The sequence below is a fragment of the Nitratireductor sp. B36 genome (assembly GCF_020833685.1).
In the GTDB taxonomy this organism is placed as follows: domain Bacteria; phylum Pseudomonadota; class Alphaproteobacteria; order Rhizobiales; family Rhizobiaceae; genus Nitratireductor.
Genome location: NZ_JACKZY010000001.1, coordinates 1192218 through 1247655 on the forward strand (window position 1 = coordinate 1192218; position 55438 = coordinate 1247655).

General features: G+C 58.9%; 55 protein-coding genes, 2 tRNA genes and 3 pseudogenes (2 of these 60 only partly in view). 32 read left to right on the top strand and 28 right to left on the bottom strand.

From position 1 onward, the window contains the following. The 8 genes from yidC to H7H48_RS05865 all read right to left on the bottom strand — a co-directional run. A protein-coding gene (gene yidC / locus H7H48_RS05830; RefSeq protein ID WP_229447836.1) for a membrane protein insertase YidC crosses the window boundary here: on the bottom strand, positions 1 to 288 show its start. The gene continues 1530 nt to the left of window position 1, outside the view; 288 of the gene's 1818 nt are visible here — the first part of the coding sequence; the start codon lies at positions 286 to 288; its stop codon lies beyond the left edge, outside the window. Continuing rightward, the gene (gene rnpA / locus H7H48_RS05835; RefSeq protein ID WP_229447837.1) at positions 281 to 661 is read right to left on the bottom strand and encodes a ribonuclease P protein component; all 381 of its coding nucleotides are present in this window, start codon (positions 659 to 661) and stop codon (positions 281 to 283) included. The genes yidC and rnpA overlap by 8 nt, the downstream gene beginning before the upstream one ends. A gap of 23 nt (positions 662 to 684) precedes the next feature. Beyond that, entirely contained in the window at positions 685 to 819 is a 135-nt protein-coding gene (gene rpmH / locus H7H48_RS05840; protein WP_007009688.1) for a 50S ribosomal protein L34, read from the bottom strand. A 216-nt stretch (positions 820 to 1035) separates the two neighbouring features. Beyond that, positions 1036 to 1662: an FMN-binding negative transcriptional regulator gene (locus H7H48_RS05845; protein WP_229447838.1), complete on the bottom strand. Its 627-nt coding sequence runs from the start codon at positions 1660 to 1662 to the stop codon at positions 1036 to 1038. 105 nt (positions 1663 to 1767) lie between these two features. Beyond that, complete coding sequence (locus tag H7H48_RS05850; RefSeq protein WP_229447839.1) at positions 1768 to 2667, bottom strand: DUF937 domain-containing protein; 900 nt, start codon at positions 2665 to 2667, stop codon at positions 1768 to 1770. A gap of 103 nt (positions 2668 to 2770) precedes the next feature. Next, on the bottom strand, positions 2771 to 4144 hold the full coding sequence (locus H7H48_RS05855) for a glutamate--cysteine ligase (protein ID WP_229447840.1): 1374 nt from the start codon (positions 4142 to 4144) through the stop codon (positions 2771 to 2773). A gap of 201 nt (positions 4145 to 4345) precedes the next feature. Beyond that, entirely contained in the window at positions 4346 to 5083 is a 738-nt protein-coding gene (locus H7H48_RS05860; protein WP_229447841.1) for a 16S rRNA (uracil(1498)-N(3))-methyltransferase, read from the bottom strand. Between the two features lie 31 nt (positions 5084 to 5114). After that, entirely contained in the window at positions 5115 to 5759 is a 645-nt protein-coding gene (locus H7H48_RS05865; protein ID WP_229447842.1) for a hypothetical protein, read from the bottom strand. Positions 5760 to 5904: 145 nt separating this feature from the next. Between H7H48_RS05865 and H7H48_RS05870 the strand changes: the two genes are divergently transcribed. Further along, a complete protein-coding gene (locus H7H48_RS05870) occupies positions 5905 to 6045 on the top strand; it encodes a hypothetical protein (protein ID WP_229447843.1) in 141 nt (46 codons plus the stop codon). Positions 6046 to 6075: 30 nt separating this feature from the next. Here H7H48_RS05870 and H7H48_RS05875 read toward each other — a convergent pair whose 3' ends face one another. Genes H7H48_RS05875 through H7H48_RS05895 form a run of 5 tightly spaced genes read right to left on the bottom strand, consistent with a single transcriptional unit; the run spans position 6076 to position 10542 of the window. Continuing rightward, positions 6076 to 6819, bottom strand: a complete 744-nt coding sequence (locus H7H48_RS05875) for a metallophosphoesterase family protein (RefSeq protein WP_229447844.1) — start codon at positions 6817 to 6819, stop codon at positions 6076 to 6078. Between the two features lie 3 nt (positions 6820 to 6822). Further along, entirely contained in the window at positions 6823 to 7497 is a 675-nt protein-coding gene (locus H7H48_RS05880; protein WP_229447845.1) for a lactate utilization protein, read from the bottom strand. Then, positions 7494 to 8933 carry a LutB/LldF family L-lactate oxidation iron-sulfur protein gene (locus H7H48_RS05885; protein ID WP_229447846.1) on the bottom strand — a complete coding sequence of 480 codons (1440 nt, stop codon included), beginning with the start codon at positions 8931 to 8933 and terminating at the stop codon, positions 7494 to 7496. Before H7H48_RS05885 ends, H7H48_RS05880 begins: the two co-directional genes overlap by 4 nt. After that, on the bottom strand, positions 8933 to 9760 hold the full coding sequence (locus tag H7H48_RS05890) for a (Fe-S)-binding protein (protein WP_370633312.1): 828 nt from the start codon (positions 9758 to 9760) through the stop codon (positions 8933 to 8935). Before H7H48_RS05890 ends, H7H48_RS05885 begins: the two co-directional genes overlap by 1 nt. After that, positions 9757 to 10542, bottom strand: a complete 786-nt coding sequence (locus H7H48_RS05895; protein ID WP_229447847.1) for an FCD domain-containing protein — start codon at positions 10540 to 10542, stop codon at positions 9757 to 9759. The genes H7H48_RS05890 and H7H48_RS05895 overlap by 4 nt, the downstream gene beginning before the upstream one ends. Positions 10543 to 10724: 182 nt before the next feature. On the opposite strand from H7H48_RS05895, the gene H7H48_RS05900 reads away from it, so the two are divergent. The 5 genes from H7H48_RS05900 (at position 10725) to glcF (ending at position 16710) form a co-directional block, all read left to right on the top strand. Then, positions 10725 to 12095 (top strand): DUF3422 family protein, encoded by a 1371-nt coding sequence (locus H7H48_RS05900; RefSeq protein WP_229447848.1) that lies wholly within the window; start codon positions 10725 to 10727, stop codon positions 12093 to 12095. Between the two features lie 78 nt (positions 12096 to 12173). Further along, complete coding sequence (locus H7H48_RS05905; RefSeq protein ID WP_229447849.1) at positions 12174 to 13670, top strand: FAD-linked oxidase C-terminal domain-containing protein; 1497 nt, start codon at positions 12174 to 12176, stop codon at positions 13668 to 13670. 52 nt (positions 13671 to 13722) lie between these two features. Then, positions 13723 to 14931, top strand: coding sequence for an FAD-binding protein (locus H7H48_RS05910; protein WP_229447850.1), 1209 nt, complete (start codon positions 13723 to 13725; stop codon positions 14929 to 14931). A 41-nt stretch (positions 14932 to 14972) separates the two neighbouring features. Further along, the gene (locus tag H7H48_RS05915; RefSeq protein ID WP_229447851.1) at positions 14973 to 15353 is read left to right on the top strand and encodes a hypothetical protein; all 381 of its coding nucleotides are present in this window, start codon (positions 14973 to 14975) and stop codon (positions 15351 to 15353) included. A 13-nt stretch (positions 15354 to 15366) separates the two neighbouring features. Further along, positions 15367 to 16710 carry a glycolate oxidase subunit GlcF gene (gene glcF / locus H7H48_RS05920; RefSeq protein ID WP_229447852.1) on the top strand — a complete coding sequence of 448 codons (1344 nt, stop codon included), beginning with the start codon at positions 15367 to 15369 and terminating at the stop codon, positions 16708 to 16710. An 81-nt stretch (positions 16711 to 16791) separates the two neighbouring features. Here the strand turns inward: glcF and H7H48_RS05925 are convergent, their stop codons facing one another. Further along, a complete protein-coding gene (locus H7H48_RS05925; RefSeq protein ID WP_229447853.1) occupies positions 16792 to 17613 on the bottom strand; it encodes a L,D-transpeptidase in 822 nt (273 codons plus the stop codon). A gap of 272 nt (positions 17614 to 17885) precedes the next feature. On the opposite strand from H7H48_RS05925, the gene H7H48_RS05930 reads away from it, so the two are divergent. The 3 genes from H7H48_RS05930 to groL all read left to right on the top strand — a co-directional run bounded on the left by H7H48_RS05930 (position 17886) and on the right by groL (position 20743). Next, a complete protein-coding gene (locus H7H48_RS05930) occupies positions 17886 to 18524 on the top strand; it encodes a DNA-3-methyladenine glycosylase I (protein WP_229447854.1) in 639 nt (212 codons plus the stop codon). A gap of 216 nt (positions 18525 to 18740) precedes the next feature. Next, on the top strand, positions 18741 to 19037 hold the full coding sequence (groES, locus tag H7H48_RS05935) for a co-chaperone GroES (protein ID WP_007009707.1): 297 nt from the start codon (positions 18741 to 18743) through the stop codon (positions 19035 to 19037). Between the two features lie 62 nt (positions 19038 to 19099). Next, positions 19100 to 20743 (top strand): chaperonin GroEL, encoded by a 1644-nt coding sequence (gene groL, locus H7H48_RS05940; protein WP_229447855.1) that lies wholly within the window; start codon positions 19100 to 19102, stop codon positions 20741 to 20743. 77 nt (positions 20744 to 20820) lie between these two features. On the opposite strand, the gene H7H48_RS05945 is transcribed toward groL, so the two are convergent. Continuing rightward, the gene (locus tag H7H48_RS05945; protein WP_370633327.1) at positions 20821 to 21885 is read right to left on the bottom strand and encodes a calcium:proton antiporter; all 1065 of its coding nucleotides are present in this window, start codon (positions 21883 to 21885) and stop codon (positions 20821 to 20823) included. A gap of 297 nt (positions 21886 to 22182) precedes the next feature. Between H7H48_RS05945 and fumC the strand changes: the two genes are divergently transcribed. From fumC to H7H48_RS05980, 7 genes are all read left to right on the top strand, one after another. Then, a complete protein-coding gene (fumC, locus tag H7H48_RS05950) occupies positions 22183 to 23574 on the top strand; it encodes a class II fumarate hydratase (protein ID WP_229447857.1) in 1392 nt (463 codons plus the stop codon). Between the two features lie 176 nt (positions 23575 to 23750). Further along, positions 23751 to 24134 (top strand): DoxX family protein, encoded by a 384-nt coding sequence (locus H7H48_RS05955; RefSeq protein WP_229447858.1) that lies wholly within the window; start codon positions 23751 to 23753, stop codon positions 24132 to 24134. A 211-nt stretch (positions 24135 to 24345) separates the two neighbouring features. Beyond that, positions 24346 to 25107, top strand: a complete 762-nt coding sequence (locus tag H7H48_RS05960) for a TVP38/TMEM64 family protein (protein WP_229447859.1) — start codon at positions 24346 to 24348, stop codon at positions 25105 to 25107. A gap of 27 nt (positions 25108 to 25134) precedes the next feature. Further along, positions 25135 to 26559 (top strand): NAD(P)/FAD-dependent oxidoreductase, encoded by a 1425-nt coding sequence (locus H7H48_RS05965; RefSeq protein ID WP_229447860.1) that lies wholly within the window; start codon positions 25135 to 25137, stop codon positions 26557 to 26559. 59 nt (positions 26560 to 26618) lie between these two features. Continuing rightward, complete coding sequence (locus H7H48_RS05970) at positions 26619 to 28073, top strand: HAMP domain-containing sensor histidine kinase (protein WP_229447861.1); 1455 nt, start codon at positions 26619 to 26621, stop codon at positions 28071 to 28073. Between the two features lie 140 nt (positions 28074 to 28213). Beyond that, positions 28214 to 28290, top strand: a tRNA-Arg gene (locus tag H7H48_RS05975). Positions 28291 to 28813: 523 nt separating this feature from the next. After that, positions 28814 to 29833: a hypothetical protein gene (locus H7H48_RS05980; RefSeq protein WP_229447862.1), complete on the top strand. Its 1020-nt coding sequence runs from the start codon at positions 28814 to 28816 to the stop codon at positions 29831 to 29833. Between the two features lie 182 nt (positions 29834 to 30015). On the opposite strand, the gene H7H48_RS05985 is transcribed toward H7H48_RS05980, so the two are convergent. Continuing rightward, positions 30016 to 30225, bottom strand: a complete 210-nt coding sequence (locus H7H48_RS05985; protein WP_229447863.1) for a hypothetical protein — start codon at positions 30223 to 30225, stop codon at positions 30016 to 30018. 471 nt (positions 30226 to 30696) lie between these two features. Here H7H48_RS05985 and H7H48_RS05990 point away from each other — a divergent pair, with 471 nt between their 5' ends. The 3 genes from H7H48_RS05990 to H7H48_RS06000 are packed head-to-tail and all read left to right on the top strand — an operon-like array spanning position 30697 to position 32889. Continuing rightward, positions 30697 to 32106: a PTS galactitol transporter subunit IIC gene (locus H7H48_RS05990; RefSeq protein WP_229447864.1), complete on the top strand. Its 1410-nt coding sequence runs from the start codon at positions 30697 to 30699 to the stop codon at positions 32104 to 32106. 12 nt (positions 32107 to 32118) lie between these two features. After that, positions 32119 to 32580, top strand: a complete 462-nt coding sequence (locus tag H7H48_RS05995; RefSeq protein ID WP_229447865.1) for a PTS sugar transporter subunit IIA — start codon at positions 32119 to 32121, stop codon at positions 32578 to 32580. Positions 32581 to 32604: 24 nt separating this feature from the next. Beyond that, a complete protein-coding gene (locus tag H7H48_RS06000) occupies positions 32605 to 32889 on the top strand; it encodes a PTS sugar transporter subunit IIB (protein ID WP_007008973.1) in 285 nt (94 codons plus the stop codon). A gap of 58 nt (positions 32890 to 32947) precedes the next feature. On the opposite strand, the gene H7H48_RS06005 is transcribed toward H7H48_RS06000, so the two are convergent. Further along, positions 32948 to 33919 (bottom strand): alpha/beta fold hydrolase, encoded by a 972-nt coding sequence (locus tag H7H48_RS06005; RefSeq protein WP_229447866.1) that lies wholly within the window; start codon positions 33917 to 33919, stop codon positions 32948 to 32950. Positions 33920 to 34187: 268 nt separating this feature from the next. Further along, the gene (locus tag H7H48_RS06010; RefSeq protein WP_229447867.1) at positions 34188 to 38273 is read right to left on the bottom strand and encodes a DUF11 domain-containing protein; all 4086 of its coding nucleotides are present in this window, start codon (positions 38271 to 38273) and stop codon (positions 34188 to 34190) included. A 288-nt stretch (positions 38274 to 38561) separates the two neighbouring features. Between H7H48_RS06010 and H7H48_RS06015 the strand changes: the two are divergent. Then, positions 38562 to 38878, top strand: a pseudogene (locus tag H7H48_RS06015) (transposase family protein); the annotation flags it as partial. Between the two features lie 271 nt (positions 38879 to 39149). Then, entirely contained in the window at positions 39150 to 40163 is a 1014-nt protein-coding gene (locus H7H48_RS06020) for a PAS domain S-box protein (protein WP_229447868.1), read from the top strand. Positions 40164 to 40279: 116 nt separating this feature from the next. On the opposite strand, the gene H7H48_RS06025 is transcribed toward H7H48_RS06020, so the two are convergent. Then, positions 40280 to 40753: a ferritin-like domain-containing protein gene (locus H7H48_RS06025; RefSeq protein WP_229447869.1), complete on the bottom strand. Its 474-nt coding sequence runs from the start codon at positions 40751 to 40753 to the stop codon at positions 40280 to 40282. 214 nt (positions 40754 to 40967) lie between these two features. Here H7H48_RS06025 and H7H48_RS06030 point away from each other — a divergent pair, with 214 nt between their 5' ends. Further along, positions 40968 to 41252 (top strand): hypothetical protein, encoded by a 285-nt coding sequence (locus H7H48_RS06030; protein WP_229447870.1) that lies wholly within the window; start codon positions 40968 to 40970, stop codon positions 41250 to 41252. A gap of 185 nt (positions 41253 to 41437) precedes the next feature. Next, a pseudogene (locus H7H48_RS06035) lies at positions 41438 to 41611 on the top strand (integrase); the annotation flags it as partial. Positions 41612 to 41677: 66 nt separating this feature from the next. On the opposite strand, the gene H7H48_RS06040 reads toward H7H48_RS06035, so the two are convergent. The 5 genes from H7H48_RS06040 to H7H48_RS06060 all read right to left on the bottom strand — a co-directional run bounded on the left by H7H48_RS06040 (position 41678) and on the right by H7H48_RS06060 (position 46270). Beyond that, the gene (locus tag H7H48_RS06040) at positions 41678 to 42565 is read right to left on the bottom strand and encodes an HNH endonuclease (protein ID WP_229447871.1); all 888 of its coding nucleotides are present in this window, start codon (positions 42563 to 42565) and stop codon (positions 41678 to 41680) included. A gap of 501 nt (positions 42566 to 43066) precedes the next feature. Then, positions 43067 to 43783 carry a hypothetical protein gene (locus H7H48_RS06045; RefSeq protein ID WP_229447872.1) on the bottom strand — a complete coding sequence of 239 codons (717 nt, stop codon included), beginning with the start codon at positions 43781 to 43783 and terminating at the stop codon, positions 43067 to 43069. A gap of 566 nt (positions 43784 to 44349) precedes the next feature. Beyond that, positions 44350 to 44865: a ribonuclease H gene (locus H7H48_RS06050; RefSeq protein ID WP_229447873.1), complete on the bottom strand. Its 516-nt coding sequence runs from the start codon at positions 44863 to 44865 to the stop codon at positions 44350 to 44352. Then, the gene (locus H7H48_RS06055; RefSeq protein ID WP_229447874.1) at positions 44862 to 45266 is read right to left on the bottom strand and encodes a hypothetical protein; all 405 of its coding nucleotides are present in this window, start codon (positions 45264 to 45266) and stop codon (positions 44862 to 44864) included. Before H7H48_RS06055 ends, H7H48_RS06050 begins: the two co-directional genes overlap by 4 nt. Positions 45267 to 45973: 707 nt before the next feature. After that, entirely contained in the window at positions 45974 to 46270 is a 297-nt protein-coding gene (locus tag H7H48_RS06060) for a hypothetical protein (protein ID WP_229447875.1), read from the bottom strand. Positions 46271 to 46578: 308 nt separating this feature from the next. Here H7H48_RS06060 and H7H48_RS20140 point away from each other — a divergent pair. Continuing rightward, positions 46579 to 46737: pseudogene (locus H7H48_RS20140) on the top strand (Bro-N domain-containing protein); the annotation flags it as partial. Here H7H48_RS20140 and H7H48_RS06070 read toward each other — a convergent pair. Beyond that, the gene (locus H7H48_RS06070) at positions 46736 to 47185 is read right to left on the bottom strand and encodes a hypothetical protein (protein WP_229448160.1); all 450 of its coding nucleotides are present in this window, start codon (positions 47183 to 47185) and stop codon (positions 46736 to 46738) included. The pseudogene H7H48_RS20140 and the gene H7H48_RS06070 sit on opposite strands and share 2 nt — an antisense overlap. A gap of 13 nt (positions 47186 to 47198) precedes the next feature. Beyond that, a complete protein-coding gene (locus H7H48_RS06075; protein WP_229447876.1) occupies positions 47199 to 47816 on the bottom strand; it encodes a recombinase family protein in 618 nt (205 codons plus the stop codon). Between the two features lie 440 nt (positions 47817 to 48256). On the opposite strand from H7H48_RS06075, the gene H7H48_RS20145 reads away from it, so the two are divergent. Then, positions 48257 to 49048, top strand: a complete 792-nt coding sequence (locus tag H7H48_RS20145; protein ID WP_370633314.1) for a toll/interleukin-1 receptor domain-containing protein — start codon at positions 48257 to 48259, stop codon at positions 49046 to 49048. Positions 49049 to 49240: 192 nt separating this feature from the next. Here the strand turns inward: H7H48_RS20145 and H7H48_RS06080 are convergent, their stop codons facing one another. Together H7H48_RS06080 and H7H48_RS06085 are read right to left on the bottom strand one after the other, a co-directional pair. Further along, the gene (locus H7H48_RS06080; RefSeq protein WP_229447877.1) at positions 49241 to 50776 is read right to left on the bottom strand and encodes a DUF6538 domain-containing protein; all 1536 of its coding nucleotides are present in this window, start codon (positions 50774 to 50776) and stop codon (positions 49241 to 49243) included. A 92-nt stretch (positions 50777 to 50868) separates the two neighbouring features. Further along, a tRNA-Thr gene (locus tag H7H48_RS06085) sits at positions 50869 to 50943 on the bottom strand. A gap of 684 nt (positions 50944 to 51627) precedes the next feature. On the opposite strand from H7H48_RS06085, the gene murA reads away from it, so the two are divergent. The 7 genes from murA to yacG all read left to right on the top strand — a co-directional run. Beyond that, a complete protein-coding gene (murA, locus tag H7H48_RS06095; protein WP_229447879.1) occupies positions 51628 to 52917 on the top strand; it encodes a UDP-N-acetylglucosamine 1-carboxyvinyltransferase in 1290 nt (429 codons plus the stop codon). 19 nt (positions 52918 to 52936) lie between these two features. Next, the gene (locus H7H48_RS06100) at positions 52937 to 53383 is read left to right on the top strand and encodes a DUF2948 family protein (protein WP_229447880.1); all 447 of its coding nucleotides are present in this window, start codon (positions 52937 to 52939) and stop codon (positions 53381 to 53383) included. Position 53384: 1 nt separating this feature from the next. Beyond that, complete coding sequence (locus H7H48_RS06105) at positions 53385 to 53870, top strand: UPF0262 family protein (protein ID WP_229447881.1); 486 nt, start codon at positions 53385 to 53387, stop codon at positions 53868 to 53870. A 37-nt stretch (positions 53871 to 53907) separates the two neighbouring features. Further along, positions 53908 to 54354, top strand: coding sequence for a low molecular weight phosphatase family protein (locus tag H7H48_RS06110; RefSeq protein ID WP_370633315.1), 447 nt, complete (start codon positions 53908 to 53910; stop codon positions 54352 to 54354). A gap of 126 nt (positions 54355 to 54480) precedes the next feature. Beyond that, complete coding sequence (infA, locus tag H7H48_RS06115) at positions 54481 to 54699, top strand: translation initiation factor IF-1 (RefSeq protein ID WP_006200926.1); 219 nt, start codon at positions 54481 to 54483, stop codon at positions 54697 to 54699. A 26-nt stretch (positions 54700 to 54725) separates the two neighbouring features. Further along, positions 54726 to 55358, top strand: a complete 633-nt coding sequence (locus H7H48_RS06120; RefSeq protein ID WP_229447882.1) for a Maf-like protein — start codon at positions 54726 to 54728, stop codon at positions 55356 to 55358. 1 nt (position 55359) lies between these two features. Then, positions 55360 to 55438: the 5' end (the start) of a DNA gyrase inhibitor YacG gene (yacG, locus tag H7H48_RS06125; protein ID WP_229447883.1), read on the top strand. 119 nt of this gene lie beyond the right edge of the window; the window shows 79 of its 198 coding nt (coding positions 1–79); it begins with the start codon at positions 55360 to 55362; the stop codon falls past the right edge of the window.

Genomic DNA, 55438 nt, shown 5'->3' on the forward strand with positions numbered 1-55438 from the left:
GATCTTCACACGTGCGCTGCCGGCAACGGCTGCGGCGCGGTCAAGCGGTGCAGCCGATGGGTTGGTCGAGCCGGGCACGGCACCCTCGCCACCAGAAGGCGCTGGTATATCGCTGATCTCACCGCTCGAAGACGCAGCAGCCGGGGCCGTTTCTGCCGCCTGCCGTTCTTCAATCTGGGCTGCCTGGCGCTGCTCTTCGATCCGGGGGTTCATGTAGAACACCTGCCAGAGCGTCAGGATCAACACGGACAGCGCGATCGTGATGAGAAAATTGCGATTGTTATCCATCGATGTCCTTGCCCTTTCCACGCCCGGCATCGGCTTGTCCGATGCGACGGGAAAGCTCGTCTTTCAGGGAGGCGAACGGCGCGTCAAGCACAGAACGCCGCGCCACGATCACATAATCCTTGCCGGCGACCATGTCGTGAACCGTATGGAGGCGGCAGGCTTCCTTGAGCCGCCGGCGTACGCGGTTTCGAACCACCGCGTTGCCGACTTTCTTCGTGACTGTAATGCCCAGCCGTGGCGGGTCCTGGTCGCCGCGATCTAGCACTTCCAGCAGAAAAAGCCGCCCGCGTCGCTTTTCACCGCGACGGACGGCCAGAAACTCGGCGCGCTTTTTAAGGCGCGCCGGGGGTGGGACGGCTGGCCGGTCCGTCATCTTTCCGGCCTCGCCTCCAAACCTTATGCGGACAGCCGCTTGCGACCGCGGTTGCGGCGGGCTGCGATCACGCGACGGCCGCCCTTGGTGGCCATGCGCGCACGGAAACCGTGCCGACGTTTACGGACGATCTTGGAAGGCTGATATGTACGCTTCATTTGTTTTAATACCGCGGAGTGCGGCCCTTCTTAGTTCTGTTTCAATGAACAGGAGCTTTGCTTTCAGGGCTGGACCGAAGGCACGAATACGCGCCGCCGGACGCAAGGCCCAAGCGTGGCCGGGCTTATAGGAGCATGGATGCGCAGAGTCAATCAAAACGGCGCGAATGCGCGGCCATCGCGGCAAGGGGTCTCACCCTGTCCGGAAAACAGGCATCAGTCCTGTGGTATCTGCGCTGCCGCAAGCCGTTCGTCCGGATGCGCGCTCGCGGAAAGCCCGGCAGCAACACCTGCCCTGTCGGCGGCACTGCGATTCTGGCTCATCTTGCGCTTGCCCTCAAGGCTCGTGATGGCAAGACGCAGCCCGACGATCCCGCGCAATTGACCTTTGATGAACTTTTCAGGTGCATCCGAGACGGACCAGACTTCCGGGCGACCCGCCTCGTGCAGGGCCGTCAGGCGCTCAACCACGCTGCGCAGCCTCCCCTCATCCTCGAAAAACTCGATCGGCCCGCGTGCCTGAACCACGGTGTAGTTCCAGGTGGGCACGACCTTCCCATGCTCCTTCTTGGAGGCATACCAGGATGGGGTGACATAGGCGTCGGGGCCCATGAAAATCGCCAGCGCATCGCCCGCCGGCGTATCCTTCCACTGCTCGTTGGCGCGCGCCAGATGGCCATAGAGCGTGCCATAGGGGCCTTCGGTCTCATCAAGAAACAGGGGCAGAGGGCTTGCATGAAGTCCGTTCGCACCGGATGTCACCACATTGGCCAGCCGCGCTGCCCGCATCAGCTCATGAAGCGCGGGCAGTTCTTCCTCGCGAAAGGCGGGTGGACAATACATTCGGGTTCGTCTCCCTGAAAAACACCTGATCCTAGCGCGCACGAAGGAGTGGAAAAAGGCAGAGAACCGCCTTGCCCAACAAGAAAACCTCTGTGGCGCAAAGGCCTAGCGGTGCCGTTCCATGCCCTGCCGGAACTGCTCGAAGATGTTTTCCACGCCGCGCTCATAGTCATCACGTGTCTTGCGGCCGGTCTCGAACATCTGGCCGAAGAGATCGTCATAAGGATTGCGGGAGCGGCCACTCGGGTTGGTTTCCGGCTCAGGTTGCGGCGCGGACCGCCTTTGCGGTTCCGGTTGTCCGGCGCCCTGGCCGCCACGCAGGAACTGGTCGAAAATCTCGCCCAGCGGATTGTTGCCCTGGCCACCAGAAGGGGTAGAACGCCCGGTGGAACCACCACCACCGAACATGCCTTCCAGTATCTGGCCAAGCGGGTTGTCCGACGGGCTCATACCCGATGGCGCGCGCCCACGCGGTTGAGCACCTGACTGCTGCTGGCCCATCTGGCGCATCATCTGCTCCATGAGGTCGCCAAGCATGCCACCACCGCCGGCCTGCGCCTGACGCGGCTGCGCGCCCTGCATCTGGCCCGTGGACTGTTTGAACAGGCCACCCATGAGCATGGACGCAAGCACGGGAAGCATCTGCTTGAGCATATCCTGGCCGAGCCCGGTGGCCTGGGCGGCGTGGCTGGCCACGGCGCGGCTCACATCCTTGGAACCGAACAGATGGCCCAGAATGCCGTTTCCTTCGGCAACGCCCTGCGGCGAAAAGGCGTTGGCGGCATCCTCGAAATATTTTGCGTGCTGACCCGAGGCAAGCGCACCGAGAAAATTGCCGGCACCGTAAGGATCAGCGGCATTGCGCTTCAGCCCCTGGCTGAAGGCTGGCAAAAGCGCCTCCATGGCTTCCTGTGCCTGTTGATTTGAAATGCCGAACTGCCTGGCGATCTGATCGACGCCGTTCCCCTGACCGGCATTGTTGAGCATCTCGAACAGCGGAAGCATGGGCGTTCTCCTTCATTCAATCGTCGCCGAGCAAGTATCGGACCAATGTTTCAGAAAGATAACCCGACAAATCCGCTTTGTCTTCGCCGCCTTGAGAGGATGCCTAATAGGCCTGTTCGAGGAATACGGGCTCGATCGACCTGTCCCAGCGCGTGTTGAAGGCATTGGCCAGTTCTTCCGCGCTGGTGGTTCCGCGCGCGACGATCTCGTCGAGCGGACTCAGGAAGCTTGCCTCGTCATAGCCTTCAGGATTGAGACGCTTGCGGGCGGAAAGCCCCTTGCGCGAAATGGCCAGAACCTCGCGGGCGATCTCCCGCAAATCGTGATTGCGGAAGCGCGTGGCCAGCCCCTCTTTCGGCACCGCATTGCGCATGGCATTCACCTCCTCGAACGACCAGTCGGCCGTGAGGTCGTGGGCGGCGTCGAGTGCTGCCTGATCATAGAGCAGCCCCACCCAGAAGGCGGGCAGCGCGCAGATGCGCCGCCATGGACCACCATCAGCGCCGCGCATTTCAAGAAAACGCTTGAGGCGCACATCGGGAAAGAGCGTGGAAAGATGGTTCGACCAGTCGCCAATGGTCGGCAGGCCATCGGTCACCTCATCCTTCAGCCCGCCTTCCATGAACTGGCGGAAGGTGATGTGGGTGCAGTCATGATAGCGCCCGTCGCGGATGATGAAATACATCGGCACATCGAGCGCCCATTCCACGTAATCGGCAAAGCCGAAGCGCTCGGAAAAGGCAAAGGGGAGCAGGCCAGAGCGTTGATTGTCCGTGTCGCGCCAGATTTCGCCGCGCCAGGACTGGTAACCGTTCAATCGTCCGCCTGTGAAAGGGGAATTGGCAAAGAGTGCTGTGGAAAGCGGCTGCAGGCGCTGCGCCACCTGCATCTTGCGGCGCATGTCCGCTTCGCTTTCGAAGTCAAGATTCACCTGGATCGTGCAGGTGCGGTACATCATGTCGAGCCCTTGCGTGCCGACCTTCGGCATGTAGGCGGTCATGATCTTGTAGCGCGATTTCGGCATTTGCGGCGTTTCGGCAAGCGTCCATTTCGGGCTGCCGCCAAGGCCCAGAAAGCGGATGCCGAGCGGCTCGGCAATCTCGCGCAGTTGTGCCAGATGGGCGTTGCCCTCACGGCAGGTCTGATGGAGCGTTTCCAGCGGTGCACCCGAGAGCTCAAACTGGCCACCCGGTTCCAGCGAGATGGCCCCCTGCCCGGTTGGTTCCACCAGGCCGATGATGTTGCCATCATCATTGATTGCATCCCAACCGAGGACGCGCTGCATGCCTTGAAGGACTGCCTTGATGCCGCGCTCGCCCTCATAGGGAACGGGCCGGTTGCCATCGACATAAAAGGGGAATTTTTCGTGCTCGGTGCCGATGCGCCATTTATCCTTCGGCTTGCAGCCTTTGGCGAGGTCGGCGACAAGCTCATCGACCCGTTCGATCGGACGATTGTCAGTTGTGTCACGGGCCATATGTGTCCTCCTAGAGCGCCATGCGTGCGCCTGTACGCAAGAACGCCCTACATTCTTATATTCGCATTTATGCGAACGTCACCTGATGCCACGTGACTGCCAAATGCCAGAGCAAACCATCTAGAACTGATGGACATGCAAACAATTCGCTTCAAGTAAGAATTGCTGATTGGAGCGTCAACCAAACTTGATGTGAAAACATCAATGCCAGTCCCCTACGCTCGCCTGAATGATGGCGAGAGCAGCCACGGCTGCCGTATCAGCCCGCAGGATGCGGGGCCCGAGCGGAATGGGAGTTACGAATGGTAAGGCACGCAGCTGCGCGCGTTCGGCCTCGGAAAACCCGCCTTCGGGACCGACCAGAAGCGCCAGTTTCTTTTCGCGCACAGCCGAAAGCGCCTGCATGGGATTGTTGGTCGCGGCATCCTCATCACAGAAGATCAGGCGACGATCCGGATCCCATTCCGCCAGAAGCCGGTCAAGCTTTACCGGCTCAAGCACCTCCGGCACGGCCAGAATGCCGCACTGTTCGGCTGCCTCCATCACATTGGCTTCGAGGCGCTGGGTTCCTGGTTTCGCGACCTGAGTGTGCTGGGTGATGACCGGTTGCAAGCGCCCAGCGCCCATTTCGACAGCCTTCTGCACAAGATAGTCGAGCCGCCCCTTCTTCAATGGGGCAAAGCAATAGAGAAGATCGGGATGGGGCGTCTGGGGACGCGTCTGACTGGTCATACGCAGACGCACCGCCTTGCGGTTGGCCGCGATCACTTCGGCATGCCATTCGCCGTCGCGCCCGTTGAAAACGAGCACTTCGCCGCCGTCGCGCATACGCAGGACATTGGTCAGGTAGTGAGCCTGTTCCCGGCTGGTCTCTACCTCGGCACCGGCAGCGAGGGCGGCATCGATGAACAGCCGCTGCAGTTTGTAGTTCGCACGCATGGCGGTCTGATGGTGGATCAAGGTCGACGCGTCAAGAGCCGATGCTTGCGTGCCAGACCGGAGCGTAGCCCCCGATCAACGCCGAAACGGTCAAGGCTGGTGTCAGCAGCTGAACAACCGGCGGGATCTTTTCCGGTGAAAGGGCGCCGCCGTAGCCCTCAAAGTGCCACTCATAAAACGCTCCGCCGCGCAGTGCATAAGCCCTCTCTCCACATGCGATCATTGAGCCGTCGGGCAGTTCCGGCAGTGCCTCTGCAGCGATGGGTTGTGCTTTGCCGGTGACTGCAAACCTTTGTCCGTGGAGAGCTGAGTCAATGTCGGGGGCCTTCATTCCCTGGTCCCTCGTGGCCTGACGCACGCAGGTCAGGAAATCACTGGCCGCCTCCCGTCGGCAGAAGAAGCAGGGGCGGTGCCCCGCAGCAAGGGCTGTCACCTCATCGAGAAAGAAGAGTTCCGTCCAACCGGCCCGGCCCTTGGGGCTGTTTCGCCCCATGACCTCACGCCGGCGCCCCCGGAATTCACAAACGCAGATAATCCAGGACCTGGTCGTCCAGCGGCGGCGCAGGAGCGTTTTTGTATCGGGATCATGGATCACGCCGCGATTGCCGGTAAAAACACCGCGCGCCTGGGTTGCAAACAACTGACCGAATGGGGAGACGCGGTTTTGAAGCGCCATGGCCGTTCCCACCTTTTCCGGTGTTAATCATAAACAATGTGAGTATTGGCATATAAATTGTTTCAATCTTAAGCTGTTTGTGTTTATTGCAGCCTGCGCGGCACGGGGAGCCGCGCTTATTGACCTTCAAGGGACTTTTGGTCGAATGACAATCGGGCGTGCAACTGTCGTGTTTCTCATCACTGTCTCAGCCTTCACGCTGATCGGTGCAAGGCTTCTTTCGGCCGGCGCTTCCGGTGATCACCACCCCGTGGACGGCTACGGCATTTCAGCCGCCGTCGAGTAGGTTCAGGCATTCATGCCATCAAGTCACCTGCTATCCACAGGCGACTTCGATCAATCTCTTTTCCCGCCCTTCCATCCTGAGCGCCGTCAACCGGCCGCTGTGCCATGCGCCGGTATCAAGGTTGATGCGGTTCTTGCAGAGTTCCGGCGTACGTACTGGCGTGTGACCATGCACGATCAATTTGGGATGCAGCTCATCGAATGCGTGGAACTCCCTCCTGATCCAGACGAGATCGTCCGCCGATTGAGCCTCCAGGGCGATGCCCGGGCGAATGCCCGCGTGGCAGAAGAAGAAATCACCGAAAGAAACTGAATAAGGCAGCGTGGCCAGAAACGCCCGGTGGCGCTGCGGCACGGCACGGACCAAAGCGGCGTGGCCCGGCATCATTCTCTCGCGCGATGTCAGGTCAATCTCAACACCATAGGACAGCGCCGTCTCGAAACCACCATTGCAGGCGAACAGGCCGAAAGGGTCGGGACTCGCCAGAAAATCGAGAAAGCCCAGATCGTGATTGCCAGCAAGAGCGATGACGCGCGGGTCGCGTTCGTGCAGCCCGGCGAGATATTCGATCACTCCGCGTGAATTCGCACCGCGATCAACATAGTCGCCCAGATAGATGATGCGCCAGTCAGCGGGGCGGTCATGAAGGATTTCCTCCATGAGCCGCGCATGCATTGCCGCCAGCAAGTCATGCCTGCCGTGAATGTCTCCGACCGCGTAGAGGCGCAGGCCATGGGGCGTCGAAGCCTCATCATATGAGACTCCGGCGGCCATTCTTCACCCGTCGACGACGATGAGGTGCAGAGCGCGCGGCCCATGTGCACCGAGCAGCATGGTCTGCTCGATGTCGCCGGAGCGCGATGGTCCGGTGATGAGGTTCAGCAGTCTTGGCATGTCACCTCTGCCATATTTGCGCCTGAGGCGGGAAATCACCGTTTCAAGATCACCGGCAATGTCCTTTGCGTCAATGACGATGATGTGGTGATCGGGCACGAAGTTGACGGTGGTCGGATTGTCCTTGCCCGAAGGCAGGGCGACCGTGCCCGTTTCCGCGACGGCGGCAAATGCATGGCTCACACCGACTTCGTCCGCGGGGTCAGCTCGTCCAAGCTTCACCTCAAGCGATTTCTGGCTGGCCCAGTCCATGCGCTTGAGACGCCTGTCATCGCCCATGCGGACGGAAGGCGCCAGGTTCTTGGAGCGCAGATAGTGGGTCACGGCCTTCGGCACATCGTCTGACTTCTTCACGCGCTCCACCGTGGCCGTGACGGCCTCGGCCATGCGGCAGAAAAGAGCAACGCGCTCTTCGCCATCCACCTGCCCGCGGGCCGGAATGAGCCCGCGCGGCGTCTTTGCAAGGCGCTTTTCGACGGCTTCGCGCCGTGCAGCGTCATCGGTGGAAACGGACGCCGCCGCCCGTAGCTTGCCAAGAATGGCCTCGCGCCCGCTCATGATGCACCCCCTTCCTGTTTCGCGGTTTCGCGGTCGCGCCATTGCTGCATGAAAGTGCGGCTCTCGGGCGCGGGAAGATCGCGGTGTCGTGTCCAGCCCCCGGCAAAGGGAAGCGAGCGGAACCAGCGGCGACGCCCTGCAAGGCCGGAAAGCGCCGGGATCGCCATGGAAGTGGCAAGACGATAAAGCCCTGGTCGGCGGGCGAAGAAGGCCCAGAAACCGAGGCCGAAACGCTGGGTCGCCGGATTGAGCCCGCGCTCGAATTCGCGTTCGCGCCAATGCCGCATCATGCGCGGCAGCGGGATCTGCATGGGACAAACGGATTCGCAGCGCCCGCAGAAGGTGGAGGCGTTGGGCAGGTGCCCGGCCTTGTCGACGCCAACCAGCGAAGGCGTGAGCACCGAGCCCATCGGCCCCGGATAGACCCAGCCATAGGCATGACCGCCGACAGCGTGATAGACGGGACAATGGTTCATGCACGCGCCGCAGCGAATGCAGCGCAGCATCTCGTGGAACTCCGTGCCGAGCATGGATGAGCGACCATTGTCGAGCAGGATGACGTGATATTCGTCCGGCCCGTCGGGATCGTCCGGGCGGCGCGGTCCGGTGGAGAGCGTGGTGTAGACGCTCATGTCCTGACCGGTTGCTGAACGGGCGAGAACGCGCAGGATCTGGCTCGCGTCCTCCAGCGTCGGCACGACCTTTTCGATGGAGGCAACGACGATGTGGACGCGCGGCAGCGTCTGCGTGAGATCGCCATTGCCCTCATTGGTGACAATGATGGATGTGCCGGTTTCGGCGACAAGGAAATTCGCGCCTGTAATGCCCACATCGGCCTGAAAATATTGCGGGCGCAGGATATGCCTCGCTTCACCGAGAAGGGACTCGGGCTGCGAGAGATCGCGCCCAGCCGGAAGCTCGGTGTGAACGCGGCGGAAATCCTCTTCCACCTGTTCCTTGTTGAGATGAAGTGCGGGACCGATGATGTGGCTTGGATGCTCGCCACGCAGCTGGATGATGTATTCGCCGAGATCGGTCTCGACCGGTCGGACACCTTCCTTCTCAAGGAAATCGTTGAGTGCGATCTCCTCGGTGATCATCGACTTGCCCTTGGTGACGGTTCGTGCGCCCGCCGCGCGACAGATGCTGAGAACCGCCTGTCGGGCATCCTCGGCCGTTTCGGCCCAATGCACCTGGCCGCCCGAGGCAATCACCTTGCGCTCATAGGCTTCCAGATAGAGATCGAGATGTTCGAGCGTGTGATCCTTGATCGCGCGGGCGGAAGAGCGAAGATCCTCGAATTCCGGCAGTGCATCGACCGCTTTCTTTCGCTTGCCGACGAAACCGATCTTCGCCTTGCCCATGGCGCGCTGCAATTGCTCATCGGCAATCGCCTTGCGCGCCTTCTGCTTGAACTGTGGAGACTGGATTTCCATCAGCGCCCTCCCCCGCCGATTGCCGGCTTGTCTGTCATGCCGGCCAGAACCTCGGCCACATGGCGAACCTCAACCCTGCTGCCCTGCCGATGAAGCTTGCCGGCCATGTTCATGAGGCAGCCGAGATCACCGGCAAGCAGCGTATCGGCGCCGGCACCCTCGATACTCGCCGTCTTTTCCTCGACAATCTTGTTGGAGATGTCGGGATATTTGACGCAGAACGTGCCGCCGAAGCCGCAGCAGACATCGGAATTCTGCATTTCCTTGAGCTCCAGCCCCTCAACCGAAGACAGAAGCTTTCGCGGCTGTTGCTGGATACCGAGCTCGCGCAGACCGGAACAGGAATCGTGATAGGTGACACTGCCCTCGTGGCGGGCCGGCACTTCTGTGATGCCGAGCACATCGACCAGAAAGCTCACCAGCTCGTGCACGCGGCCGGAAAAGGCCTCCGCCCTCGCCTCATAGGACGTGCCCTTGAGAAGCGACGGGTAATGCTTTTTGAGCATGCCCGCGCAGGAGCCCGATGGCGCGACGACATAATCAAACTCCTCGAAGGCCTCGATGGTCTGGCGCGCGATGGCCGCGGCGTCTTCCCGATCGCCGGAATTATAAGCCGGCTGGCCGCAGCAGGTCTGTGCCATGGGCACCTCGACGGTGCAGCCTGCCTCTTCCAGGAGCTTGACGGCAGCAAACCCGACAGTGGGCCGGAACAGGTCCACCAGGCAGGTGACGAAAAGGCCGACGCGCTTGGGTGAGATGCTTTCTTCTTTCAACGGTTCTTCTTTCGCTGGCTTGAATTTCTCGGCAGAGCCGGTTCGCTCGCTCATTGCTGCAAGGTTTCCCCGCCACGCTGATGAAGCCGCAGGCGCGAAATGCGCTGCCAGTCATCCGTGCGTTCGGCGTGAAAGGTGGCCTTTTCGACGAAATCGATATGCGCGATCGCAGCCGCTCTTGCCGCTTCTGGATCGCCGGCGGCAATTGCCGCATGGATCGCGCGATGCTGGGCAAGGAGCGTGTCGCGGGCATCGGGCAATTCATAGATGCGGGCGCGGTTCAGGAAGACCCCATCGGCGAGCAACCGGTAGCAGGCGCGCAGCGTGTGCAGGAGCACAATGTTGTGCGCGCATTCGCCCACTGCATTGTGAAATTCCACGTCACAGGCCGCTTCCGCCTCAAAGTCCTCGGCTGCATGGGCGTCGTCCATGCGCGTCATGATACCATTGAGAAGAACTATGTCTTCCGGCGTTGCACGCCTGGCCGCGAATTCGGCGGCCACAGCCTCGACCTCCCGGCGATATTCCAGATAATCAGCGGTGGCCTTGCGGTGCGTGGCGATAAGCTCGCGCACAGGCTTGGTGAACACCTGGCCGATAATGTCGGCCACATAGGTGCCGCCGCCGTGGCGGGTGGTGATCAGGCCGCGCTCCTCCAGCGTTTTCAGAGCTTCGCGCAGAATGGGGCGGGAGATGTCGAGCTGGCGAGCAAGCTCGCGTTCCCCGGGCAAACGGTCACCATCGCGCAGGACACCTTCGAGGATCAGCGTCTCGATTTGCCGGACAACGCCATCCGCCGTGCGGGCATGCTCAATTCTGGAGAAGACTGCTTCCACCGGCCCTTGCCGTTCCCGTTGCTCATAGGTTTGTGGCCACAGACTAGCCTGAGTTAATCGAACTGGTCAATTTATTTGTCCAATACCAACCCCTGCAGGCAATTGGCTTCACGCATTGCACCCTGCGCAAAGCCGATAGCATACTTGGGAAAGGTCCATCCTGATGCAGACGGCAAGGCGCAATGAGCCAAGAAAACGGGGAACTGCTTGTCGCTACTGATGCAGACAAGACAAAAGAAAAGCCTTTCGCGACATTGGTGACCGGCAGCGTTCTGGGGTTTCCGGCCCATGATGGCCGCGCGGGCGCGTTGGGAGAAGTGCATGCTCGACCCCATGCCCTCCTGGAAGCGCCGCGCCTCATCATCCAGCTCTCTTTCATGACCGAGGGCGGCTCTGCAGTGGATCAGGCGGTGCTGGCCGATCTGTCGCGCAGGCTCGGTGTCGCTCCGCCGCAGAAAAATGCGCGCCACCACACGATGAAGTGGGGCAAAGGCACGCTGCGCTGGGAGCGGCATACGGAATTTTCGAGCTATCAGTGGGATTGCCCCATATCCTCCCGGACTGGAAAACCGCTCGAAGAATCGCCCTTCGGCAACGGTTTCAGCCCGCCGGGTACTGCCATTTCCGGCACGCGTGTGGAGATCCGCAAATGGACGAGCACCACGGAGAAGCTGGTCGGCGCGTTCGATCCGGCAAGCCTTGGCTATTCGGTGGTGGAGGGCGGGCGCGCCGCGGTTGCCAGCGATTTCCGGCAGGATGGCGATGGGCTGACCCGCATTCTCATCCTTGAAAAGGATCTGGCGCCAGCCCGTATCGGCGCCCTTTCGCAACGCCTGATCGACATTGAGACCTACCGCACGCTTGCCATGCTGGGCCTGCCGCTGGCGCAATCGCTCTCGCCACGCTTGCGCCGCATGGAGGATCAGCTCGCAACCCTGACGGCGCGCATGCGTCAACGCGAGAAGCACGACAGTCACGCGCTTCTGAGCGAGCTGACGGAGCTTGCCGCCGATCTGGAGGCCGACGCCGCCGCCAGCCTCTATCGTTTTGGCGCAAGCCGCGCCTATCACGGCATTGTCGAAGAGCGGCTGGAAATGCTGAACGAGGCCCCCATGGCCGGTTATGAAACATGGGCTGCCTTCCTGCAGCGCCGCGTGGCACCTGCGATGCGCACCTGCCGCTCGGTGGAAGAGCGCCAGGCCAACCTATCGCGCAAGCTGACGCGCGCGGCAAACCTGCTGAGAAGCTGGGTGGATGTGGAAGTGGAGCGCCAGAACCGCGATCTGCTCGCCTCCATGAACCGTCGCGCACAACTGCAGCTTCGCCTGCAACAGACGGTCGAAGGCCTCTCGGTGGCCGCCATTTCCTATTATGTGGTGGGGCTTGTGGGCTATGTGGCGAAGGGTGCAAAACCCGCCCTTCCCGGCCTTTCGAGCGAGGTGATTACCGCGGCCGCCGTCCCCGTGGCCGTCTTGTGCATCTGGCTTCTGGTACGCCGCATCCGCCGGCACCATGCCCGCGAGGATGCGAATATCGGCGCCGAGGCGGATTGACGCAGGCACGGTTTCCAAGCAGCATTTACAGAACTGCGAATAAACTGGTAAATAGATTGAACCAGTAAGGAAGTTCTGATGTCCGGCCTGAAAATGCCGCAGGCCAATGCGGCAACCCTGAAGAAACGTGCGGAAATCGTCGCCGACATGCGCATCATCGTTCCCGGTGAAGGCGTGGTGGACACGGAAAACGAAATGCGCGCCTTTGAAAGCGACGGGCTCACCGCCTATCGCCAGATGCCGCTCGTGGTTGTGCTGCCGGAAACCACCGCGCAAGTGTCGCGCATTCTCAAATATTGTCATGAGCGCGACATTCGCGTCGTGCCGCGCGGCTCGGGCACATCACTTTCCGGCGGGGCACTGCCGCTTGAGGATGCGGTGCTTCTGGTGATGAGCCGTTTCAACCGCATTCTCGATATCGACTATCCAAACCGTGCTGTGGTTGCGCAGCCAGGCGTCACCAATCTGGGCATCACGCATGCAGTCGAGCAGGAGGGCTTTTATTATGCGCCCGATCCTTCCTCGCAGATCGCCTGTTCCATCGGCGGCAATGTGGCGGAAAATTCGGGCGGCGTGCACTGCCTGAAATACGGGCTGACGGCCAACAATGTCCTTGGCATCGAGATGGTGCTGATGAATGGCGACGTGATCCGGCTCGGCGGCAGGCATCTTGATGCAGAGGGTTATGATCTTCTGGGCCTGATGACCGGCTCGGAGGGCCTGCTTGGCGTCGTGACCGAGGTGACGGTGCGCATTCTGCAGAAGCCGGAGACGGCGCGCGCGCTTCTGATCGGCTTTCCATCAAGTGAACAGGCGGGCCAGTGCGTGGCCGAGATCATCGGCGCCGGGATCATTCCTGGCGGGATGGAGATGATGGACGGGCCGGCAATCCGGGCCGCGGAAGATTTTGTTCACGCCGGTTATCCGCTCGATGTGGAGGCTCTGCTGATCGTCGAGCTGGACGGACCGCAGGCCGAGGTCGACCATCTGATCGACCGGGTGGAAGCGATCGCGCGTCAGAACGGCGCCACCACCAGCCGCGCCTCGACATCGGATGAGGAACGCGCCGTGTTCTGGGCAGGACGCAAGGCCGCGTTCCCGGCGGTCGGACGCATCTCTCCCGATTATTACTGCATGGATGGCACGATTCCGCGCAAGCAATTGCCACGGGTTCTGGCAGGCATGCGCGCCCTGTCTGAAAAATACGGGCTGCGGGTTGCAAATGTGTTTCATGCCGGCGACGGCAATCTCCATCCGCTCATTCTTTACGATGCGAACAAGCCGGGCGAGCTGGAGAAGGCCGAGGATTTCGGCGCCGACATTCTGCGTCTGTGCGTGGAGGTGGGCGGCGTTCTGACCGGGGAGCATGGTGTGGGCGTGGAAAAGCGCGATCTGATGCCGGAAATGTTCACTGAAGACGATCTCAACCAACAGATCCGCGTGAAATGCGCTTTCGATCCGAACCATCTGCTCAATCCCGGCAAAGTGTTCCCGCAACTACACCGCTGCGCCGAACTTGGCCGGATGCACATTCATCGCGGACAGGTGCCCTTTCCTGAACTGGAGCGGTTTTGAGTGTGCTGTTCTCCCCTCTTTCCTGCCTGAGCTTTTGCATGAGTGATCCATCGTGACCGAATTCCTGCCGAAAAGCGCCGAAGAGGTTCTGGAGATCATCCAGTGGGCCGTTTCGGAGGAAGCGCCGCTCGAAATTATCGGCCACGGCTCCAAGCGCGGGATCGGTCAGCCTTTGCAGACCGAGCACACGCTCGATCTCTCGCAGCTTTCCGGCATCACGCTTTATGAGCCCGAAGAGCTGGTGCTTTCAGCGAAAGCCGGCACGCCCGTTGCCGAGATTGAGGCTGCACTGCGCGCGCACAATCAGGAGCTGGCCTTCGAGCCAATGGATTACGGCCCGTTGCTTGGCGTGGAACCAGGACGCGGCACGATGGGTGGGCTCCTTGCAGCCAATCTTGCCGGCCCGCGCCGGCTGAAAGCAGGCGCCGCGCGCGACCACGTGCTTGGGGTTCACGCGGTTTCTGGCCGGGGTGAAGGTTTCAAGTCGGGCGGGCGCGTGGTGAAGAACGTCACCGGCTATGACCTTTCCAAGGGGCTCGCCGGTTCATGGGGCACGCTCGCCGTGGCCACCGACATCACAATGAAAGTGCTGCCGGCAGCAGAAACCGAAACCACACTCTGCATTGCAGGGCTGGACGATGCCGCTGCAACGCTGGCCATGGCCATCGCCATGGGGTCGAGCGCCGAGGTCTCCGGTGCCGCTCACCTGCCCGAAGGCGTCGTGGGACGCTTCATCGAGGGCGGGTTTTCCGGTGGCGGGCAGACCGTTTTGCGTGTCGAGGGCTTTGGGCCTTCCGTCGCCTATCGGGTTGACCTGCTCTCGCGACTTCTGGGGCATCTCGGGAGTGTCGAAACCCTCGATGAAGCGCTTTCGCGCAGGCTGTGGCGTGAAATCCGCGACGGTCATCCCTTTGCCGACGGCTCACCAGCGCCGGTATGGCGCGTTTCAGTCGCGCCGTCGCGTGGGCACGAACTGGTGGATGCGTTTCGCCGCGCCGCCGGCGTCAATGTGTTCTACGACTGGCAGGGAGGGCTGATCTGGATGCGGATGGAAGCCGATCCCGAAGCGGAGATTCTGCGAAAATTGATCGCCCATCTTGGAGGCGGGCACGCGACACTGGTACGCGCGCCCCTTCCGGTGCGAGCGGCGACGCCCGTTTTCCAGCCGCTGCCCCCCGCTCTTGCAGCTCTTTCCGCCCGCCTGAAAGCGCAATTTGACCCCAAAGGGCTATTGAACCCTGCACGCATGGCATTCGCTTGAAGCCGTGATAGATTGCCGCCGGAACAACAGAGGGCAAATACATGACTGATATGCAGAACCAACCCGAAGAAGCACAAAAGACCGACGGCTGGCTCGAGCCTGGGCCGACCAACATTCAGGTTATCTACATCCTTTATCTGGTGAGTTTCGTTATCGGCATATCCGCTCTGGTGGGCATCGTTCTTGCCTATATGAACCGTGGCAAAGCGAGTGGTTGGCTCGAAACGCACTACACCTGGGCAATTCGCACGTTCTGGATCGGCCTGCTGCTCGGTTTCGTCTCTGCCCTGTTGATGATTGTCGGCATCGGCTTCCTGCTGATGATCGCCCTTGCGATCTGGGTCGTTGTGCGCTGCGTAATCGGCCTGCAGGCCGTTGGACGCAGAGAACCGATCAAGAATCCCCAAAGCTGGCTGATCTAGTAGCAGAGGCGCCGTGCAGACCAATTTCACTCCAGAGCAGCTTTCCGACCCGCAGATAGCGGAGGCGGAATCGATCTTGCGCAAATGCGTGCATTGCGGCTTCTGCACGGCCACCTGCCCGACCTATGTCACGCTCGGCAACGAGCTCGACAGCCCGCGCGGGCGCATTTACCTCATCAAGGACATGCTGGAGAATGGCAGACCGGCCGACCGGGAAATCGTTACCCATGTCGACCGCTGCCTGTCGTGCCTTGCCTGCATGACTACATGTCCTTCGGGCGTGAACTACATGCATCTCGTCGATCACGCCCGCGCGCATATCGAAAAAACTTATCACAGACCTCTTCTGGACAGGCTGACGCGCTTCGTGCTCGCGCAGGTCCTGCCTTATCCGGCACGCTTTCGAACTGCGTTGAAACTCGCACGCATCGGTCGCCCCTTCGCGGGCCTGTTCCGCAAAATTCCAGCCTTGCGTCCTGTGGCAGCCATGCTCGACCTCGCGCCGGCAACTCTGCCCCCGCGCTCAGAGCAACACAGTGCCTTTAGGGGTGAAAAGCAAGGTCGCGTCGCCATTCTGACGGGCTGTGCCCAATCCGTGCTCGATCCGGGCATCAATGCCGCCACGGTTCGGCTCCTGACACGGCTTGGAGTTGAAACCGTGCAGAACCCGACAGGTGAAGGCTGCTGCGGGGCACTGGTGCACCATATGGGCAAGGAAGATGCGGCTCTGGACGCGGCACGGCGCAATGTGGATGCCTGGACCCACGAAATCGAGGGTGGCGGGCTGGACGCCATCATCATCACCGCTTCGGGATGCGGCACGACGGTCAAGGATTATGGCCACATGCTGCGGCTTGATCCCGAATACGCCGAGAAGGCGGCCCGGGTGGCTGCACTTGCCAAGGACATCACTGAGTATCTCACAATGCTCGATCTGCCGGAGCCGGTTGTCGAGCCGGGCATCACCGTTGCCTACCACTCCGCCTGTTCGATGCAGCACGGACAGAAGATCAGCCGCGAGCCGCGCGAACTTCTGCGTAAGGCCGGTTTTGTGGTGCGTGAACCGCGTGAGGGGCATCTGTGCTGCGGTTCGGCCGGAACTTACAATATTCTTCAGCCGGAAATCGCAACACGCCTGCGCGACCGCAAGGTGAAAAACATCGAGGCCACGGAAGCAGCCGTCATCGCCACCGGCAACATCGGCTGCATAACTCAGATCGGCTCAGGTACGGACACCCCGATCGTGCATACGGTAGAGCTGCTTGACTGGGCTTTTGGTGGGCCGAAGCCTGCCGCTCTGCCCAAGACCCTGGAAACACGCAAACGGCAGGAATCGGCGATGGTTGCTGCAGAATGAGAAAAGGGCGATGCTCCCCCAAGCATCGCCCTTCTCCGTTTGCCCAGCGGTCCCCCTGCCGGGCATCCCCCGCTCATCCGGTCACTTCACCACCACTTTGGTGCCGACCGGGACGCGATTATAAAGATCAACCACATCTTCATTGCGCATACGGATGCATCCGGAAGACACCGCACGACCGATGGTCCAGGGCGCATTCGTGCCGTGGATACGGTAGAGTGTCGATCCAAGGTACAGCGCGCGCGCGCCAAGAGGATTGGCCGGACCACCCTCCATTTTTACCGGCAGGATGCGGCCCTTTGCTTTCTCGCGCTCGATCATTTCCTCAGGCGGGTGCCAGGCCGGCCATTTGCGCTTGTTGGTGATCTTTTCTTCCCCGCTCCAGCCAAAACCTTCCTTACCGACGCCGACACCGTAGCGCTTAGCCTTGCCGCCTTTCATCACCAGGAACAGGAAACGCTGCCGTGTATCGACAATAATTGTCCCAGGAGCCTGATCGGTCTCATAGTCAACGACCTGCGGGAGCCATTTTGGATCACTCATCCGCCAGGAGCGGTCGTTCAAAGGGAACGGCTCGGTTGCGCGTGGAATGAACGATGCCCTCTGTACAGGCTCTGCCTGTGGCGCTGGACGGGGCGGCATCTGATGACGCGGCCGATAGTCCCGACGCGCGCTGTTGCGTTCCCGCGCATTGCGGGCGCGTTGGTAGGCCCGGTATTCCGAAGGCTGTTCAGTGCGATGCTGCGCCACGACCGGCGCGCGGCGCAACTGCATCACCCAGGGAGCGGAAAGGTCAGGACTGACGAGAACCGGTGGTGGTTCCACATATCGATCCTGGGCCTGCGCCCCCCAGGAAGACAGCAGCGCGGTCACAATGCCGGCCGCAAACAACATCGACTTCATGATAAACTTCTCTCTACCATTCGTCACAGATCAAACAGACCAAACGTTCTCGAGATCGGATCAAGAACGGGTGGCGGCGAAGGGCAAACGCAGCCTAGGCGCCTGTCCGTGTCAGGATGCTGACTCCAAGCTGCAACCGAATGGTGAATCAGCATTCGTAAAATGCGATGTTTCAAAAAAACCATTTAGCGTGGTTACCGGTGCGTTCAAAAAGCTGGTGAACATATCGCTAAATCCGGCTGATTTCACATTAACCAAGGAAATTTGGACATATGAGCGAAGAAAAAACCGGACTGATCGTGGGCTCCGATGGAAAGACCCGCTGTTTCTGGCCTGGTGCCCTGCCGGATTATCTCGACTATCACGACGATGAATGGGGTCACCCGGTTTCCGACGATCACCGGCTTTTCGAGAAGATCTGCCTGGAGGGATTTCAGTCGGGGCTTTCCTGGTTGACCATCCTGCGCAAGCGAGAGAATTTTCGCGAGGCTTTCGACGGTTTTGATTTCGAGCGCGTGGCGCGATTTTCCGAAACGGATGTGGAGCGCCTACTCGGCAACGCGGGAATTGTGCGCCATGCGGGCAAAATTCGCTCCACCATCAACAACGCGCAACGCGCAATCGAATTGTGCGAACAGGAAGGATCGCTCGCGCGCTATTTCTGGCGCCACGAGCCGCAACCGCACGAGCGCCCGGATCCCGTCGACTACAAGACGCTGACGGCCAACCCGACCACCGCCATATCCACCCGCATTTCCAAAGACCTGAAGAAGCGGGGCTGGTCTTTCGTAGGGCCCACGACTGTCTATGCCTTCATGCAGGCAATGGGTCTCGTCAACGACCATATCGAGGGCTGCTGTTGCCGCGCCGAGGTTGAAACGAAGCGGCAGACTTTCATAAGACCGGCGTGACGCTGGAGCGTCTTTTCATCAACCTTGAGGGAAAATCGATCAGTGCGCCTGAAAATTGTGCGCTGTTCCCTGCACGAAAATCTTGACTCCGAAAAGGGCGCTTACTATCTCAAAGCCGCGTTAGCACTCTCCTCAAGTGAGTGCTAACGACAGGTCCGGCGCAAGCCGGACGGAGGAAAAGCCTAATTCATCATCCGAATCAAGGGTTCAGAGAACATGGCCAACACGAACTTTCGCCCGCTTCATGACCGTGTGGTCGTCCGCCGGGTCGAGTCTGAAGAAAAGACGGCAGGTGGCATCATCATTCCCGACACCGCCAAGGAGAAGCCGCAGGAAGGCGAAATCGTTGCAGTCGGTTCCGGCGCGCGCGACGAGGCAGGCAAGCTTGTCCCGCTGGACGTCAAGGCTGGCGACCGCGTGCTCTTCGGCAAGTGGTCGGGCACCGAAGTCAAGCTCAATGGTGAGGATCTCCTGATCATGAAGGAATCCGACATCATGGGCGTTATCGGCTGATCCACGCCACCACATCAAAACGGTAACAGAGTTTCTCGAAGAAGCTCAGGAGCTAGAGAAATATGGCTGCAAAAGACGTAAAATTCTCCCGCGACGCACGTGAGCGCATGCTCAAGGGTGTGAACATCCTCGCCGATGCGGTGAAGGTGACCCTCGGCCCGAAAGGCCGCAACGTCGTCATCGACAAGTCCTTCGGCGCACCGCGCATCACCAAGGACGGTGTGACGGTTGCCAAGGAAATCGAGCTTGAGGACAAGTTCGAAAACATGGGCGCACAGATGGTGCGTGAGGTCGCTTCCAAGACCAACGACATTGCCGGTGACGGCACCACCACCGCCACCGTTCTGGCACAGGCTATCGTTCAGGAAGGCGCCAAGGCAGTTGCCGCCGGCATGAACCCGATGGACCTGAAGCGCGGTATCGACAAGGCAGTTGCTGACGTCGTCGAGTACCTCGCCTCCTCCACCAAGAAGATCAACACCTCTGCAGAGGTTGCCCAGGTTGGCACCATCTCCGCCAATGGCGAGAAGGAAATCGGCGAGATGATCGCCGAAGCCATGCAGAAGGTCGGCAACGAGGGTGTCATCACCGTCGAGGAAGCCAAGACCGCCGAGACCGAGCTCGAAGTGGTCGAGGGCATGCAGTTCGACCGCGGCTACCTCTCCCCCTACTTCGTGACGAACCCGGAGAAGATGGTTGCCGAGCTCGAGGACGCATACATCCTGCTCCACGAGAAGAAGCTCTCCAACCTGCAGGCCATGCTGCCGGTTCTGGAATCGGTCGTTCAGTCCTCCAAGCCGCTCCTCATCATTGCCGAGGACGTGGAAGGTGAGGCTCTGGCCACGCTCGTCGTCAACAAGCTGCGCGGTGGTCTGAAGATCGCTGCCGTCAAGGCTCCGGGCTTCGGCGACCGCCGCAAGGCCATGCTCGAGGACATCGCGATCCTCACCGGCGGCCAGGTCATCTCCGAAGACCTCGGCATCAAGCTTGAGAATGTCACGCTCGACATGCTGGGCCGTGCCAAGAAGGTTGCGATCTCCAAGGAGAACACGACCATCGTCGACGGTGCCGGTCAGAAGTCCGAGATCGAGGGCCGCGTTGCCCAGATCAAGCAGCAGATCGAAGAGACCTCTTCCGATTACGACCGCGAGAAGCTGCAGGAGCGCCTTGCCAAGCTCGCTGGCGGCGTTGCCGTGATCCGCGTCGGTGGCTCCACCGAAGTGGAAGTGAAGGAGCGCAAGGACCGCGTCGACGACGCTCTGAACGCGACCCGCGCTGCTGTTGAAGAAGGCATCGTTCCTGGTGGTGGTACGGCTCTTCTGCGCGCTTCCGCCCAGATCAAGGCGAAGGGTGACAATGCCGATCAGGACGCCGGCATCAACATCATCCGCCGCGCCGTTCAGGCTCCGGTACGCCAGATCGCCACGAATGCTGGCGCCGAGGCTTCCATCGTTGCCGGCAAGATCCTCGAGAACGAGGGTGTCACCTTCGGCTACAACGCCCAGACCGGTGAGTATGGCGACATGATCGCCATGGGCATCGTCGACCCGATGAAGGTCGTGCGTACCGCGCTGCAGGATGCGGCTTCCGTTGCCGGCCTGCTCGTCACCACCGAAGCCATGGTCGCCGAGCTGCCGAAGAAGGACGCTCCGGCCGGTGCTCCCGACATGGGTGGCATGGGCGGTATGGGTGGCATGGGCTTCTAAGCCAGCCACACATCGCTTGAAAATTGAGGGCGCTCCTTTCGGGAGCGCCCTTTTTCATGGGTTGATATCCAGCCTCGTTACGGCACAGCCGCCAGAAGCAGAAAACAGAAGAACACGACGAGGTGCACAGCCCCCTGCATGATGGTGGTGCGCCCCGTGGCCAAGGTCAGCATGCCTACGAACAAAGACAGGACCAGCAATACAATGTGCTCCGGGTCGAGCCCAAGCGTGATCGGCTCGCCGAGGATAAGCGAGGCAATGGCGATCGTCGGGATCGAAAGACCAATGCTGGCCAACGCAGAACCGGTTGCCACATTCATGCTCGTTTGAAGCCTGTTCGATGCAGCAGCGCGCAGCGCCGTCACACCCTCAGGCAACAGCACCACGGCGGCAATGACCAGCCCGACAAAGGACTCTGCCAGTCCCAACGCCGATACCCCCTCCTCGATACCGGGAGCCAGGGCCTCGGCCAGAACAATGACCATCAACAGCGAAATGGCCAGCATCAGACCGGCCCAGGCGGTTTCTCCACCGCCAGGCTTTTGATGGGAAGCAGCGTCTGCCGTCGCAATGTCGAGAAAGTCACCCCGGTGTCGCACAGTCTGGACAAACAGAAACACGCCGTAGAGCGAAAGCGAGACGACCGTCACGAAGATCAGTTGCACAGTTGAATAATATGGCCCCTCAACCGCCAGGGTGAAATTGGGCAGAATCAGCGTCAGCGTTGCAAGCGTCCCGAGTACACTGAAAGCAGCCACGGCACCCTGGCTTTGAAAAGATTGCTGATGATGACGTAGCCCTCCGGCGAGCAGGCAAAGACCGACAACGCCGTTCAGAACCAGCATGACCGTGGAAAATACCGTGTCTCGTGCCACCGTCGGATCCCCTTCCGATGGCGAGAGCATCATCGAAATGATGAGGGAAGCCTCGATCACGGTGACGGCGATTGCGAGCAGGACCGAGCCGAAGGGCTGGCCTATACGCATGGATATCACCTCGGCGAAATGCACCGATGAAAACACGGTCGCCACGAGAAACAATCCGGCCAGCGCAGAAAAGAGCATGTCGGTTTCTTGTACGAGGCCGAAATGTTCTGCTGCGATCAACACTGCCGCGGCGAACGGGGGGCCTGCGGTCCGCATCGCCTGTGCTTTTGCCAAACCTTTGAACACGCTTACCCCCCGGAAATGCAGTTTTCGTCGAATGGTTGAACCGATGCCAGACGGCACTCCATGCCGCTTGTGATAATTCAATGCCGGAAAGAAGTGCAATGAACAGTTTTTCGCGCGTACCTGCGCGTCCAACGCCATGAGGCGCGACCTATTGCCAAATCCCTCCGCCCGCGCCATTAAACGGCAGCACTTTTCGGGCAGTAGATGCAAGCCTTTTACAAGCCACCTAACCGCCCGATGCGCGAAATGACAATGGAGCACGATCGCATGTCCAAGACCCGCACCGAGACAGACACATTCGGCCCTCTGGAAGTCGCCGCCGACCGCTATTGGGGCGCGCAGACACAACGGTCTCTGGGCAATTTCAAGATCGGTACAGAGAAGATGCCTATCCCCCTGGTGCGCGCGCTCGGCATCGTCAAGCAGGCCGCGGCAGAGACGAACCTCGAAAATGGGAAGCTCGATCAGAAGATTGGCGAAGCCATGATTGAGGCGGCCAAGGAAGTCGTTGCCGGAAAGCTCGACGATCACTTTCCGCTGTCCGTCTGGCAGACCGGTTCCGGCACCCAGTCCAACATGAACGTCAATGAGGTAATTTCCAATCGCGCCATCGAAATTCTGGGCGGAGAGATGGGTTCCAAGAAGCCGGTCCACCCGAATGATCATGTCAATATGGGGCAGTCCTCGAACGACACTTTCCCTACCGCCATGCATATCGCCGCCGGCCGCGAGGCGGCAGAAGAGCTTCTGCCGGCGCTGCAATATCTGATCGAAGCGCTCGAAGAGAAAGTCCAGGCTTTCGACGGTATCGTCAAGATCGGCCGCACCCACACGCAGGATGCCACCCCGCTCACGCTGGGGCAGGAATTTTCAGGCTATGTTGCGGCCCTCAAACTGGGCGCCCGGCGCATAGAGGAGAGCCTCAATGATGTCTACGCGCTGGCACAGGGCGGCACCGCGGTCGGGACGGGCCTCAACGCGCCGGTCGGTTTCGACAGGGCGTTCGCAGCCAAGGTCGCGACCATTACCGGCCTCCCCTTCCGCACCGCCGAAAACAAGTTCGAGGCGCTTGCAAGCCATGGCGCGCTGAACGCCTTCCACGGAATGCTGAACGCACTCGCCGCCGATCTCTTCAAGATCGCCAACGACATCCGCTTCCTTGGCTCCGGCCCGCGCTCGGGCCTTGGCGAACTGAAGCTGCCGGAAAACGAGCCGGGTTCTTCCATCATGCCGGGTAAGGTGAATCCGACGCAGGCTGAGGCGCTGACCATGGTGGCCACCCAGGTTATGGGCAACCAGACGACCGTCAGCATCGCCGCCAGCCAGGGCCACTTCGAGCTCAACGTGTTCAAGCCGGTTGTGGCCGATGCCGTTCTGCAGTCGATCCGCATCCTCACCGATGCGATGCGCTCCTTCGCCGACAATTGCGTCAAGGGCATCGAAGCCGACGAGACCCGCATCGCCGACCTGATGCAGCGCTCGCTCATGCTGGTGACCGCGCTCGCGCCGGCAATCGGCTATGACAACGCGGCGGCCATCGCCAAGGCCGCACACAAGAACGGCACCACGCTGCGCGAGGAAGCACTCAAGAGCGGCCTGGTTTCCGAAGAAGAGTATGACCGGCTTGTGCGTCCGGAAAAAATGATCGCTCCGGCCTGATCATCAAGCCTCATGAACCATACCGGTCTGAAGCCAGCCTGGCTTCAGACTCCCTGCTCCACCTTATTGTCGTCCATTTTGAGAACACAGCGTAACCGACGGGCCAGTTTTTCTACACAATCCGCTGACGTATAACCCTGACCGAAGTCATTTAACTCTCACAGGAAACCCCAGCAATGTCCCAGAGTGCACTCGTTCTTATTGGCCGGATTCTGATTGCGGTCATCTTCATCGTCTCCGGTTTCGGAAAGATCACAAATATCGGTGGTACAGCAGGCTATTTTGGCAGCATGGGCTTGCCGATGCCCATGATCACCGCGTGGGTCGTCGCACTGCTTGAACTCGTCGGAGGGCTTGCCATCGTCGTCGGGTTTCAAACGCGCATCGCGGCCATCCTCCTCGCGCTGTTCAGCGTCGCTTCCGGCGTCATCGCTCATTTCGATTTTGCAGATCAGATGCAGAGCATCATGTTCATGAAAAATCTTTCTATGGCCGGCGGCCTTCTCGTGCTTGCTGCTTTCGGGCCAGGAGCGCTCTCTCTGGAACGTGCCAAAGTCTGACACGCGCCTCACGACGACAGAGAGCCCGGCACAAGCCGGGCTTTTTTTGTATCCCACAATCCAGGAGGGCTTCACAGATCGGTGAGGTGGGCGTGGCCTGACCTCAAAAGGCAGTGAGACCGTGCTTCTTTCGTTGCACCGGCGGGTCTTAACGCGCATTTACGGGCCGCGACCCGGCAATAGTGGACTTTTGGTCGCGAAGACCTGAAAGATGACGCGGATGCAAACGCTCGAAAACAACGGTGCCAAAACCACCACCCGCTCGCCTGGGAAGCGTTTCCTCCCGCTGATCGTCCTGCTTGCAGGCCTTACGATTGGATATCTGCTTGGGTTACATCAGTATTTTTCCCTGGAGTTTCTCTCCCAGAGCCGCGGCACCTTAAGAAGCTTCGTTGCGGAGAATCCAATCCTTGCTCCTATCGCATTCAGTGTTCTGTATGCTCTTGCCGTCGCCTTTTCCTTTCCCGCCGCATCCGTACTGACGCTTTTTGCTGGCTTCCTTTTCGGGTGGCTTCTTGGCGGAATCCTCGTGGCTGTTGCAGCCACTGCCGGTGCTTCGGCCGTCTTTCTGGCCGCCCGGGGCGCACTTTCGGATGTTTTGACGCAGAAGATCGGCGGACGCGTGTCGCGTATGGCGAAAGGGTTCGAGGAGGATGCCTTCAACTATCTCCTGGTGCTGCGGCTCGCCCCCATTTTCCCCTTCTGGGTCGTCAACATCGCGCCGGCACTGTTCAATGTACCGTTGCGCACCTATGCAACAGCCACCTTTCTGGGCATTTTACCAGGCACCTTTGCCTATGCTTATCTGGGCCATGGGCTGGACAGCGTTCTGGTTGCTGCTTCTGAAGCGGGCCGCGAGGTGGCGCTGGCCGATCTGGTGACGCCCCAACTCACCCTGGCTTTCGCCGCCCTGGCGCTTGTGGCGGTGGTTCCAGTCGCTGTGAAGAAGCTACGCCGCACGCCCGACGCCTGATTTTCGAACAAACAAGAGATTGCCTGTATGACACTTTTCACTCCCGACATTTGCGTCATTGGGGCAGGCTCCGGCGGCCTGAGCGTCGCAGCCGCCGCGGCCGCCTTCGGTGTTTCCGTCGTGCTGGTCGAGCGCGGCAAGATGGGCGGCGACTGCCTCAATTACGGTTGCGTGCCCTCCAAGGCGCTGATCGCCGCCGGCAAGCAAGCCCACCTGATGAAAAGCGGTGAGCCCTTCGGCATCGCTCCGGTCGAAGCAGAGGTCAATTACCGAAAGGTTATGAACCATGTTGAGGCGACCATCGCCGCTATAGCACCCAATGATTCGGTCGAACGCTTTACCGCGCTTGGCGTGCAGGTCATCCAGGAAGAAGCACGTTTCAAGGATCATCGGACGGTGATTGCCGGCGATCACGAAATCCGCGCCCGCCGCTTTGTCATAGCGACCGGGTCATCGCCGCTCATCCCGCCGATACCTGGCCTTGAGGATGTACCATTCCTCACCAATGAAACAATTTTTTCCCAGACCCGCAAACCCGCTCATCTGATCGTGGTCGGCGGCGGCCCAATCGGCATGGAACTGGCGCAGGCGCACCGTCGCCTGGGCTGCGAGGTGACGGTTGTGGAAGCGCTCGCCGCCCTGGGCAAAGACGACCCCGAACTGACCGCCGTGGCGCTGCGAAACATTCGCTCCGACGGGGTGAATGTGCTCGAGCACACAAAGGTAACACGGGTGGAAAAGCGTGGCCGTGCAGGCGTGCGTGTTCACGTGGAAGACGCCGAAGGGACCCGCAGCATCGAGGGCTCCCACCTTCTGATCGCCACGGGCCGCACGCCCAATACCGCATCGCTGGAGCTCGACAGGGCCGGAATCCAGCACGACCGGCGCGGCATCAAGGTTTCCGACAAGCTGCGTACCAGCAATCGACGCGTCTACGCGATTGGTGACGTGGCCGGCGGTCTTCAGTTTACCCATGTGGCCGGCTATCACGCCGGACTGGTGATCCGCGCCCTGCTCTTTCGTCTCCCTGCGCGCGAGAACCGCGCCATCATACCCTGGGCCACCTACACCGACCCCGAGATCGCTCACGTGGGACTGACTGAGGATGACGCACGCAAAAGCCACCGCAAGATCAGCATTCTGCGCTGGCCGTACTCGGAGAACGATCGCGCCCAGGCAGAACGAAAGACAGAGGGTCTGATCAAGCTTGTCACCGATCGAAAAGGCCGCATTCTCGGCGCATCCATCGTGGGCGCCCATGCTGGCGAAATGATCAATTTCTGGGCGCTTGCGATCTCCCGAAAACTCGGTGTGCGTGATATCGCCGGGTACGTGGCGCCCTACCCGACCATGACCGAGATTGGCAAACGGGCCGCGATCACGTATTTCACGGAAGCGACACGCAAGCCTCTGGTCCGCGCGGTGGTGCGGTTTCTGCGCCGTTTCGGCTAATGCATGCTTTGGGCTGCGTGAGAACAACAGCCGGAAGCGGCCCCGGATAACGCTGAACGATGGCAGAAAAAATAGCGGGCGACATCAGCGAACAAGCGCATGAGACGGGCTCCGTTCCGCTCACGCGCGGACTTTCGACCAAGCTTCTGCTCCTGACCGTCCTTTTTGTGATGATCGCCGAAGTGCTGATTTTCATTCCTTCGGTGGCCAACTTTGGCATGCAGTGGATGCAACAGCGGCTGGAAAACGCAGCCGCTGTCAGCATCATACTCATGGAAGGGGAGGACGAGGCCCTTGCGCCCGATATCCGTGACGAACTCCTGATGGCTACGGGCGTGAAGGCGATTGCGGTGCGCGATGCCGACGTCTCGCGGATTCTGGTCGTTACCGACATGCCCCCCGAGGTGGACGAGCACATCGACCTCGACGCAATAACGCCGCCTGCCGCCATTGCCCAAACCTTCTCCACCCTATTCTTCGGCGGTGACCGCGTTTTCCGCATTTTTGGAAGGGTGGGCGACACGGGCAAGATTTTTGAGATCCTGATACCTGATACAGGTCTCAGGAACGCGATGCTGACCTATGCGCGCAATGTCGCGTTTCTCTCGCTGATCATTTCACTCTTCACCGCGACGCTGGTCTTCTATGCCATAAACCGGATCATGATCCGCCCTATCCGCGGCATGACACAGTCCATGCTGTCTTTCGCCGCCAATCCTGACGATCCGCGCCGCGTTATCAGGCCAGAGGTGCGCGGCGACGAAATCGGCGTGGCCGAGCGTGAGCTCGCACGCATGCAGACGGCGCTGCAGAAAACACTGGGTGAGCAAAAACGCCTGGCCGACCTGGGGCTCGCCGTTTCCAAAATCAACCATGACATGCGCAACATGCTGGCTTCCGCGCATCTCATCTCCGACAGGTTGAGCACGATCGACGATCCGACCGTAAAAACCCTCACACCGCGCCTGTTGCGTACACTGGACCGGGCCGTGACCTATTCCGAAGGCGTTCTGAACTACGGTCGCACCCAGGAGGCGCCGCCCAGCCGCCGCCGGTTGCGCCTGCACGCTCTTGTCGAAGAGGTGCGCAATGTTCTGCCGCTTGAAGCCGAAAGCCAGATCGAATTTGCCAATTCGGTAAGTCCGGATTTCGAGGTCAGCGCCGATTCGGAGCATCTTTTCCGCGTGCTTTCAAACCTGTGCAGGAATGCCGTTCAGGCAATGTCTGGAGACAATGACCCATCTGTGGTCAAGCGCCTGACGATCTCTGCCGAACGCTCGGATCGCGCCACGCGCATATATGTGAGCGACACCGGGCCGGGCCTGCCGCAGAAGGCCCGAGAAAACCTGTTTGCCCCCTTTCGCGGGTCTGCCAAAAGCGGCGGAACGGGGCTTGGCCTGGCGATTGCCCAGGAGCTTGTGCGGGCCCATGGCGGGGCATTGGAACTGGTGGAAAGCATTGGGGGGCATACGCTTTTCGCCATCAGCATTCCCGAAGAACCGACTTCGAGCTGAGCCATCGGCAGTGTGGCAGGGCAGTCTGTGCAGATATCGAGAAAATTCCTTCAATAGCGCTTGCAATTCTGCGCCGCACTCGCTAGTTAACCGCGGTCGGCGGCGGCGATGACCGCTTCGACGGTCGCCGAGGCGGCCACGCGCCCGTAGCTCAGCTGGATAGAGCACCAGACTACGAATCTGGGGGTCAGAGGTTCGAATCCTTTCGGGCGCGCCATTTTTCACACCTGCCTGCCGATCCTGTTTTATTCGCTGTCGCGATTTCGTGCTGCTTGAGATGGCAGCCTGCGCATTGGCAACATTGCCCTTTCCACGGCGCAATGCCCGTAAAACTCCGCTTCTTCTGACGAAGTGTTTGTCCAAGACAAGCCGCACGCAACCGCGCGCGGTGGCTTGCCCACTTCTCTGGGCAAGAGGCTTACTTGTTCATAAGCCGACCTGAATGTTTGTTTGGCCCGTAGGCGATAACCGTATCGTCTCCGAAAATCTAATCAGTTTTGCGTTCCTTGTGCTGTCTGTTCGAGCCAAAGCCATCGGCCTTTGCAGAACGTGCCAGCGATTGCGGCGCGCTTCTTTCGCGTTCCAACGGCGGCATCCAGTTTCTGGACTTGTCTGTCGTCTGCTGAAGGACCGGCTGGCGCTCCTGTTGCGTACACGACGAAGACACAGATGGGGGAGAGCCGCATGCATCGGCTTCAGCCGAGCCCACGGCTCTTCAAACTTGCGAAAAGCGAGAGATAATGTTGCAGAATTACCAAGCTGAAAACTACAGGAACGGGGTCTCGAAACAGGAAGGAAAGGAGGAGCCACAGGTTGCATCACCAGGGGAAGGCGGAACCAGTGAAGAGAAAGCCGCTGTCCTGGAAGCGCTTCTTCAGAATTCGGAGTTCCGGGCATCTGACCGCAACAGGCGCTTCCTGCGCTTTGTGGTGGAGGAAACGCTCGCAGGGCGCGCTGATCGAATCAAGGCGTTTACAATTGCTGTAGACGTTTTCGGCAGGGATGCCAGTTTCGATGCGACAGTGGATCCGATTGTCCGGATCGCTGCGGGACAATTGCGCAAATCTCTGCGAGATTATTATGAAGGGCCCGGCAGGGCGGATCCGGTCCATATATCCATACCTCTGGGCGCCTATGTTCCCATCTTCGAGAAACGCGGCCCAACGAATCTGTTCGCGGCACTTGCCTCGCGGCATTTCCCGAGCCGGCGCGTCTGGGCCGCCGGTGCAGGCCTGGTCACCGCTGTTGCCCTGTTGTTGTCAGTGACGACACCGCTGTGGCTGGACGTACCAACCGGTGCCAATCGCGGGACTGCGGCCGTGCTGGTGCTCGACACAGCAAGAACCAGTCAAGTGACTGCTGATGCCAATCAATTCGCAGAAATGCTCAATGATGCGCTTTGGCTGAACGTCGGCCGGGAACGGGCCATCCGTTCCGTCGGTGTGCGTCCGCATGAGCAACTCGAAACCGTCGTATCCCGGGTCAAGGCCATGTACGGGCCGGAGAGTGAGGTGTTCGAACTGCTAACCAGCGTTCAGGTGGAAGCGGATGAGGTGCGTGTGTATTGGCACTTGCTTAATTCCGCTTCTCGCGAGGTCCAGGTCTCTTCCCTGGTGAAAGAGGCTTTCAGCCCAGCAGCGAAAGCGGCACTTGCAGAGACGACCGCAGCCAGGGTCGCCGCCGCACTGTTCGGCTATGAAGGGGCCCTCGCCCAATACCAGGCAGATGCCACGGTGGCAGCAAACAGCACCGAAGACTGACCCGCTCGGTCACAAGAAGGAATGCGGTCGCGCCACGTAAGAAGCGCGACCGCATTTTTTTTCCGGCGTCCTTCCCGAGCAATCAATGCGCAAGACAGACGGTAGAGCCATGGGTCACAGGCAGCATGGCGCTACCCGATTTTAGAACCTCACGGACAGATGAAAAACCTGGCGCCTGCGTCTCAGCGTTTCAAGCTGAAAAAGCGCAGTTTCCTGCGTGAGGTCCCGCCAAAAAAAGGGTGGTTTCTCTTGCATTCCTGGAGGATATCCAGATCCACGGCCCCCTGCCGCACCAACATGATATCCACTTCCGCACTCGTGTATCCGAGCTCGGCCATCTCGTCGAGCAGAAGAAGAATGGTGTCGGGGTCGATCAAAGGTTCTGCGGGCACGGCTATTCCGGTGAGTTCGGCACGTCACGCAAAACACTCGGGCCAATTGCAGGGAGGGTCCCAAAGCCTCACCTGCACTTCCAGGAAGTGAGGCAAGGCTTTGGGAGAAAGCCGACCCGGGGGGCGGGAGGGCCGGCTTTGGCGGTCGCTCCACAGAGGCGTGAAGCGAATTCCTGTTCTTCGCGTTACGGTGGGGGCGCGGTTGCGCCGGCATGAGGAGCCGGCATGAATGTGTTTTGATGAGAGAGCATCATTTGCCCCGTCCGCTTGATTTCGTCTTATGGTTGTAGTTTTGACGAAACTGCACTTATGAGGAAATTAGAAAGCGCATTTTTTCGTTCTGCGGGGCGTTTTTTACGGTGCATTCGCCGATTGACAGCCAAGTGGCCGCAAGCCATAAACTTGCGTCTATTTTGAGAAACAAATGTTCTGATCGCGAATGGTTCTGAACAGGAATTCAGGGGGAGGAAAATGGACACATTCCTGAGCGGCCTTAAAGCGGCCGTCGATACGCTTGGCGCAACGGTTCTGTTGCCCATCGTCATTTTTGTCATTGCCGCAGTGCTGGGGGCCAAGATCGGCAAGGCATTCCGAGCCGCCGTCACCATCGGCGTGGCTTTCATCGGCATCAATCTGGTTCTTGGCCTGATGCTCGGATCCATCGGCGACGTGGCGCAGGCCATCGTCACCAACACGGGCATTCAGCGCGACATCGTCGATGTGGGCTGGCCTTCAGCCGCCGCGATCGCTTTCGGCTCTTCGGTAGGCCTGTGGGTGATCCCGATCGGCATTGCCGTCAACATTGCGCTTCTTCTGACGCGCATGACCCGCACGCTCAATGTCGACGTGTGGAATTTCTGGCACTTTGCCTTTATCGGCTCGCTTGCCGTCGCTGCCACGGGCAGCCTTGCCTACGGCCTCGTTGTTGCGGCGCTGATGGCGGCGCTTTCGCTGCTGTTTGCTGACTGGTCGGCCCGTGCCGTGCAGAAGTTCTATGGCATTCCGGGCGTTTCGGTTCCGCATCTGGCGTCTGCTCAGATCCTGCCGATCGCCATCGTGATCAACTGGATCATCGAGCGCATTCCCGGTGTCAACAAGGTGAACATCTCGACGGAAACCATCGAGCGCCGCTTCGGCGTCTTCGGTGAACCGGTCGTGCTCGGCCTGATCATCGGTCTCGTGCTGGGTGTCGTTGCCTATTATAACGCCGGCGATTTCGGCGTGGTCCTGTCAAAGGTTCTGCAGACGGGCATGACGCTTGCAGCCGTGATGCTGCTTCTGCCGCGCATGGTGAAAATCCTCATGGAAGGCCTGCTTCCCGTTTCGGAAGCGGCACAGGAATTCGTGCGCAAGCGTACCGGTGACCGGGAGCTTCTGGTTGGCCTCGATTCGGCCATCCTGATCGGTCACCCGGCCGCGATCTCCGCATCGCTCATCCTCGTGCCGATCGCCATCATCCTGTCGATCGTCCTGCCGGGCAACCGCGTGATCCTGTTTGCTGATCTGGCGGTTATTCCCTTCATCGTCGCCATGACGGCGCCGCTTCTGCGCGGCAACGTGTTCCGCATGGTGATCGTGGGCACGGTGACACTTGCCGCCGGCTTCTATGTGGCAAACGCGCTTGCGCCTTTGTTCACCAGCGCTGCCGTGGATTCGGGCTTCGAGATGCCTGAGAACGCGGTTCAGATCACCTCGGTGGTCGACGGCTTCCTGTGGATTTCCTACGTGGTTATCGCAGCAATCCGGAACCTGGGCGCTGCCGGGCTGGGTGTGCTTGCCGCCATCATCGCGGCCTGCTTCTGGCTCTATCGCCGCAACACGCTGGCCTGGGAACGGGCAGCCGGTGCGGAAGACGACGAAACCACTGCACAACAAGGCTGAATAGGTTAGTGAATGGCTGAAGCCCTTATGAACCACATCGATCCCGAGGCGATTGTCCTCGGGGTCGATACCGATAGCCGTGAGGCTGTCATCCGGTTGCTTGCCGGCAAGCTCAAGGATGCTGGCTATGTGAAAGACAGCTTTGCCGATGCGGTTCTCGCCCGCGAGGCCACGATGCCGACCGGCCTGCCGCTCGGCCATGCGGTCAACGTCGCGGTACCGCACACGGATCCGGAGCATGTCGTGAAGCCAGGCATCGCGCTTGCCACGCTCAAGAAGCCGGTGACCTTCGCAAATATGGAAGACCCGGATGAGGCAGTGGAAGTCGGGCTCGTCTTCCTGATGGCGCTCAATGACAAGGACCGTCAGATCGAAATGCTGCAGGAAATCATGGCGACCATCCAAAGCGAGGAAGCCATTTCCGGCCTCATGAAGGCATCGTCGCTTGATGATGTCGCTGCGGTTCTGAAATAATGCCCAATTGATCGGGAGAGACCCATGAGCAAGAAGACCGTCCTGTTTGCCTGCGGCACCGGCATTGCCACCTCGACAGTGGTGGCCAACGCGGTAACCGAGGCCATGAAGGAACGCGGCATCACCATCGATTCACGTCAGTGCAAGGCCACGGAAGTGCGCTCCGAGCTGAATGGCGTGGATCTGATCGTTTCGACCACGCAGCTGCCATCGGATCTCGGCGTGCCGTCCATCGTGACGCTCGCCTTTCTGACCGGCATGGGCAAGGCCGAAGCACTCGACAAGATCGAGGCGGAACTGCGCAAGTAGAACCCGGCTTGCCACACGGCAATATCAAGGCCCGCTGCCGGACCGGCAGCGGGCCTTTTCATTCGCCCACAAGCGCCTCATCGGCATTGCTCGAAGGCGCGCGTGCCAGTTTTTCAATTGCGGCGACCGCCAGCTCGGTTGCATGGACATCCGGCTTGTGTCCGAGGCCGTTCACGGCGATCAGCTCGGCTTGAGGCAACTCTCGGGCAAGACGCTGCGAATGAAGCTCCGGCGAGACAACATCATCCCTCGTGCCGGTGATGATGACTGAGGGTGTCCCTATGGTCCTGTAACGGTGATGGGTGCGTTCCGTCCACGCCAGAAGCGCACTGATCTCGCGCGCATTGTGCCGAAAGGCTGCAGGCGCGACAGCCTCGACAGCGCGCGTTGCCTTCAGATAATCACTCGGCATCGGATCCGGGGAGAAGACACCTTGAGCTGCAGCTCTCATCGCAAGGCGCCCTGCCCACGGTACGACAAGTCGGCAGAACAAGGCTCCCAGAATCCGGGCCCGTGCTGTGCGGTAATACCAGGCGATTCCCCCAGGCCAGGGATAGAGAGCAGGCGCGAGAAACAGGGTGCCGATAACGCGTTCGGGGTGATCAAGTGCCATGGCGGCGGCAACCGCGCCGCCATATGAGTGGCCGACAAGAATGGCCCTGTCGATGCCCCGCAGCGCCATCAACCTTGCGATCGCATGGCCCTGAGCATCGGGAAGAATGTTTGCATCCGGCCCGTGATCGGACAGGCCGTGGCCAGGCCGGTCCACGAAGAGGAGATGCGCCCGCCCTTCCAGGGTCGAACGAAAAGCATAAAGCGGATCAAGCAGACTGGTGCTTGCACCATGGATGAAAACGAGCGGGGGGAGATCCGGCCGGTCAGCAAGCAGCCGAAGACTGTTCAGACAGAAGCCGCCGACATCGATACGTCTTCCACGCCCGGTATCCGATCCTTCCCCGCCTCCGACAAGCGGAGAGCCTGGATCGCGCACGCGAGTCGGGCCTGGCTGGTCTCGCAAACTCACGGCCATCTGGTCCTTGCTTTTTACCATGACCGCGCAACAGGGCAGTCCTGTGCTGCGTAGCAGCTCCTCCACGCACAAATCCAGTTCGAATTGGAGTGGGTAGGTTCGTTAGTGGCGTTTCCTCAAGCCACTAAGCAAGCTTGGCCGATTGAAGAGGGTGCAGTTGAGCTTCCCAGGTTGAAGGGGAGACGGAACCACATGACATTCATTCGGAAAGGGGTGCAGCAGGGAGCTTGTTTCAACAAGTCTGCCGCACCCCTTGTCTTTCAGATCCTCAGTCTTTTTGCGCAGACAATTGACGCGTCTCAATCTCGAGCCTGTAGCGGGAACCAACATTGCGCCATTCCGATGAGATCAAACTGCGCACGGCAGCCAGCCGTTTACGGGCCAGCGAACTTCTCTCACCCGAGTAGGAGATACGCAGCACAGACGGCTCCTCGTCGAGCAGAGCAATCAGTTGCCCAACACGCGAAAACCACTCGGGCTTCAGATGCTCCTGGTCCGCTTCAAAAGCGTCCGCGCTGAGATCAAGCCGTATAACTCGCCCAATGGAGGCGCCGAAAAGGAATTCTGAAGCCTTACCGGCAGTCAGGCGAACGACACGCGGGTTTTCCGTCGTGATGCGATAGCCGGAGGGAAGCGATCGCGGATCAAGTTTCAGGATATAGTTGGTTCCGATTGTTTGATCAGGAAGGTCTGCACAGGCCACATGGAAGCGGCCGTGATCATCCGAGGTGATCAGCAATCCTTTGACTGCTGCAACGCGGACACCTGGCAGCCCTGGTTCACCAGCATCCTGATAGCCGTTGCGATTCTTGTCATCGAATACCTTTCCAAGGATGTCGCCGCAGTCGAACACCGGCTCCGGTACGATTTCAACTTCGGCTGTCGCTATGCCGGAAACTCGCTCTCCGGTCTCATCTTCCACCCAGGCCCGGTTGATGTAGGTATCTGGCTTCGCGGCCGCCGTCGCCCGAAGGTCCAGCGCAATCTCGACGTCTTCATCAGGATTGAGCGTGATGTCCTCGAATGTATGCTTCCGGCCCTCGATCTTTGGCGTCAGCGCGGTGTCCCCAAGCATTGCCGAGCCAGAGACGTAAGCAAATGCGACCGGTATCTCATCAACAATGTCAACCACCTGGGGAGACGTAAACCCGATCAATTTTGCCCGGATCACGTAGGGTACACGCCCCCCTCGCTGAACCTCGAATATCTGCGCCGTCTTGCTTATGAGATATCCGGGAAGATTGACTTTGGCGATTGCTTCCGGCGAGGTGGTCTCGTCTCCCTTGGGCCCCTTACCTGTCGCGGTTGCAGAGTTTTGAACGCCATGCTCCACGTTTTGAGCATTGGCGATATCCGCCTCGGACAACGTATAAGTAGCCTTGAATGTCTGGCTTTCTGCAGGGTCGAGCTCGGCGCTGGCAGGTGTGAACGGGGAAAGCGAACCCGTGCCCGGTTTACCGTTGAATTTCGGACCGGCGTCATGTGGCGTCACATCAGATGCGGTGACTGTGCCGTCATTGGTCACGGTGACTTCATAATCAATGGTGTCTCCCGGCTGAGCGAACCCGTCTTGTGTTCCGCGATAGGTGCCTGTCTTTTCCGTCGCCAGCGAGAGGTTTTGTGGCAATTTCAGCACCGTTGGATCATCCGGGTCATCATCGCCATCGGCGTCCTGATCAGTCGGGTCTTCAGGGTCGTCTGAAAGGTCGCTTACCGGAGTGCCCTGAGGTGTCTCACCGCGGGCGGTAGCCTGGTTCACAACCTCGCCGGCGTTCACCTCCTCCTGCGTGAGCACGTGTTTTCCTGAGATCGTTTCAGCATCGTTTTCGCCGGAGGCCAGACTTGAGATCGGTATAGTGCCCGTCTCCGCATTTGGATCTTCGACGGTGATGTTCGACAACGTCACATTGCCCGTGTTCTTAATGTCGAACACGTAGCGAACGATCTCGCCGGCGTCCGGGAAACCATTGCCATTCGTGTCATCCGCAGGGTCGAACGAAGCGCTTTTGGTAAAGCTCAGGCCAGGCACACTCGGGATGTCGAAGTCGGTGGCGGTGCCTGGCGTACCGCCAGGGGGATGCGACTGGACGACCACGTCTTCTCCCTTGGGGTCCTTCGCCTTGCCTTCTGCAACATTTTCTATCGTGCCCGCATCCGCGTCTTCCTGGGTGACGACGTAGGAGCTTTTGAAGGTCTCCGCGTCTTCGCCACCTGGTTCCAGGCTTGCGAGAGGACCGCCTTCCACGTCCACCTTTTCGTCTTCGACGGTAACATCGGTCAGGGTCACGTTACCCGTGTTTTTCACCGTGAATGTGTAGAGGATCGTTTCACCGACATCGATGACGCCATCATTGTCCGCATCCTGATGTTCGGCTTCCTTCTGCAAATCCATATCGCTGTTCTGGTCGAGCGGTGTCTTCGTCATTTCGCCCGGCGTCCCTCCCGGGGGTGAGGACTCCGCGTCAACCGGATCGCCGTGAGGATCAGAAGCTCGCGAGGTCGCGCTGTTGGCCACCTCGCCTGCGTCGATATCCTCCTGCTTGACTTCGTAGGTGCCTTTAACGCTCGAATCCGAGTTTCCCGGGGCCAACGACGCGATCGGGCTGTTCTTCACGTCAACCTTTTCGTCCGTCACTTCAATGTTGGTGAGGGTCACATTGCCCGTGTTCACCACGGTGAACGTATATTCCAGGGTCTCGCCAATATCCGGCAGACCATTGCCATTGGAGTCAATCAGCACGGCCTCTTTCTCAAGCGTATTGGCACCTGCGGCAGTGAGCCTGAGGATGGTTATATCGTCTGGATCGCCATCCCCCTCAAGATCCTCATCCGTGGCATTGTCGGGATCGTCGGAAAGGTCCTCGACTTCATGGCCAGTGGCCGTAGCCGTGCCCTTGACGACGGCCTGATTTTCAAGAATGCCGGCATCGACATCCGCCTGGGTCAACGTGTAGCTGGCGGAGAAGGAAGTGTTGTCTATTCCTCCTGCCGGCAGATTGATGGGGCCGCCCGAAACCGGAATACCTGGAAGAGGCGCTTCGACGGTAATCCCGCTCAGTTCAACAGAACTGGTGTTGGTCACCTCGAATTGATATGTGACCATCTCACCAGCATCCGGCACACCATTGCCATTCGAATCGATGAGTGTGACCACATTGGTGAGCTCGATTTTCTCTTCCTGTATTGTATGCGCACTCAGCGCGATGGGTGGCCCGCCGCAGGTCTGAGTGCTCTTCAAGATATAGCCGGTACCCTCAACCAGTTCGAACTCGATCGTCTCGTCTTCCTCCGTCTCCTCATCTTCAATGACGCTGACCCCGAGGTCGAAATCCACCGCGGTATACGTACCTGCCGGGATCGAAACCGTAAAAGTCTCCCCGCCCCCGGGGGTGGTGTAATCATCTCCGAGGTCAGCAGTTCCTCCGACCACATTCACGGTCACCGTCAACGGCGCTTCGAGATACCCGCTGACCCTGATCTTCGGCAGGCCCACTTCCTCTCCGCTTTCTGGATAAGCGGTCTCAGCCTGCGAAAACTCAACCAGAGGATCGATACGCAACTGGATGTCGTCGATATGGTTGCCGGTGTCTGGATCACCATCCGAAGTGGAGATCGCTGCGAACCCAAATTGTTGAAGGCTGTCGGGCCCTGTCCAGGTGAATGTCCCCGAATAATCTCTCCATGTTCCGAATTTGGCGGATTCACACGTGGCATCGCTGATAGTAGCACCACTGCCGCACAAGCTCGGCCCACCCACGCCGGCATTGCTTGTTGATGCCCGAACAACCCGCTCAGCAGTACCTATACTGAAGTCCATGGTATCGGTGCCTGAAAGCCCACGATGGCTGAATCGCCAATCGATTTTGTCATCCTGGAGGAGGCACACGGTTTGATAGATGCGAGAATTCTGGCGGGCATTGAGCTCGGCGTGTTGCGACCCGGAGCGAGAAGGCACACCGTTAAATCCGGTCTTCCAAATCTCAATCAACTGCCCTGATGGATAGCCACAATTGCCGGCCATCGAAGCGTGCGTGGTTGACCAACCTAGAACATAAGTGCTGGGAACATGCGCGAAGTTACAGCTGAGAACGGGAGACTCGAAACCAAGATTGAGAAAGCTTCTTTGCACCTGTGCATCAGCATCTCCGACACCGGCGAACCCGAGCGCTGCCAGACCGAAGGCCACGGCCGCGCCCCTCCGCATCAGCGTGGCCGCCAAGGACGGCAAACGGCAAGGCATATCCGCATTGCCTGACGAGTTGCTTCTTCGCTCTACAGAAGAAGCAAAAACACCCTTCACGCGTCGCCTGAAATGCCCCTGAGGTAGATTGTTCATCTCGCGTTCCCGTAGCATATAAGCAGTTTGCTTCGATCGTTCTGCCGCATAGATTTCAATGCTTGCAGGCAGTGCCGAGCATGACAAAATGCCGACCGACCCATGCTCATCCTGAGGAGAACGACGGGCTTGGCAATAATCTGCAGAGTCTCAACGGGTAAACGTTACGGGTAAAACCCGTATCGATACCTGACAGGCGATCTGAACCAGGCACTGTCAGCAAACAGATCAGAGAATATCGGATGACTGGTGCTGCCGGAGGGAGAAACTTCGATCTCTCTTCTTGACACCCTTGAAGAATGGAATGCTTACCCGAAGACGATCCGGGGTGACCAGGCCTCGGGGTTCATCTCCCGTGATCTTGACCTATGGGCTTACCAGCGTGGCGTCGATCTCGACTTCTCGCGTCCGGGCAAGCCCACGGACAATGCGTTCATCGGTTCCTTCATTGGCAAGTTCAGGATGGAGTGCCTCAATGCGCACGGCTTCCTGATGCTTGCCGACGCCCGTTCAAAATGGAGGAATGGCGTGAGGACCACAACAATGTCCGACCGCACAGCGCAACCGGCAACCAGCCGCCGATATCGCTCATGAATGGTTCCTCGGCATCTTCCACCGCCTGAGCCGGACACCCCGGAAGTTCCGTTAAACACCTTATCTCGGTGTCCACGAAACCGGCAGCAGGCCACGGGTCCATTCAGGGGAGCGGCTCAGCAAATATGGTGCACCACCAGTTGAGCCAGTCTTCGAGACTCCTCTAGCGGAGCTTGAGCCTTTTGCTTGTTGATCGCACATCATTCCACGAGTATGCGTAAGAGCCACAAGCATTGCATCGTTTCACACCCACCTAAGGCATGTGCCAATGGGTGTGGAATTGAGAAGTAGGAGTTACAGATGGCGCAAGCAGACCGCACTAGCGGTGTATCTCCACTTCATAACCCCGATCCACGCGACTGGCTGGCAGCCATTATTGAAGGATCGGACGACGCAATCATCAGTAAAAACCTCTCCGGCCACATACAGAGCTGGAATCCCGGAGCGGTGCGCATTTTCGGCTACACGGCCGACGAGGTCATTGGCAAACCAATCACCATCCTGATCCCCGAGGAGCGGCTTGATGAAGAACCGCGCATCCTTGCCAAGATTAGAAGCGGCGAAAGAGTAGAACATTTCGAAACAGTGCGCCGACGCAAGGATGGATCGCTGGTCGATATATCCTTGACGATTTCACCGATCCGCGATGCCTCTGGCACGATTATAGGTGCATCAAAAATCGCGCGCGATATATCCGAACGCCGTCTGGCTGAAGAAAGCCAGCGCCTGCTCATTCGCGAGATGCAGCATCGGGTCAAAAATCTATTCGCAGTGGCAACTTCCATCGTAACGCTCACATCACGGCAAGAACCTTCTGCAGAGGCGCTGGCCAGCGCCATTCGTGAACGTTTAACGGCCCTTGCACGAGCTCATGACCTGACGACAGGCAGTTGGTCGGCAGATGAAACCGAGAACAAAGGCGGCGGCCTTCGAGAGCTCATCCAAACAGTTCTCGCCCCCTACAACGATGGAGAGCGTATCCAGGTGGAAGGAGATCACGTCCCCGTCGGCAGTCACTCCACCACCAATTTGGCGCTTCTGATTTATGAGCTGGCCACCAATGCCGCCAAATACGGCGCCTTGTCGGTTGCCGAGGGAAGCCTCGCCATAGAACTTCATGTGGATGACGATCAGGTCCGGATCAAATGGACCGAAACAGGCGCACCGGGGTCGCTCAAAGAGAAGGCATCAGGCTTTGGTAGCCAGTTGACGAGCAATCTGGCCTTGGCATTGAATGCCACCCTCACCCATGATTGGCGAGCGACGGGTCTGGCCGTGACGATCGACCTACCAGCAGCTGCTCTGAAAAACTGAAGGTCCCAAGTTGAAAACTGGGGTTTTTCGTCAAAGGGGAGCACGCTAATACCAGCCTAAAAATTACCCCGTCACCCTTGGGCGACGGGGCAAGAAAGTCTCCGGCAACAAGTGGCCTACTTCTTGTTCACTTTCGAAACGGCCAGGTTCGTAAGCTTGCTGTTGGCCGCCTTCTCCTGATCAAGGATTTCGCCCAGAAGATTGTGTGCCTCTTCATGGCCAAGCAGCTTCGCCCATTCGCGGAGTGACCCGTAGCGGGCGATCTCGTAGTGCTCCACTGCCTGGCATGCAGCCAGCAATCCGGCATCCAGCGCCGTTCCCGACGCCTCGTCCATCAAGCCGTCAGCTTCCTTGATGAGGCCTTCAATCGCATCGCACTTTTCGCCCTCGGGCTTCTTGCCGATGGATTTGAACACCGCTTCCAGCTTCTTGATCTGATCCTTTGTCTCGCCGAGATGTTCTTCAGCCACCTTCTTCAGCTCAGAACTTTTTGCAGCCTTTGCGACCTTCGGAAGTGCCTTGGTGATGGCGTTTTCGGCGTAGTAGACATCCTGCAGTGTGTGCTCGAACAGTTCATTCAGTGACTTCATCGTGAATCTCCAAATTGCCCCGCGCTCCTTAACTTTGCGCAGGTAGGAAGGTTCCACGAGGAAATGCGGCAGGGTCTGCCCGAGGGTCCGCTCTACGCAGGCTTCTGACACTCCGCTCATCCACACGTTTTGCTCTTTGCCATTGGCTTGTCGAGGTATTCGGGGTCTTTGACCTCCGGCTTTTCAATCGGCTTTCAATCGTCTGGGATGGATGGTGAATACCCTGGGCGGCCGTGTGGATACGAAGGCCGGCATCATCCATCGGCGCGGTGCTGGCGAGACCGAGACGAGAAAACGCCGTCTGCCCATTCGCATTCCGCGCGGCCTCTCTGGCTTCCTCGGAAGATGGGACGTTGCCGAGTATGCCGAAACGAGCCTGAAAATGATCGAAGACGTGAACGGCCACCATCATCCGGAGTTTCAGGCCGACATCGCATCGAGGATCGGAAGACGGGAGTTTCTGTCACGACAGAAATACGGATGCCAGGCAAGTGCTTGATTTAATGGTGCTGCCGGAGAGATTTGAATTCGGCAGATTTAAGTGGTTCGCATTGTTTTTAAAGAGGAAATTCCGGCTCCCGTCAAGACCGGTGTAGAACCTTGGTGTAGAAGTTTCCACGCGCCGTCGCGTTTAACCATTCTCACGAAACGTGTCCGACCGTCGTGAATCATCCGAATTGAATTGTTCACTTCTCGCGACATCGGATGGAAGACCGCCTAACGCTTGCCCGTGTCGAGGAATATGACCGGAACTTGGTCTTGGGCCATTCCAAAGGGGCCATGAGTGAACGTTACGGAGGCCCAGACGCTCGACTAGAGGTGGCCGCTAGGGCCTTGAAGGCTGCGCTGAAAAACTAGTGAAGTCGCCTCTCTCTCCACAACCGTGAAGCACCGCCTCCGAAATGGGATAAATCAAAATAGGCGCTATTTCCTCGGCTTGAAGGGTAAAATGCTGGCAGTGCTTGACGGTCTATTAGAGCGCGGCACCGAGCCAGATGGCTGCGAAAAACCAACAGACATTGACTTTATCGAGACGGCCCCGCCCCCGACTCCTATAGACAATCCCGTCTTGTCTAGCATGACGCCGATCTTACAGCCGTCCAAATCCATTCCATCAGTGCTCAATGTTCGTCCATCCAACATCTCGAACACCGTCGGCTGTCCGGCATTGCTTGATATCGCAATACCCCGATGCCGCATGTTGAAGCGTTCAAACACCAGTTGGTGGGGAGGATTGCTGCGGAGCACCAAATCAATATCGCGGACGTTCGAGTTTATCGTGATCCGCTTCCCTTCAACTCGAACATCCCAATTTGAAGTTCTCGTTCTCCATTCGTTGTCGACTATGTGCATCATTGGAGCACCATTCCTATCGCTTACAAAAGCTGAGATACGGAAGGGCCCTCCTTTTGCCTCCGGCTCGCGGATACAAAACACATTCTCTCCAAATATCTGCAAGAGAACAGGGACATTACGCGCCACCACGTTGCCGAGTATCAATTCCGGATGCTTCGAGCCCACATCAAATGGGCCGAACGAAAATCCTCGTTGCAAAGCCTTGGGCGATTTCATCGCATCAGAAATGGACTGCGAGGATAACCTTCCTCTAGTTTTCAGGCCGTGACACATGACGCACAGCAAGACAATGCCGTCCGTATTGTGTTCTTTGGCGTCTTTGAACTCTGGGGCGAAATGCTCATAATCAATGATCGCATTGCCACATACAACGCATCCAAACCCGTCCCGCTGACGAACTGCCCGAGCGACATCGGCGGGTATATCCCTACCAAGACCGTATCGGTTTTTTGTCATTCATGCTCCACGTGCAAGTGAAAGAGGACGGACGTTTCCTTACTCAATACTGCTGATACCCCACAACTTCGCAAGACAAACGGCCCCACTCAAGAACTAGGTGTGAGTTCTGAGGAGGTTGTTCAGGCCCCCAAGGGCCGACGCGAGGGCTTTGAGATTGCCCCCGGTCTGCTGCTCTTGAGGTCTGACATAGGTGCTGCCGGGGAGGCCAGCGGGTGACAGGTTCCGCTGTCCGAGTTCGGGGGTGCGGATGCCTGTTCCGAATAGTCCAGATTTGGACATACTGATTTCCTTGTGGGTGTTGGTTGTCGTTGTGAAACTGGTGAGAATGAAAAAACCCCCGACACGGTGCGCGACGGGGGCCTGATGGGTGCTACTGGTGAAGGCAGAGACTGGATGCCGGATTATGGCCCTCACTATGGAGTTAGTTTAAGTGATATATAAGGTTTACATGAGGTTCCTTTCGGTGATGGACCTACTTCGACCTCCCTCCCACTTCCCTCACTTGGATGGTTCCCCCTTTGTAACAGAGACAGGGATTTCTGCATTGCAGAGCTTGAAGGCTTCTTCCTGCATTATGGTGCTGACGGTAGGTACAGACGATGCAGAGCAAATAACGGCGTCATGAATTGGTAAGACGACGATGCCCGCTCCCATGCACCGTAGGAGCACTGCGCACATAATCGTGCTCTCCCTGTTGAACAGTCTATAACCTGCCCCGCTGCCGACCAACGAGGCCAAGGACGGATGCCGGCACAAAATAGCCTTTCGGAGTTTCGTCCCTGTCCAACCCTGCGGTAGCCCGTCAAGAATTTCCTGCGGCCATCGTCGCATCGTGCCAACTTTGAACAGAAGGGCATTGAGAGCCTTTTTAACGGCGGCTCGGCTACCCTCTAGACCAGCGATAGCATAAAGGTCTCCTTCTGGCGGCTTCTCGCCTATTTCGGCATAGGCAAGGCGTGGCATCATCTGCCCGTAGTCGACTTCGGCTACGGATTCACCGTTGATGCGGATATGTTGGCGCACCTCCCATCCGTGACGTTGCCAAAAGCCTCCGAACAGCCTCCCTCCGAAGTCCAGAGAAGGCACTTCGATGTGTGGGGGGAGATTGAAACACCGGACAAGGCTGCGGTCCCGAACATCAATTGAAAGATTGCCGACGTAGGAAATGTCTCCATCGGATAACCATTCATTGATCTGGTGGATTTCACCCCGCAAGCGGGCAGGTTCGGAAGATGATGGGATTGGAAGCCGGTTCTTCTCACCGCTGGCGCTCCTCCGGGTAAGTCGAAGGCAGTCCCCCACCTGAACTCGACCGAAATCGTCCCCAGAAATCTGTCGAGAGGCCATCTCTGCACGGAAAGCCGGAGTTGGCGCTATCGTTGTTGCGAAGCGCGCGGTGTCTGGCTCTGTGCGATGCAGAACGCCAATGGCTTCCAAGGACGAGACTAGGGATGGCAGGGCAGTTCCAAAGCCAGGCACAGGCGTTTCGACTTGTGCCGCCCTTGGGTGCCCCATTGGCAAGATGATTTGCCCTGTGTTTGGCGGAAACAGCGTGTAATGAGCGAGGTTGGCGACGATTATGCCGACAGCATTGTTGAAGGCTACCAGATCAGCGGGCTTCCTCCTTCTTTTTCGCAGTCCGTTGCGGGTCTCATGAACCAGAATGCTTTTGGACGTGTCTCCAGCGAGAGCCGACAATGCGGCTCCACTGGGGTGCAGATCGAAACGAAATTTCTGGTCCCGTGTTTTGCTGGCGTAGGAGTAGTTCGACAGCGGAAGACCTAAGCAGCAAACCCGTAGAACGCCGCCAGAGCGATTTTTTTCTGGTTCTTCGCGAGCCGGTCCACCTCCTCGTTGTAGGGGTTTCCGGCGTGACCTCTTACCCACCGCCAGTGGACATCTTTACCCTTGGCAGCGGCGATAAGGCGCTCCCAAAGATCGCGGTTCTTGACTGGCTCCTTGTTCGGCTTTCGCCAGTCGTTCGCTATCCACTTTCCAAGCCATTCTTTCATCGCCTTAGGTATCATGTCGTTGTCACAACAGATAACGATGGGCTGCGGCTCATCTGGCTTCAAGGCTTCCAGAGCTGCGATGACTGCCATCATCTCCATTTTGACGTTGGTGGCGGTCTCCTCCGCCGAATATCCAACTATCGGCTTCCGCTTTTTGAGTTCTGTAGCGCCATCCATGCGCCTCATGACGGCAGCGTAACCGCCCGGTCCGGGGTTTTCGTGGCATGAGCCGTCTGTGTAGACGAGAATGTGTCTGCCCTCTCTATGGGAGGTTCCGCCGCTCATCGTTTGGCTTTCCCGCGCTTCCCCGGAACAATTCGCCAGTTCTCGGGCCGGAGGTCGGTCCAGTCAGTCCCGATCATTTCGACAATCTGCCCGTAACCGGCTCGCAGAATGAGCCTAGAGACGGTTGCTAGTTTCAATCGCTCACGGCGGCGATGAACGCGGACATACTTCCGCTCTTGCGCAAGCTCTCCGTCGCGCCCTCGCCCATTCCCGTTGACGTGCCATGTATCTGCGAACTCGTCGCTTTCGTTGATGCGCCGATAATCGGCTTCAAGCACAGTCGCCCAGATGGTTCCCTGTCGGTTCAACGGAACGCGGACGCAGGGGCGGTTGTGGGGGTCTGTGAAGGTCTGAATGGGGGGCCTAACCGGTGTGGCCTCTCTATTCTGCTTCTTGGTCATGTTGTTTTCTCTCTTGCTGAATGGCGCTCCTCACATCGCAAAAAGAAAAGCCCCACGTCGGATGACGCAGGGCCTTTCGGAATGGCGAACGGGGAACTTGGATGAAGGTGGGTGAAGCGGTTGCGGAGAACCGTATTCAGGTAGATTCAATCTTCCTTTTCACGATCACATCGCAAAAAAATGCAGGAAGACAGATGGGCTCACACGTACGCGAGCCAGAAAGCCGACCGCCGCAAACACCGTTGACGCGAAGGCTCGCCACACTCGGCAAGACAACGAGGGCTCGTCAAGGTGCCCGAATGGTCAGCTATCAGGATCGTGCGTTGTGAAGGTTCCACACCGAAAGGCGCAAAAGCCAGATACGATGTCAAAATGGTAGCGGGTAATTGATTGCGGCGGTGTCCTGTACGGGGGGGTAATCAATTGTGGCGACATCCTGTAGCGAGGGGTAATCGTTTTCGACAGGTCGTCCTGTACGGAGGGGTAATCAAAATGCCTCAATGAAAAAGGCCCGAGCAAGCGCCCGAGCCAATCCCTGTCTGCACCCCCGTGCAGCCTATTCCGTTGACCGCGCGGCGCGCACCCGTCCGAACCGATCAACTGTCCGGGGCCCCTTCCGCCCCTGCACAGGCACTGATAGCGCCCTCAAGCGGGCACGAAACAAGATGGCAGATGGCTTCCGCCTGTTGCGCTTCCGTCGCTCCATGTCAGCACCCTCCCGCACAGCCCACGAAACAATCCCGTGACAGGTCCCCACGAAGGGGTTCCGGCAATGCGTTGTTGAACTCAAGCGCCTTCATGATGCCCCAACGGAAGCAATCCACCACCTCGGGGTCACTGATCGTCGCTCCATTCGCTATCAGCGCCGATGCGTGTTCTAGGAAGTCAGCGGCGTGTCGCAGGGCATACATGGCTTCCCACGTCTCCCCGGACACTTCCGAAGCAACTGCGGTCGATGCGAAGGCGTTCTCTGCGGCAACTTCAGTGGCAATGGTCTGCTGCATGGTCATTCTCCTGTGCTTTCGTTCGTGGTGAAGGTGTCGATAGGCACAGGCTTGCAGACGAAATCTCCGTTGGAAAGCAATAAGTTGCCCCATTATAGGGACCATTCTTCGTCGCCTGAAAAATCGTCCCCTATGCGGAACTAATTTCTTCAAGCAGGACAGGGCGGGGAGATGAGTGAGGCCGAACGATAGTCCCATATGGTGAACCAAATGAACAGATTGTCGCAGGGCTGTACGCGCTCCCCACACTGAACGAACTGGCCGCTCGGCCCAGACGAAAGGGCTAAGACGAACTTTGTTCAACAGGGAATGGGGGCGCTTTGGTCATCTCCGAAAGTGGCCTCTACAAGCTCGTCATGCGCTCCGACAAGCCAGAAGCCAGAGGGTATCAGGATTGGATGACGATGACGGTCCTTCCGGCGATCAGGAAAGACGGTGGCTATATCGCAGGTGAGGAGTTCGTTGCTACCGCGCTTGTCCGAGCCGATGCCAGGCATTCCGTGCATCAACCAGTTCTCTGTCGGAGCCGGGGGTATAGAAACGCCGGTCAAACCAGAATACCCGTAGATGTTCTGGCTTCTGCGAGCGGCTTCCCGGATCACGGACCATGCGCTCCCGTATCTCGTCCAGAGAGAGTATGTAGCAAGTGGGGTCGGAACTGCGGGCAAAGGCCACAAACACCCACCACGGGGTCACATGCTGCTCCGGATGAATGCCAAGATTAGTGTCCTGCGGTTTGGCAGAATGCGCCTTCACCTGAATTGTGTGCATAGTGCGCTCGTCGGTAGAGGCTGCGAGCATATCGGCTCCCTTCGCGTTGCGCGTCGTAAGCATCACATTCCAGCCCTCGCGCGATAACTCCCGCGCCACATGATAAAGGCCGATGTTACCTGTTATCTGCCGATCATTGCTCAACGCTTCTCTCCTCCTATCCCGCCCCTTCTCGAACCCGTTTGGCAGCCTTGGCTACGGTTGCCCTGCTCGCTCCCGTGAGTTGCATCACAGCGTTCCAAGACTTCCCCTCGGATAGCAAGGTTCCGATCTGTGCAAGCCGCTCCGTGTCCTCTGGTCGTCCCTTATAGACCCCTCTAGCCTTTGCCCCGGCGATGCCCTGTGCCTGTCGTCTGCGCCTGTCGTCATAGTCCTTGCGAGCGATGGCAGCGAGCATATCGAGCATCATTCCATTGATCGCATCCGCCATCCGTTGGGTGAACTCATCGCCGTCCACCAGTTGCCAAGAGGTCGGCAGGTCAAGAGCAACGACGCGCAACCGCTTGGCGCTGATCTCCGCACGTAGGTTCTCCCAATCGTCCCGCCGCAATCTGGAAAGTCTGTCCACCTGCTCGCAAAGGATGATGTCGCCGGAGTGAGCGTCTTTCAGGAGCCTTTGAAGCTCTGGCCTATCGAGACGTGCACCGCTTTCGTTCTCAACGTACCAACTGGCAATCTTCATTCCCCGCTCGCTGGCGAAGTCTTCTAGGTCTTTCCTTGCGCGCTGTGCGTCCTGCTCTCTGGTAGAGGCCCGGAGATAAGCCCGTATGAACATTGTGCATCCCACCTACGGTCTGTTTTAGGTAGTCTGCATCATATCGGTCTGCATAGGGTTGTCAAGCGGATTTAACAGACCGAGCACCGAAAGACTGACTTCCGGTCTGATATACCTACGCTCAAAACAGACCAAGCGGACCTCCCGTCCCACGGTCGCCAGCGTTCGCGAACTGAAATCAGCCGACAGAGCGCCCGCGAGGTGAAGGGAGAGAGTTGCTTGACGTAAATCGAAAGGGAAACCAAGGGGTGACAAGCGGCGCCCCCACGGGGGGTATTCTCAAGCCACGACTGTCGAGTTCGGGGCCACAGATTTTTGAGGCATTTTGAAACGCCCCTTACGAGGACGCTGGTCTGCTTCAGGGTGGGTTGCGGACTAGCGGCTTTTTATTACTACTGTCATCCACAAGCTGACGTAACGATCACCGACGGAGCGATCTGATGCCAAATCTCTGGCTGACCTACGCGTGGAAGGACAATGAGAACCAAGACATTGATTTCGTTGTTCAACGCTTGGAGGGACAAGGTGTCTCAGTGCAGTTGGACCGTACACAGCTCTTGGCCGGAAAACGCTTGTGGGACCAAATCGCTGGCAGGATCGAAAGTCCGCATTTGGATGGGTGGGCTATTTTCGTCACTGAAAACAGTCTGCGAAGCGAGCCGTGTTTGGAAGAGATTGCCTATGCCCTAGATCGCGCGTTGCGAACACGAGGCAGCAACTTCCCGCTGATTGGCATCTTTCCCACTCCAATGGACCGCTCCATCATTCCAAGCGCCTTGGCCACTCGACTTTATGTTACCCTGAAGGACCGAGATTGGCCGGTCAGGATAGGCGATAGCCTCGGTGGCGCTTCTACCCAACGGATACCAGCGGTTGAGCCGTACGAATTCAAAGTTCACCGCGATGCCGATGATTGGGTCTATGAAATGCGCCCTAGGGACGGGGTTTGGCATCCCCCTAGCGTGGTTGTCTTAGAGGATGATTATGCATCGTGCTCAATGCCGTACGTTACCGCACCAAAAAGACCCAACTACAAGCCGCCTATGTGGTCAATCACGGACATTCAGACTACGGTGGCCCCGGACGGGTCGCGTTGGCGTGGGTGGTCGGCAGAAACTCAAGTTGATAACACCAAATCGCTATATTTGCGGTCAAAGAAGCAACTTAGGCGGATAGGATTCAGCTCCGGACTCCCCAGTCCCAACGCAATACGCATTCTCGACCTTCACTAGCCTCCCTGTCATTTGCATGAGGAGCTGCGTCAAGCGCTTGCGGTGGCATTGGTTAAACAGCCTTTGCGAACCGAATGGCAACTTATGTCGTTTCCTCGAACTGTTATGTACGATCAACACGAGGTTGGGAGCGGAAAGGGAATGAAACGGAATTGGCACCGGGACGCTTAGGAGTGCACCCGAGAACATGCTTCAAGCCCCTGTTTCAATCTCATATCCCGGCAACTTCTGAATTTCCCGCCACAAGGCTTTCACGGTCGTCTCCCCGTAATCGGAGGCTGCACGACCATCTTCATGCCCCTGAATTACGTCCATGTATTCGGGTGCGATCCCTGCTTCTCGCGCCGTAGTCTTGAATCGATGTCTCCACGCGTGGTTTGGCTGAACTTTCGGATCATCAATGCCGACGACTTCCCGGACCCATTTTCCAACTTTAGCTCCGGCGCTTTGCGCACGCTCGAAAGGGTTGGCGGCTTTCCCTCGGACAGGCTCTGTCGAGTAGAATATCGGTCCCCTTGGCAAGCCGTGGATCATTTCCACTAATCCCATCTTGGACAGCTGTGGGTGGATGGGAACGATGCGATACGCTCCGGTTTTAACGGACCCCGCTTCGGGCGTAATTCGTAAGCACCTCACTCCATGGACTTCAATCAAGTCCTCGGTGCGCAACTGCATAACCTCGGTAATCCGAGCGCCGGTAAATGCACATATCCATGCCCCCCACCGGATAGCCCTTTTATTCTCAACCGTGCGCCGTCCGAGTGTGGTCGGATCAGCTAGAGTGGCGGTGAGAATTGCTATTGCCTCTTCATCGGTAAACCCCTTCGGGCGCGTTCGCTGTGGTTTGGCGAACCTGACCTTGTTTTCCTTTGCAGGGTTCTCTTTGATTTTTCGCTTCTCGACCGCGACATTGAACACCGTCTTAATCGCCGCTAGATACTTCTGGCCGACGGTACGTGCGGACAGGCCCCGCGTATGACGCAGGTCGTCGCACCAATCCGCTATTTCCTCAGACGTGACGCGCCTTGCATCGTCGTGGCCCAGATACTCAATCAGAGCCTCGACCTTCTGCCGGAAGTCCCCGACTGTCCGGGCAGACTTTCCTTCTGACAGATGATCCCTTTCCCATAGCTTGAACAAGCCGCGCAGCGTGAGCCGTTCGCCGTCCTTGCTTTCTGCGGCGCCAGGGTTGGCAACAACCGGGAACCTGTCCGCCCTCGGATCGGGACTGTAGTCACCTTCGGAGCGCTTCAACTGCTGCTCGGCAACCTGTCGAAATGTCCGGCCAACCTCCCCCATCAATCGTGTACGGCTGGTCTCGTCGGTTACGATACCTTGCTCCAGAAGCAAGTTGTCTACCGTCGCGCCATACCAACGCTCCGGCCCGTCTGGATCGGACTCAACACGGTCGAACAGCGCAAGCATCTCTGTCCAAACATCAGGCTCACCCGGTTCTGTCTCGCGCAACGCCATCCAGTCCCGATATATGATGCCCGTAAGGGCCACTATCTGCTTATGCGGAAGAGGTTCAGGGCGTTTCCGAAGCCGCTCCCACACCATTGCCTGTTTGCGGACGGCATCGGCGTTTCGTCTCTTGGCCTCGTCGGGGTCTTTCGTTCGGAGCGACCAACTGATCTCCTTCTTGCCAAATATGGCAACAAGGTCGGCGGGCGTTTTCTGCCGGAAGTAGTAGACGCCAGATTTAGGATGCTTCTGCGGACGGGACATCTGTAGGACCACGGTGTAGAGCCTCGGTGTAGAACCGAAGTCAATCTAAGCCCCTGATAACACCGAACTTCTTGATTTTGAAACAAGAAAGCTGGTGCTGCCGGAGAGATTTGAACTCTCGACCTCTCCCTTACCAAGGGAGTGCTCTACCCCTGAGCTACGGCAGCAGCGCCGAAACGGCGGACGCCTGAAGAGCGGGCGATCCGCTTGCGTCCCGATCACGGGGAGACAGCGTCGCTGCCCGCCCTTGTGATGCGGCGGACTTCTGCCACAATGATCAGCATTGCGCAAGCACACATTCGCATTCATTTGCTCAGTTTGATATATGGCTGTGAAAATCATCACTGCCATGAACGATGCGCTGCTTGCGGTGCCCCGATCCTGGGGTAGGATCACAGCCGGTTGTCGCAGTTCGGTTGACCATGGAGTTTCACTTGGGCAAAGCCAGAGAGCCAGATGTCTCATCCCCGAGCGCAAAAGGTGATGAAGAGCGCAGAAAGCGCCTTGCTGCCCAGTTGCGTGCCAATCTCGCTCGGCGAAAGGCGCAGGCGCGGTCCCGCCGTCAGGGAGGGGCCGATCAACGTCCTGAAGGGCTGCACCCCGAAGCAGCGGATACCGACGAATAGCCTATTCACCCATGCAATCACCGCCTTGCGCGGCGCGCGGCCATGTTTTAGGACCAATTGAAACGAATATATCTTGCAACATCTGCTTCGCGGTATCGCAGCCACCGCCTATCGCATCAGAAGCGGCCTTTACGATACCGCAAGGCAATCGGCGCATTCTGGCAAGTCGGGGACAATCCGAAATTACGGCCGACAACGGCAAGCGCGCCCGGAAAGTGAGAACGGATGGATCGCATACGCATAACCGGCGGCAACGCGCTCAACGGCACGCTGCCCATATCGGGCGCCAAGAATGCCGCCCTGCCGCTCATGATCGCGTCATTGCTGACCGATGACACGCTGACGCTCGATAACGTCCCGCATCTGGCGGATGTGGAGAGCCTGATCCGCATTCTCGGCAATCATGGGGTCGACTACTCGGTGAATGGCCGCCGTGAAAACCAGCAGAAAGGTTATTCGCGCACCATTCATTTCACCGCCCGCAGCATCGTGGACACGCTCGCGCCTTATGAACTCGTCTCGAAAATGCGGGCGAGCTTCTGGGTCATCGGCCCGCTTTTGGCGCGCATGGGCGAGGCCCGCGTCTCGCTGCCAGGCGGCTGCGCCATTGGAACACGCCCCGTCGATCTCTTCATCGACGGCCTGCGCGCGCTCGGTGCCGAGATCGAGATCGAACAGGGCTACGTGAACGCGAAAGCCAAAAACGGGCTGGTCGGCAATCGATATGTTTTCCCCAAAGTTTCCGTGGGCGCCACGCATGTCCTGATGATGGCTGCGTCGCTCGCAAAGGGCGAAACCGTTCTGGAGAACGCGGCGCGCGAGCCGGAGATCGTCAACCTGGCCGACTGCCTCAATGCGATGGGCGCGAAGATTTCGGGCGCGGGGACCGACACGATCAGGATTGACGGGGTAACGAGCCTTTCCGGTGCGCGGCACCGGGTCATTCCCGACCGGATCGAGACCGGTACCTATGCGATGGCCGTGGCGATGACCGGCGGCGACGTGATGCTGGAAGGCGCTCAGGCGGATCTCCTGGAATCAGCGCTTGGCATTCTGGAACAGACCGGCGCCGAGATCACCCGCGCCAACACCGGCATTCGCGTGCGCCGCAATGGCAGCGGGATCAACCCCGTCGACATCACCACCCAGCCCTTCCCTGGTTTTCCAACCGATCTCCAGGCGCAATTCATGGGGCTGATGACCATGGCGAAGGGGCGCTCGCACATAACTGAAACCATCTTTGAAAACCGGTTCATGCATGTGCAGGAGCTGGCACGCCTCGGTGCAAAGATCTCACTTTCCGGCCAGACCGCAGTCGTGGACGGCGTGTCACAACTGCGCGGCGCTCCAGTGATGGCGACCGATCTGCGCGCCTCGGTCTCTCTCGTGATCGCCGCACTCGCGGCGGAAGGACAGACGGAAGTGAACCGCGTTTATCATCTGGATCGCGGTTTCGAGCGGCTTGAAGAAAAGCTCTCCGCTTGCGGTGCTGCGGTTGAGCGTATCTCAAGCTGAACCTGGCGGGCCGGTGGTCATGGATTTTCTCAAGCTCGTAGCGCTCGACGATGTCGATCTCGGTATCCTGTCGGCACATTTGCAGGATGCCGTGGTCAAGGTGGGTGACCTGGCTTTCGAACCCTCGAACCGAAGGTTTGCCGTCGCCTGCAACCGGTTTGTGTGGGAAAATGAAGCCAAGCGCAGCTTCCTGCGCAAGACACCGCATGAACGCCGTCGCTGCATTCTTCACTTCGACAGGGTGTTGCATGTGCGCGCGGCAGGTATCGACCGCAGCCGTCCTGATGACGTTCTGTCCCTTCTGGCACTCAATTTCATACCGGCCGAAGAAGCTCCGGCCGGGGTTGTCGAACTGATTTTCTCCGGCGGTTCCGCCTTGCGGCTCGATGTCGAGTGCATCGAGGCGCGGCTGACCGATCTCGGCGCGGCGTGGGAGACGCCGAGCCGACCAAGACACGACGTCTGACATGGCCTGTCAGGACTCCGATACGGCACGTTTGATCGATGTCGAACTCGACGAGTCCGTTGGCCGCGGCACACCGGATATCGAGCATGAGCGCGCAGTCGCCATTTTCGATCTGGTCGAGGAAAACAGTTTCCGGCCTGTCGGCGACAAGGGTCCGGGGCCTTACAAGCTGAAGCTGTCACTTGTTGAGGCAAGGCTCGTTTTCGCCATTTCGCGGGAGAATGGCGAAGCAGTGGTTACCCACATCCTCTCGCTCACGCCGTTTCGCCGCATTGTGAAAGACTATTTTCTGATCTGCGAAAGCTACTACGATGCCATTCGCAGCGCGACGCCCAGTCAGATCGAAGCGATAGATATGGGACGACGCGGTCTGCACAATGAGGGATCGCAAACGTTGATGGACCGCCTGAAAGACAAGATCGAAGTGGACTTCGACACCGCACGGCGGCTTTTCACGCTGGTTTGCGTGCTGCATTGGCGGGGCTGAAACGCGTCATGGGTGCCGCCTCCACGGGAGTGCGGCCGTGAACCCCGGCGCCGCAGACAAAACGCGCGTGCCGCAGTCGGTGCTGTTTCTTTGCGGCATGAACGCCATCCGTTCGCCCATGGCCGAGGCCCTTGCCCGCCAGATATTGCCGTCTCGCGTTTTTCTGGCCTCCGCCGGCCTGCGCGCCGGCGAACGTGATCCTTTTGTCGATGCCGTTCTGGATGAAAAGGGGCTTTCGCTTGGAGAGCGCCAGCCGCAATCCATCGAGGAGCTGGCCGACACCAATTTCGACCTCATCATTACCCTTTCGCCGGAAGCCCATCACCGCGCACTCGACATGACCCGGACAATCGCGGCGGATGTCGAATACTGGCCGACCATGGACCCCACTGTCGTCAGTGGCACACGCGATCAGATCATCGCTGCCTATCGCGATGTGCGCGACCGGTTGGCCGCATCCATTGCGCAGCGCTTTGAAACGTGAAACAAAACCGACACAAATTGACGTTTGCCGGGCTTTGGCTTGTTCACAAAGAGTGATGAATGAGCTAGGTTCCGCGCCAAATTCCGGCCGTCGGCCGGGAAAATCTTAAAAAACCGAAGGTAACGGATGCCAAAGGAAGAAGTCCTGGAGTTTCCAGGCGTGGTCACGGAACTGCTGCCCAACGCGATGTTTCGCGTCAAACTGGAAAACGAACACGAGATCATTGCCCACACGGCCGGTCGCATGCGCAAGAACCGCATTCGCGTTCTTACGGGCGACAAGGTGCTCGTTGAAATGACGCCTTACGACCTGACCAAGGGTCGCATCACCTATCGCTTCAAGTAAACGCTGTCGCGGCTGGTAGATTTGCAATGAGCGCACTGCACAAACTCGTGCTGGCTTCCGGCTCACCCCGCCGCGTCGAGCTTTTGCAGCAGGCCGGTCTCGAGCCTGATCGCCTGGCACCTGCAAACATTGATGAAACGCCGCTCAAGAGCGAGCACCCGCGCTCGCTTGCCAAACGTCTGTCGCTGGGCAAGGCAGAGAAGGCGCACGAACGCCTGAAGAAGGACGGTGAGGCAGAAGGTTGCTATCTGCTGGCTGCCGACACGGTCGTTGCTGTCGGACGGCGCATTCTGCCCAAGGCCGAGAGGGTAGACGAGGCCTCCAACTGCCTGCAGCTCCTCTCCGGACGCACGCACCGGGTCTACACCGGTCTTTGTGTCATCACGCCTTCAGGAAAGGTTCGCCAGCGCCTTGTCGAATCGCGCGTCCGATTCAAACGGCTCTCGCATGAGGAGCTTGAAAGCTATCTGGCGTCCGGCGAGTGGCGAGACAAAGCGGGCGGGTATGCCATTCAGGGGCTGGCAGGCACCTTTGTGGTCAAGCTTGTAGGCTCCTACACCAATGTCGTAGGGCTGCCGCTCTACGAGACCGTCAACCTGCTGGTGGCAGAGGGATACAAGGTCCATTTCAACTGGCTCTCAGGTGCCGGAGCCCGTTAGAATGAACCAGAGTTCGACTGAAAAAGTCACGCCGCTGCGTCCAAAACGCCCCTGCCCTGAATGCAGCAAGCCCTCGGAAC

What these genes read in the sequence shown, in the direction of transcription:
- rpmH (WP_007009688.1), bottom strand. Translation starts at nt 819, where the DNA reads ATGAAGCGTACATATCAGCCTTCCAAGATCGTCCGTAAACGTCGGCAC.
- H7H48_RS05885 (WP_229447846.1), bottom strand. Translation starts at nt 8,933, where the DNA reads ATGGAAATCCAGTCTCCACAGTTCAAGCAGAAGGCGCGCAAGGCGATT.
- H7H48_RS05905 (WP_229447849.1), top strand. Translation starts at nt 12,174, where the DNA reads ATGTCCGGCCTGAAAATGCCGCAGGCCAATGCGGCAACCCTGAAGAAA.
- H7H48_RS05925 (WP_229447853.1), bottom strand. Translation starts at nt 17,613, where the DNA reads ATGAAGTCGATGTTGTTTGCGGCCGGCATTGTGACCGCGCTGCTGTCT.
- groL (WP_229447855.1), top strand. Translation starts at nt 19,100, where the DNA reads ATGGCTGCAAAAGACGTAAAATTCTCCCGCGACGCACGTGAGCGCATG.
- H7H48_RS05930 (WP_229447854.1), top strand. Translation starts at nt 17,886, where the DNA reads ATGAGCGAAGAAAAAACCGGACTGATCGTGGGCTCCGATGGAAAGACC.
- H7H48_RS05900 (WP_229447848.1), top strand. Translation starts at nt 10,725, where the DNA reads ATGAGCCAAGAAAACGGGGAACTGCTTGTCGCTACTGATGCAGACAAG.
- H7H48_RS05970 (WP_229447861.1), top strand. Translation starts at nt 26,619, where the DNA reads ATGGCAGAAAAAATAGCGGGCGACATCAGCGAACAAGCGCATGAGACG.
- infA (WP_006200926.1), top strand. Translation starts at nt 54,481, where the DNA reads ATGCCAAAGGAAGAAGTCCTGGAGTTTCCAGGCGTGGTCACGGAACTG.
- H7H48_RS05865 (WP_229447842.1), bottom strand. Translation starts at nt 5,759, where the DNA reads ATGGCGCTTCAAAACCGCGTCTCCCCATTCGGTCAGTTGTTTGCAACC.
- H7H48_RS05955 (WP_229447858.1), top strand. Translation starts at nt 23,751, where the DNA reads ATGTCCCAGAGTGCACTCGTTCTTATTGGCCGGATTCTGATTGCGGTC.
- H7H48_RS06075 (WP_229447876.1), bottom strand. Translation starts at nt 47,816, where the DNA reads ATGTTCATACGGGCTTATCTCCGGGCCTCTACCAGAGAGCAGGACGCA.
- H7H48_RS06000 (WP_007008973.1), top strand. Translation starts at nt 32,605, where the DNA reads ATGAGCAAGAAGACCGTCCTGTTTGCCTGCGGCACCGGCATTGCCACC.
- fumC (WP_229447857.1), top strand. Translation starts at nt 22,183, where the DNA reads ATGTCCAAGACCCGCACCGAGACAGACACATTCGGCCCTCTGGAAGTC.
- H7H48_RS05855 (WP_229447840.1), bottom strand. Translation starts at nt 4,144, where the DNA reads ATGGCCCGTGACACAACTGACAATCGTCCGATCGAACGGGTCGATGAG.
- H7H48_RS06080 (WP_229447877.1), bottom strand. Translation starts at nt 50,776, where the DNA reads ATGTCCCGTCCGCAGAAGCATCCTAAATCTGGCGTCTACTACTTCCGG.
- H7H48_RS05870 (WP_229447843.1), top strand. Translation starts at nt 5,905, where the DNA reads ATGACAATCGGGCGTGCAACTGTCGTGTTTCTCATCACTGTCTCAGCC.
- H7H48_RS05995 (WP_229447865.1), top strand. Translation starts at nt 32,119, where the DNA reads ATGGCTGAAGCCCTTATGAACCACATCGATCCCGAGGCGATTGTCCTC.
- H7H48_RS20145 (WP_370633314.1), top strand. Translation starts at nt 48,257, where the DNA reads ATGCCAAATCTCTGGCTGACCTACGCGTGGAAGGACAATGAGAACCAA.
- H7H48_RS05890 (WP_370633312.1), bottom strand. Translation starts at nt 9,760, where the DNA reads ATGAGCGAGCGAACCGGCTCTGCCGAGAAATTCAAGCCAGCGAAAGAA.
- murA (WP_229447879.1), top strand. Translation starts at nt 51,628, where the DNA reads ATGGATCGCATACGCATAACCGGCGGCAACGCGCTCAACGGCACGCTG.
- H7H48_RS06120 (WP_229447882.1), top strand. Translation starts at nt 54,726, where the DNA reads ATGAGCGCACTGCACAAACTCGTGCTGGCTTCCGGCTCACCCCGCCGC.
- H7H48_RS05965 (WP_229447860.1), top strand. Translation starts at nt 25,135, where the DNA reads ATGACACTTTTCACTCCCGACATTTGCGTCATTGGGGCAGGCTCCGGC.
- H7H48_RS05915 (WP_229447851.1), top strand. Translation starts at nt 14,973, where the DNA reads ATGACTGATATGCAGAACCAACCCGAAGAAGCACAAAAGACCGACGGC.
- H7H48_RS05880 (WP_229447845.1), bottom strand. Translation starts at nt 7,497, where the DNA reads ATGAGCGGGCGCGAGGCCATTCTTGGCAAGCTACGGGCGGCGGCGTCC.
- H7H48_RS06100 (WP_229447880.1), top strand. Translation starts at nt 52,937, where the DNA reads ATGGATTTTCTCAAGCTCGTAGCGCTCGACGATGTCGATCTCGGTATC.
- H7H48_RS06005 (WP_229447866.1), bottom strand. Translation starts at nt 33,919, where the DNA reads ATGGCCGTGAGTTTGCGAGACCAGCCAGGCCCGACTCGCGTGCGCGAT.
- H7H48_RS05860 (WP_229447841.1), bottom strand. Translation starts at nt 5,083, where the DNA reads ATGCGTGCGAACTACAAACTGCAGCGGCTGTTCATCGATGCCGCCCTC.
- H7H48_RS05990 (WP_229447864.1), top strand. Translation starts at nt 30,697, where the DNA reads ATGGACACATTCCTGAGCGGCCTTAAAGCGGCCGTCGATACGCTTGGC.
- H7H48_RS05875 (WP_229447844.1), bottom strand. Translation starts at nt 6,819, where the DNA reads ATGGCCGCCGGAGTCTCATATGATGAGGCTTCGACGCCCCATGGCCTG.
- H7H48_RS05850 (WP_229447839.1), bottom strand. Translation starts at nt 2,667, where the DNA reads ATGCTTCCGCTGTTCGAGATGCTCAACAATGCCGGTCAGGGGAACGGC.
- H7H48_RS06025 (WP_229447869.1), bottom strand. Translation starts at nt 40,753, where the DNA reads ATGAAGTCACTGAATGAACTGTTCGAGCACACACTGCAGGATGTCTAC.
- H7H48_RS06050 (WP_229447873.1), bottom strand. Translation starts at nt 44,865, where the DNA reads ATGAGCGGCGGAACCTCCCATAGAGAGGGCAGACACATTCTCGTCTAC.
- groES (WP_007009707.1), top strand. Translation starts at nt 18,741, where the DNA reads ATGGCCAACACGAACTTTCGCCCGCTTCATGACCGTGTGGTCGTCCGC.
- H7H48_RS06010 (WP_229447867.1), bottom strand. Translation starts at nt 38,273, where the DNA reads ATGCTACGGGAACGCGAGATGAACAATCTACCTCAGGGGCATTTCAGG.
- H7H48_RS05845 (WP_229447838.1), bottom strand. Translation starts at nt 1,662, where the DNA reads ATGTATTGTCCACCCGCCTTTCGCGAGGAAGAACTGCCCGCGCTTCAT.
- H7H48_RS06020 (WP_229447868.1), top strand. Translation starts at nt 39,150, where the DNA reads ATGGCGCAAGCAGACCGCACTAGCGGTGTATCTCCACTTCATAACCCC.
- H7H48_RS05960 (WP_229447859.1), top strand. Translation starts at nt 24,346, where the DNA reads ATGACGCGGATGCAAACGCTCGAAAACAACGGTGCCAAAACCACCACC.
- H7H48_RS06105 (WP_229447881.1), top strand. Translation starts at nt 53,385, where the DNA reads ATGGCCTGTCAGGACTCCGATACGGCACGTTTGATCGATGTCGAACTC.
- H7H48_RS06055 (WP_229447874.1), bottom strand. Translation starts at nt 45,266, where the DNA reads ATGACCAAGAAGCAGAATAGAGAGGCCACACCGGTTAGGCCCCCCATT.
- H7H48_RS06040 (WP_229447871.1), bottom strand. Translation starts at nt 42,565, where the DNA reads ATGACAAAAAACCGATACGGTCTTGGTAGGGATATACCCGCCGATGTC.
- rnpA (WP_229447837.1), bottom strand. Translation starts at nt 661, where the DNA reads ATGACGGACCGGCCAGCCGTCCCACCCCCGGCGCGCCTTAAAAAGCGC.
- H7H48_RS05980 (WP_229447862.1), top strand. Translation starts at nt 28,814, where the DNA reads ATGTTGCAGAATTACCAAGCTGAAAACTACAGGAACGGGGTCTCGAAA.
- H7H48_RS06060 (WP_229447875.1), bottom strand. Translation starts at nt 46,270, where the DNA reads ATGCAGCAGACCATTGCCACTGAAGTTGCCGCAGAGAACGCCTTCGCA.
- H7H48_RS05945 (WP_370633327.1), bottom strand. Translation starts at nt 21,885, where the DNA reads ATGCGGACCGCAGGCCCCCCGTTCGCCGCGGCAGTGTTGATCGCAGCA.